The 57671-nt window shown below is 54.7% G+C and carries 49 protein-coding genes and 1 riboswitch (1 of these 50 running past the window's edge); of the genes, 26 read left to right on the plus strand and 23 right to left on the minus strand.

Annotated elements, in window-relative coordinates; all coding sequences use genetic code 11:
- Window positions 1-145: 145 nt before the first annotated feature.
- Window positions 146-331 carry a hypothetical protein gene (locus tag DB48_RS20020; protein WP_152619079.1) on the minus strand — a complete coding sequence of 62 codons (186 nt, stop codon included), beginning with the start codon at window positions 329-331 and terminating at the stop codon, window positions 146-148.
- Between the two features lie 170 nt (window positions 332-501).
- On the opposite strand from DB48_RS20020, the gene DB48_RS02040 reads away from it, so the two are divergent.
- The gene (locus DB48_RS02040) at window positions 502-1284 is read left to right on the plus strand and encodes a CLCA_X family protein (RefSeq protein WP_041508727.1); all 783 of its coding nucleotides are present in this window, start codon (window positions 502-504) and stop codon (window positions 1282-1284) included.
- A 2-nt stretch (window positions 1285-1286) separates the two neighbouring features.
- On the opposite strand, the gene DB48_RS02045 is transcribed toward DB48_RS02040, so the two are convergent.
- The 8 genes from DB48_RS02045 to DB48_RS02080 form a co-directional block, all read right to left on the minus strand.
- Window positions 1287-3464, minus strand: coding sequence for a cation:dicarboxylate symporter family transporter (locus DB48_RS02045; protein WP_041508682.1), 2178 nt, complete (start codon window positions 3462-3464; stop codon window positions 1287-1289).
- Window positions 3465-3679: 215 nt separating this feature from the next.
- Window positions 3680-5386 (minus strand): GGDEF domain-containing protein, encoded by a 1707-nt coding sequence (locus tag DB48_RS02050; protein WP_235375321.1) that lies wholly within the window; start codon window positions 5384-5386, stop codon window positions 3680-3682.
- A gap of 71 nt (window positions 5387-5457) precedes the next feature.
- Window positions 5458-5724 (minus strand): hypothetical protein, encoded by a 267-nt coding sequence (locus DB48_RS02055; protein WP_041508684.1) that lies wholly within the window; start codon window positions 5722-5724, stop codon window positions 5458-5460.
- 9 nt (window positions 5725-5733) lie between these two features.
- Window positions 5734-6579 (minus strand): SAM-dependent methyltransferase, encoded by an 846-nt coding sequence (locus DB48_RS02060; RefSeq protein ID WP_041508685.1) that lies wholly within the window; start codon window positions 6577-6579, stop codon window positions 5734-5736.
- A 94-nt stretch (window positions 6580-6673) separates the two neighbouring features.
- On the minus strand, window positions 6674-7207 hold the full coding sequence (locus DB48_RS19600; RefSeq protein WP_082035566.1) for a GNAT family N-acetyltransferase: 534 nt from the start codon (window positions 7205-7207) through the stop codon (window positions 6674-6676).
- A 67-nt stretch (window positions 7208-7274) separates the two neighbouring features.
- The gene (locus DB48_RS02070) at window positions 7275-8915 is read right to left on the minus strand and encodes a pepsin-like aspartyl protease (RefSeq protein WP_041508686.1); all 1641 of its coding nucleotides are present in this window, start codon (window positions 8913-8915) and stop codon (window positions 7275-7277) included.
- Between the two features lie 330 nt (window positions 8916-9245).
- Window positions 9246-10502: a M56 family metallopeptidase gene (locus DB48_RS02075; protein ID WP_041508687.1), complete on the minus strand. Its 1257-nt coding sequence runs from the start codon at window positions 10500-10502 to the stop codon at window positions 9246-9248.
- Window positions 10499-10876 carry a BlaI/MecI/CopY family transcriptional regulator gene (locus DB48_RS02080; RefSeq protein ID WP_041508688.1) on the minus strand — a complete coding sequence of 126 codons (378 nt, stop codon included), beginning with the start codon at window positions 10874-10876 and terminating at the stop codon, window positions 10499-10501. Before DB48_RS02080 ends, DB48_RS02075 begins: the two co-directional genes overlap by 4 nt.
- Before the next feature lie 268 nt (window positions 10877-11144).
- Here DB48_RS02080 and DB48_RS02085 point away from each other — a divergent pair, with 268 nt between their 5' ends.
- The 5 genes from DB48_RS02085 to DB48_RS02105 all read left to right on the plus strand — a co-directional run bounded on the left by DB48_RS02085 (window position 11145) and on the right by DB48_RS02105 (window position 16575).
- A complete protein-coding gene (locus DB48_RS02085; RefSeq protein WP_052813620.1) occupies window positions 11145-11783 on the plus strand; it encodes a hypothetical protein in 639 nt (212 codons plus the stop codon).
- A gap of 224 nt (window positions 11784-12007) precedes the next feature.
- Window positions 12008-12358, plus strand: a complete 351-nt coding sequence (locus DB48_RS02090) for a DUF805 domain-containing protein (protein WP_041508689.1) — start codon at window positions 12008-12010, stop codon at window positions 12356-12358.
- A gap of 253 nt (window positions 12359-12611) precedes the next feature.
- Window positions 12612-12828: riboswitch (cobalamin riboswitch) on the plus strand.
- A gap of 99 nt (window positions 12829-12927) precedes the next feature.
- Window positions 12928-14886, plus strand: a complete 1959-nt coding sequence (locus DB48_RS02095) for a TonB-dependent receptor (protein WP_041508690.1) — start codon at window positions 12928-12930, stop codon at window positions 14884-14886.
- Window positions 14887-14979: 93 nt separating this feature from the next.
- Window positions 14980-15591, plus strand: coding sequence for an arylesterase (locus DB48_RS02100; RefSeq protein ID WP_041508691.1), 612 nt, complete (start codon window positions 14980-14982; stop codon window positions 15589-15591).
- Window positions 15592-15843: 252 nt separating this feature from the next.
- Window positions 15844-16575, plus strand: a complete 732-nt coding sequence (locus tag DB48_RS02105) for an HDOD domain-containing protein (RefSeq protein ID WP_041508692.1) — start codon at window positions 15844-15846, stop codon at window positions 16573-16575.
- 99 nt (window positions 16576-16674) lie between these two features.
- Here DB48_RS02105 and DB48_RS02110 read toward each other — a convergent pair whose 3' ends face one another.
- On the minus strand, window positions 16675-16941 hold the full coding sequence (locus tag DB48_RS02110; RefSeq protein ID WP_041508693.1) for a hypothetical protein: 267 nt from the start codon (window positions 16939-16941) through the stop codon (window positions 16675-16677).
- A gap of 80 nt (window positions 16942-17021) precedes the next feature.
- Window positions 17022-17921: a LysR family transcriptional regulator gene (locus tag DB48_RS02115; protein WP_041508694.1), complete on the minus strand. Its 900-nt coding sequence runs from the start codon at window positions 17919-17921 to the stop codon at window positions 17022-17024.
- Window positions 17922-18121: 200 nt separating this feature from the next.
- Here DB48_RS02115 and metE point away from each other — a divergent pair, with 200 nt between their 5' ends.
- A complete protein-coding gene (metE, locus tag DB48_RS02120; RefSeq protein ID WP_041508730.1) occupies window positions 18122-20401 on the plus strand; it encodes a 5-methyltetrahydropteroyltriglutamate--homocysteine S-methyltransferase in 2280 nt (759 codons plus the stop codon).
- 99 nt (window positions 20402-20500) lie between these two features.
- On the opposite strand, the gene DB48_RS02125 is transcribed toward metE, so the two are convergent.
- Complete coding sequence (locus tag DB48_RS02125; RefSeq protein WP_041508695.1) at window positions 20501-22015, minus strand: tetratricopeptide repeat protein; 1515 nt, start codon at window positions 22013-22015, stop codon at window positions 20501-20503.
- A 1-nt stretch (window position 22016) separates the two neighbouring features.
- Here DB48_RS02125 and DB48_RS20180 point away from each other — a divergent pair, with 1 nt between their 5' ends.
- On the plus strand, window positions 22017-22157 hold the full coding sequence (locus DB48_RS20180) for a hypothetical protein (RefSeq protein ID WP_160290135.1): 141 nt from the start codon (window positions 22017-22019) through the stop codon (window positions 22155-22157).
- Window positions 22158-22218: 61 nt separating this feature from the next.
- Here the strand turns inward: DB48_RS20180 and DB48_RS02130 are convergent, their stop codons facing one another.
- Window positions 22219-23769, minus strand: a complete 1551-nt coding sequence (locus DB48_RS02130; protein WP_041508696.1) for a glutamate synthase-related protein — start codon at window positions 23767-23769, stop codon at window positions 22219-22221.
- Window positions 23770-23996: 227 nt separating this feature from the next.
- On the opposite strand from DB48_RS02130, the gene DB48_RS02135 reads away from it, so the two are divergent.
- The 3 genes from DB48_RS02135 to DB48_RS02145 all read left to right on the plus strand — a co-directional run bounded on the left by DB48_RS02135 (window position 23997) and on the right by DB48_RS02145 (window position 26641).
- Complete coding sequence (locus DB48_RS02135; protein ID WP_052813621.1) at window positions 23997-24575, plus strand: gluconate 2-dehydrogenase subunit 3 family protein; 579 nt, start codon at window positions 23997-23999, stop codon at window positions 24573-24575.
- A gap of 51 nt (window positions 24576-24626) precedes the next feature.
- Entirely contained in the window at window positions 24627-26333 is a 1707-nt protein-coding gene (locus DB48_RS02140; RefSeq protein ID WP_052813622.1) for a GMC family oxidoreductase, read from the plus strand.
- 98 nt (window positions 26334-26431) lie between these two features.
- On the plus strand, window positions 26432-26641 hold the full coding sequence (locus DB48_RS02145) for a dodecin (protein WP_041508698.1): 210 nt from the start codon (window positions 26432-26434) through the stop codon (window positions 26639-26641).
- A 12-nt stretch (window positions 26642-26653) separates the two neighbouring features.
- On the opposite strand, the gene queG is transcribed toward DB48_RS02145, so the two are convergent.
- On the minus strand, window positions 26654-27817 hold the full coding sequence (gene queG / locus DB48_RS02150) for a tRNA epoxyqueuosine(34) reductase QueG (protein WP_041508732.1): 1164 nt from the start codon (window positions 27815-27817) through the stop codon (window positions 26654-26656).
- 442 nt (window positions 27818-28259) lie between these two features.
- On the opposite strand from queG, the gene DB48_RS02155 reads away from it, so the two are divergent.
- Entirely contained in the window at window positions 28260-29069 is an 810-nt protein-coding gene (locus tag DB48_RS02155; RefSeq protein WP_327270040.1) for a substrate-binding periplasmic protein, read from the plus strand.
- Window positions 29070-29169: 100 nt separating this feature from the next.
- Here the strand turns inward: DB48_RS02155 and DB48_RS02160 are convergent, their stop codons facing one another.
- Entirely contained in the window at window positions 29170-31077 is a 1908-nt protein-coding gene (locus tag DB48_RS02160; protein ID WP_041508699.1) for a tetratricopeptide repeat-containing diguanylate cyclase, read from the minus strand.
- A gap of 278 nt (window positions 31078-31355) precedes the next feature.
- On the opposite strand from DB48_RS02160, the gene DB48_RS02165 reads away from it, so the two are divergent.
- The gene (locus tag DB48_RS02165) at window positions 31356-31793 is read left to right on the plus strand and encodes a DUF3069 domain-containing protein (protein ID WP_041508700.1); all 438 of its coding nucleotides are present in this window, start codon (window positions 31356-31358) and stop codon (window positions 31791-31793) included.
- A 54-nt stretch (window positions 31794-31847) separates the two neighbouring features.
- Here the strand turns inward: DB48_RS02165 and rsuA are convergent, their stop codons facing one another.
- On the minus strand, window positions 31848-32540 hold the full coding sequence (gene rsuA / locus DB48_RS02170; RefSeq protein WP_041508701.1) for a 16S rRNA pseudouridine(516) synthase RsuA: 693 nt from the start codon (window positions 32538-32540) through the stop codon (window positions 31848-31850).
- A gap of 223 nt (window positions 32541-32763) precedes the next feature.
- On the opposite strand from rsuA, the gene DB48_RS02175 reads away from it, so the two are divergent.
- From DB48_RS02175 to DB48_RS19605, 6 genes are all read left to right on the plus strand, one after another.
- Window positions 32764-33273 carry a sugar O-acetyltransferase gene (locus DB48_RS02175; protein ID WP_041508702.1) on the plus strand — a complete coding sequence of 170 codons (510 nt, stop codon included), beginning with the start codon at window positions 32764-32766 and terminating at the stop codon, window positions 33271-33273.
- A gap of 472 nt (window positions 33274-33745) precedes the next feature.
- Window positions 33746-35830, plus strand: coding sequence for a M13 family metallopeptidase (locus tag DB48_RS02180; protein WP_041508703.1), 2085 nt, complete (start codon window positions 33746-33748; stop codon window positions 35828-35830).
- Between the two features lie 150 nt (window positions 35831-35980).
- On the plus strand, window positions 35981-36763 hold the full coding sequence (locus DB48_RS02185; protein ID WP_041508704.1) for a RelA/SpoT domain-containing protein: 783 nt from the start codon (window positions 35981-35983) through the stop codon (window positions 36761-36763).
- Between the two features lie 96 nt (window positions 36764-36859).
- The gene (locus DB48_RS02190; protein ID WP_041508705.1) at window positions 36860-37261 is read left to right on the plus strand and encodes an SMI1/KNR4 family protein; all 402 of its coding nucleotides are present in this window, start codon (window positions 36860-36862) and stop codon (window positions 37259-37261) included.
- Between the two features lie 36 nt (window positions 37262-37297).
- A complete protein-coding gene (locus DB48_RS02195) occupies window positions 37298-37798 on the plus strand; it encodes a DUF4447 family protein (RefSeq protein ID WP_041508734.1) in 501 nt (166 codons plus the stop codon).
- Between the two features lie 145 nt (window positions 37799-37943).
- Window positions 37944-38552 (plus strand): hypothetical protein, encoded by a 609-nt coding sequence (locus DB48_RS19605; protein WP_052813624.1) that lies wholly within the window; start codon window positions 37944-37946, stop codon window positions 38550-38552.
- Between the two features lie 106 nt (window positions 38553-38658).
- Here the strand turns inward: DB48_RS19605 and DB48_RS02205 are convergent, their stop codons facing one another.
- On the minus strand, window positions 38659-39294 hold the full coding sequence (locus tag DB48_RS02205) for a glutathione S-transferase family protein (protein WP_041508706.1): 636 nt from the start codon (window positions 39292-39294) through the stop codon (window positions 38659-38661).
- Between the two features lie 78 nt (window positions 39295-39372).
- A complete protein-coding gene (locus DB48_RS02210) occupies window positions 39373-41946 on the minus strand; it encodes a TonB-dependent receptor (RefSeq protein WP_041508707.1) in 2574 nt (857 codons plus the stop codon).
- 230 nt (window positions 41947-42176) lie between these two features.
- Here DB48_RS02210 and DB48_RS02215 point away from each other — a divergent pair, with 230 nt between their 5' ends.
- The 6 genes from DB48_RS02215 to DB48_RS02240 all read left to right on the plus strand — a co-directional run bounded on the left by DB48_RS02215 (window position 42177) and on the right by DB48_RS02240 (window position 48441).
- Window positions 42177-42707, plus strand: coding sequence for a PH domain-containing protein (locus DB48_RS02215; protein ID WP_041508708.1), 531 nt, complete (start codon window positions 42177-42179; stop codon window positions 42705-42707).
- Window positions 42708-42879: 172 nt separating this feature from the next.
- Window positions 42880-44061, plus strand: coding sequence for an Nramp family divalent metal transporter (locus tag DB48_RS02220; RefSeq protein WP_235375323.1), 1182 nt, complete (start codon window positions 42880-42882; stop codon window positions 44059-44061).
- A 19-nt stretch (window positions 44062-44080) separates the two neighbouring features.
- A complete protein-coding gene (locus DB48_RS02225; RefSeq protein WP_041508709.1) occupies window positions 44081-45193 on the plus strand; it encodes a serine hydrolase domain-containing protein in 1113 nt (370 codons plus the stop codon).
- A gap of 55 nt (window positions 45194-45248) precedes the next feature.
- Window positions 45249-45713, plus strand: coding sequence for a DUF1456 family protein (locus DB48_RS02230; RefSeq protein ID WP_041508710.1), 465 nt, complete (start codon window positions 45249-45251; stop codon window positions 45711-45713).
- Window positions 45714-45909: 196 nt separating this feature from the next.
- The gene (locus tag DB48_RS02235; RefSeq protein WP_041508711.1) at window positions 45910-47598 is read left to right on the plus strand and encodes an NAD-dependent malic enzyme; all 1689 of its coding nucleotides are present in this window, start codon (window positions 45910-45912) and stop codon (window positions 47596-47598) included.
- 609 nt (window positions 47599-48207) lie between these two features.
- Window positions 48208-48441 (plus strand): hypothetical protein, encoded by a 234-nt coding sequence (locus tag DB48_RS02240; protein ID WP_041508712.1) that lies wholly within the window; start codon window positions 48208-48210, stop codon window positions 48439-48441.
- A gap of 70 nt (window positions 48442-48511) precedes the next feature.
- Here the strand turns inward: DB48_RS02240 and DB48_RS02245 are convergent, their stop codons facing one another.
- Entirely contained in the window at window positions 48512-53491 is a 4980-nt protein-coding gene (locus DB48_RS02245) for a S8 family peptidase (RefSeq protein ID WP_041508713.1), read from the minus strand.
- 717 nt (window positions 53492-54208) lie between these two features.
- Here DB48_RS02245 and DB48_RS02250 point away from each other — a divergent pair.
- Entirely contained in the window at window positions 54209-55129 is a 921-nt protein-coding gene (locus DB48_RS02250; RefSeq protein WP_041508714.1) for a LysR family transcriptional regulator, read from the plus strand.
- A gap of 86 nt (window positions 55130-55215) precedes the next feature.
- On the opposite strand, the gene DB48_RS02255 is transcribed toward DB48_RS02250, so the two are convergent.
- The 4 genes from DB48_RS02255 to DB48_RS02270 form a co-directional block, all read right to left on the minus strand.
- The gene (locus tag DB48_RS02255; protein ID WP_041508715.1) at window positions 55216-56157 is read right to left on the minus strand and encodes a DUF4097 family beta strand repeat-containing protein; all 942 of its coding nucleotides are present in this window, start codon (window positions 56155-56157) and stop codon (window positions 55216-55218) included.
- Entirely contained in the window at window positions 56154-56666 is a 513-nt protein-coding gene (locus DB48_RS02260) for a hypothetical protein (RefSeq protein ID WP_041508716.1), read from the minus strand. The genes DB48_RS02255 and DB48_RS02260 overlap by 4 nt, the downstream gene beginning before the upstream one ends.
- A complete protein-coding gene (locus DB48_RS02265) occupies window positions 56663-57241 on the minus strand; it encodes an RNA polymerase sigma factor (protein ID WP_152619080.1) in 579 nt (192 codons plus the stop codon). The genes DB48_RS02260 and DB48_RS02265 overlap by 4 nt, the downstream gene beginning before the upstream one ends.
- Before the next feature lie 157 nt (window positions 57242-57398).
- Window positions 57399-57671 carry the final stretch of an ornithine cyclodeaminase family protein gene (locus DB48_RS02270; RefSeq protein WP_041508718.1) on the minus strand. It continues 735 nt past the right edge of the window, so the window shows 273 of its 1008 coding nt (coding positions 736-1008); the start codon falls outside the window, past its right edge; the stop codon is at window positions 57399-57401.

Genomic DNA, 57671 nt, shown 5'->3' on the forward strand with positions numbered 1-57671 from the left:
TATGTTTACTGTGATTGGTATTAAAACGTCCGATAACGGTGTTATCATTTTTGATTGTAGAATAACGACTTATCAAAAAATTCTGCCTTGTTCTCGAACGTTTTTCCCGTGCTATTTCTGATCACTTACTTACCGTGATTGGTAATTAATGGGGGGAGCAGAAGTTCACAAAGTGTTTATCGGCCACCTTGCCAATCTTTACCATGACCAGCAGGGCGATACTCATGGCAGTAAAAATGGTGGCTAACGTAGGCCAATGAATAGTGCCTGACAGTGCCACGACCACAGTGCTCATCATGATAATGACGCTCCATAGGATCAATAGTCTCATCGTTTCCCCTTTCGTGTGCTGGTAAATTGATTTAGCGACACTATACCTGTGGCTAGCTGAATCAAGATTGAACGTGGGGGCTGGTGGTGATAAGCCATGAGATGATGGGCAATATTGGGTATCATAGTGAGGTCAACAAATCGGCGCATCAGCAAATCGGCGGGCAGTCTGTGCTAAAACGAAATCAGTATCGACGTGAGGGACCGGACTATCGCTGCGGCGAGCAGGTGAGCTTTCATGACATCAAGGAGGTATTTGGCCTCAACCATATTCGCCTGGGCAGCTGGGTGGAGGAGGAAGAGAAGCATAAGGCGGCTAACCTTATCTTCGACGCCTTTGCCGATCTCGCCTTCATGTTGCAGTTACCGCCCAAGGCCATGGGGCTGAGACAGACGCTGAACCTGGCCTTTGGTACAGGCGGACAGATGGGCGTGCAGGCCCACTATATGCCTGCCCAGCGGGAATTAGCCCTGGCAAAAAATGCCGGTGCGGGCGCCCTGGCACACGAGTTCTGGCACGCCTTCGACCACTATATCGCCACCAAGGCCTTCGACATCCCAAAGACGGGCATCGCCTTCGCCAGTCACTGCTGGCTGGCCGACCACACGCCCATAGTCCATCCCCTGAATGATCGCCTGATGCAGCTGTTTGCCTGCGTCTTATTAACTGATGATGGCCAGGACAGTCACGAGTATGTGCGCCGCGCCGTGGCGCTGGATAGGCAGCAGGGGCGTCAGTATTTCTCCAAGCCCACCGAGATGATGGCCAGGGCGTTCGAGGCCTGTATCGAGGTGCATCCCGAGATCCAAAATCCTTACCTGGTCAACGAGACCCTGGATTCGTCGCTGGCGAAGGCAGGCGGCTATCCGACTCATGAACACCGCCAGGCGATCTATCGACAGTTACTGGCCTATTTCGGCCCCTTGGGTGATGCCTTGGGGCGCGAGGGATAGCCTTAATCTACCCAGTGCAGTACGTCGCGTATGATGGACCATCTGGGCTGAGTTTCGCTGGCGCCTTGGCCCAACATCCAGTAGTTGTACAGCCGCTGCTGGTGACCATCTACCTTGCGTAGCTTCTGCCAGTTGTTGACATAGTTGAGCAGGGACTGGTTGTCCTGGGCGACGGCGTAGGCGATGGGGTATTTGGCCTTATATTCCAGTGGTGCAATGCCGTAGCCGGGGAAGAAGAGGGTCCAGGCGGAGCCCGCCTCGGCGCTGATGACCACGGCATCGTACTTATCACCCTTCTGGCGAAAGAAGTCTTTATAGCCCTCTATCTTGACAAACTCGAGGTTGGGGTAAAATGCCTTGGCATCTGCGATGATGTCGCTATGTTCCACATAGGCGATAGTCACATTCTCCATCGCCTTGATCGATTCATTGCGCTTGAAGCCGCTGACCTTATGGTCTTTGGTGGCGATGGCCAGGTTTAGCAGCAGTACCGGCTCCACATAGCTGAGCTTGTCCATCTGCTCGATATCCATGGCCAGGCCAGACATGGCGATATCGAAGAAACCGGCATCGAGGGAGGCCGCCAGCTTGTCTTTCTCGAAGGGGATAAACTCAACCTTCACACCGAGATCGTCCGCCAGGCGGTTAGCCATGGCGCTGTCGAAGCCCACCAATTGGCCGGCGTTGTTGTAGTAGCTAAAAGGCACGTTGCTGGGAATATAGCCGACCCTGAGCAGGCCTCGAGCGCGGATGGCGTTGACGTCGGCGATAGGTTGCTTGGCTGTCTGGCCTAATACAGGGTATTGCTTGTTGACCTTAGTCGGCACCTTGTCGGCCACCTGCATGTTGGCGATCACCCCGCTGGTGATCTCTGGGCTGTGAATAAAGAGTCCCATGCCGACGCGGCAGACGATGAGGGTTAGCACCACGCTGGTGCCTACGCCTATGGCCATCTTTAACAGCTGCGGTGGCCTGAGTCTCAGGCGTTTCTCAAACAGCGCCACCGTCAGCAGCGTCAGGGCAAATAGGTTCATCACCGCCGTGATGGAGTTAAACTTGCCCGTGATAAAGCCCGACATTACAAATAGCTGGAACAGATCCTGTGGCAGATGCACCAGATCCAGCATGAAGGGGATAGCGACATAGACGCTGCCAAACAGCGATAAAACGCCGCTGATGGAGAGCGAAGGCAGGTCGCTGAGCTCTATCGGCGTGCCGTTAAACCAGCCGGCAAAGAGCACGAAGAGGATCACAGTCAACTTGCCTATGTTGGGGAAGGTGAAGGCGATGGGCACTAAGATCTCGACCAGGGTCTCGGCATCGTCGCTCAGGCTCTGATGCTCGCGCATGATCTGCTTACACTCCTCGACGATCACAGGAATGACGATGAAGATGTTGCCGGTGGCGAAGGCGGTGACCAGGCTTGCCTTACTTATCCTCAGCGCCTGGGCGAAGGTGACCGGGGTCAGCGAGGCCACAATCCAGGGCAGTACCCAGAAGGTCAGCAGCAGGCAGAGCACGAAATAGCTAATGAGATAAACCTGCATGCTGGCAAACTCATCTACCCCCATGGTACCCGCCGCCGAGGCAGACATGGCGAAGATCCCTATGGGCAGCACTTTGACCAGTGCCTGGGTGATCTTGGAGAAGATCTCGCCGCAGGTATGCATAAAGTTGATGATCAGCTGTTTGTTATCGCCCTCCATGCCGATCAGTGCCAGCCCCATGGCGATGGCAAAGATCACCATGGCGGGTACATAACCTTCGGCCATCGACTGGAACGGATTAGAGGGAATATAGAGCTTGAAATAGTCTATGGCCGCGGCCGGTTCTATGGAGCTGGTGCTGAAGAAGGAGGCCGTCTCGACGAAGGGAAAGGAGAGCGGCATCAGGGCGATCAGCAAGAGGCCTATCCCCCAGAGTAGTAGCATGATAGCGCCGGCACGACTGAAGATCAGGCTGGCGGTGGCGCGTTTTAGCTTGCCTATGCCCCCCACTAATGACACCAGAATGTAGGGCAATACCGTCATCTGCATCAAGAGGATCACACTGGTGCCTACGCTGCTCATCCAGCCGACGGATTCCCCAAAGAAGAGGCCCACCGCAAAACCCACAAACATGGCGACGAGCATTTGAGTCGAGCTGGTCATAGCGAGCAGTTTCTTTAGCACGAGAGTCATTCCCTTTGTTGTCGATGCTCGAGTTTCCGTGGGCTTTCGGTGACAGGCATCTTACAGTCTATACCTGATTATAAGAGCGGGTAGCTTTAGGCAAAAGGCTTTCATCTCAATCTGTTGCGTAGCAGCACAATTTATTTCAGCACAGTTTTACAGTGCAGGTTCTAGCGGTCAGATTCAGGCTAAGGCTCGTATTGCTTCATCATTGCTCTCCCTCGTTAGAGGGAGAGCAGAGAGTGGGAAGCCTGAGGAATAGTACGCTTGGCCTCTGGGTCGAAGATACAGATGCGATCCCGCCCGGTTTCCTTCGACTGATACATGGCGCTGTCGGCATCGTTGATCAACCGCTCTAGCTTATAGCCCGACATATTAGTGTCTGTTATCCCAAAGCTGGCCGTGACCTCAAACTCATGACCCGTCTCTGTGCAATCTATGGCGGCAATCGCCGTGCGGCAGGCCTCGGCCAGTTTAATTGCCGTCTGCAGCGTGCAGCCCGGCAGGGCGATACAGAACTCCTCGCCGCCTATGCGGGCGAAGATATCGTTCTTACGCCCCTGGGCCTGACAGGCCTTGGCGACTCGCTTAAGTACCCAGTCACCCACGGCATGACCAAACTTATCGTTGATCTGTTTGAAGTTATCTAGGTCGAACAGTATGTAGCTTAAATCGGAGGCATTGCTCTCGCAGTAGGTCAGTGCGCTCTGGGCGACCTGGGTAAAGTGACCGCGATTAAACACATGGGTCAGGGCATCGTATTCGGCCAGCTGCTTGAGTCGTTTCTGAATCGTCCACGACTTGTAGGCCCAGAAGCCCAGCAAGGTGATGATGGCGATAAGTAGCGAGATAAATAGCCGGTTGTTTTCCGCCTGGGTCTTGGCCAGCTGCTGCTCGGTGAGTAGCAGGTTGTTCTGTCTGTCCAGCAATGCGATACGGCTCTTCTGTTCCGCCGCCTGATGCTCGGCGAGCTGAAAGGCCAGATGTTTGGTCTTGATATCGTCGAGATAAGCCTTGTCGGCCTGGGCGTATTTGACGTGATAATCCAGTGCCGACTCGTAATTTCCGCTGAGCTCGGCGATTTCAAAGAGTATCTTGTAGGCGGTAACTACCGCCTGAGTATTGCCTAGGCCTTTTGCCAAATTGACAGTTTTTTCCGCCAGTAACCGCGCTTCCCCTATCTTGTTATCCATTAGGTAGGCACTGGCCAGGGTGGCGTAGACCTCGGCGATCAGCCTTGGGTAACGGGTCTTCTCTATGGCTTCCAGCGATGGAGTGAGTTGCTCATAGACCTCATTTGTGTCGCCGTCTCGCAGGTGTTTTTTGGCAATAAAGGAGTGGATGAAACTCGCCATAATCACCTCTTCATCACAGCTGGCGAGTGCGGCCTGCAGGCCGGGTGAGTCGACCTCTAGTTGATTGAGGCCCAGTTGTGCCTCAATGGCTAACCCATTGGCTAGGCAAGTATTTCTTTTAGAAGGTTTGCTGTTCTTTACTTTTTCGGCGTAGCTTAGCCCTAATTCATATTGCTCTATCTGATTGTAAAAAATGGCCGCAATAGCTAGCCCATTTTGTGTTGTCTCAGGATCTTGAATTTGTTTAATTAATTGAAAGTTTTTAGAGAGATGAGTGAGGCCTTTGGTCCACTCTTGAGAGATCGCATAGATGTTAATTAAGGTTTGATTAGCTCGAAATTTTAGTTTTTCATTGGCGCTGGAATTAAGGATCTCGTTGAAAACTGCGATACTTTCTACTTGTTTACCCTGGTAGGTGAGTTCATATCCTCGAAGATAGTTCAAAAAATATTGCTGTTGTGTATCGAGGGATTCTCTTTCTATGGTGTTGAGCAGCTCAGAAAATGCCTTTGGATTGCTGCTCTTAAGCTGATCTGCCTGCGCGAGTGTTGCGTCAATATCTACTTCTTCAGCCATAGACTGGCTGAAGAAGAATATTAACAGCAATAGTAAATAGCTAACTTTCATCTAAAATAGTCTGAACTAGATTATTGATTGACTGCGTTGGCCTGTTCCTGTTCTTCGTTTTCATTATTTTCATCTTCTTTCTGCTCATCTTCTGCTGGCAACAAAAATGCGACAACGTCAGGGCAGATATCCAGCTGCTCGTGCAATGCTTCTGCGTCGTTTACGAGTAGTGAGCTTTTAAGTTCTGCCGCGACATCCGATGCTAAAATTTCTCGTGCTTTAGCGTCTTGGTTCTGTAGCGCTGCATCCTGACCCATGCGTTCCAGTAGTTGAATAATGTTCGACATTGCTCTTCCTTAATTGTTGTTGGTAGTTAGTTTGTTATTGATTAGTTTTCGGGTAGTTAGGGTTTCATCGACCTGGTGAGCCGTTTCAAGTTTAGCGAGTTTATCCAGGATTGTTGGGTTTGGTCGCATCTTTTCGCTCGGCGGGATCACTAAGGTGGTGTGCATAAAAATTTCGGCATCGGCTAAATCACGCAGCGGCAGCGTTTGTTTGCGTACTTTATCTATGGGCAGTACGGCCGCCTCGTAGAGGATCACCTGATGATCTAAGGGGTAAGTCTCTGCCAGTAGCTCTATCAGCACCTGACGATGGGCCTTGCCCGTCGCGAATCTGGCCATGCTCTTGTCGCCGGCCAGGCCTATTTGCCAGAGGATCAGGTAACAGGAGGGGTCGAAGCGGCGCTGATAAAACATAAACTGGCTGGCCTCAAACTGCTGACAGCCAAATTGGCCTGGATCTATGCCAAGGTCGGCGATAAGACAATCCTCGGCAGAGATGCCGGGTACCATGACCGCCTCGAAGCCTTCTGCGCGCGCCAGCTCCACGGACCTATGGGGCGCTTGGGCGAATACGCCGGGGTGGCCATAGAAGGCGCCGACGACTTTATTGCCCTGTCTGACCTCAGTTAACATGGCGTCGACCATCTCACGATAGGTGATATGGCGTGACTTGCCCTCGCCATAGTAGACCTGTAGCGAGCGGACATCGCCGTGCATCTCTTTTAGCCAGAGTTCTACTATGCCGTTGGAGACACCCGAGAAAACGACATCGGCTTGTTCAATATAGCTGCGTGCCAGCGGGCAGATATGGGCGCCTAAGGTCATCCCTATGCCGACACAAGCCAGGCTTCCCGCCATGAATTTGGGTCCTGATTTCATGTATGTTAATTAAGGGTTAAAGCTAACAGTAATCGCCGAGTTTTAAAACCGCTAATTGCCTTGAATTGATGACTTATTTTTGACTTTTATAGTGCAGAGGATCGGCGAAGCAGGATTTCATCTGGCGAGTGTCATCTACTACCGAATCCATTGCTGAAAATCCTTCCGTTTCGAATATAAATCCCAGCTTTTTGACGAAGCGTTCGGTGGCGAGGTTTCTGGCGGCAAAGTGAGCCTGGATGCGCTTAACCTCTAACCTGAGGTAGGCGTATTCCATTAGGGCGCCCATGGCTTCCTCTGGATAGAGTTTGCCGTTGGCCTCGGGTGTCAGCATTATGCCTATCTCCGCCTGGTGACGATTATCGCCTTGCCAGGTGAGCCCCTGTATGCCAATGGCGCGCTGACTCTGCTGCTCCACTATGGTCCAGTTCATATACTGGCTATCAGGCTGAGTGCTACCAAGAGCCTGCTTCATCTGGGTTAACGCCGTTTGAAACGCCCTGTCGGCCTGGGCCTGTGTGAGCGGCGTGCCTATGTGGCGCATCACCCGCTCATTACAATAGAGGTGGCGGTACAACTCTCTGTCCGTCTCTGCGATAGGCCTCATAGTCAGGCGCTCGCTGCAAAAAACATGATTTGGCAAGTCTTGGGTGAGTCTCGAAGGGAGCTGAGGGTTATTTGGCAAGCTGAGCCTCCGACATCACTAGCGGTTTCTGCTCGGCGAAGCGAATGACGCCCTTGTCATCGACCGAGCGATCAAATATCACATAGTAGCCGCTCATCAGCGGCAGGCCGAGGATAGATTGATCCGGCCAGTTAGGCAGCTGTGACAGCAGTTTGAAGCAGGCCTTACCCTTGGTCGGCGTATTAACCTGCCAGTAGTGCTGGGGAGTGACAGTGATGGCGATGGGCTCGCAACCGGGCGGACAGTCTGGGTCATCACAACTTGGCGTTGCCTCATGCTCGTTTCTCGGACCGACGAAATAGAAGGTGAGATCCGGCCAGCTATCCAGTTGCAGCTCGTCCATGGGGATGCCTGTCTGCTGATAGGCGATATCGCTAAAGGGGGTTATCTGCTGGATGAAGCTGGGATTGATGGCTTCAAGCGCCTGGGTGAGCGCGCCAAACAGGTGGCGGGTGAGCACTATGGCCGAGGCGCCAGTGTCGATAATGGCGTTGCTCTGTCCCCTTAGGGTGTCACAGATATGTACCCCATGGGTGTGCAGGTGCTGGCCGTCGGGGCAGAGTTCGCTATGGTCAGGCTGAGCGTCGTCAGAAGTGGGCGCTTGCTCCGCCAGCGACTGCGTCAGCAGGCTGGGGACCATCTCATTGTCGCCGATACTCATCCCCACCAGATTGACGTTGTAATACTTGTTCTCGATCACCGCTATGGTCTTAAACTCGCCCCGATAGAGTTCGGTATGCTCCTCTCCGCCGCCTAAGATTAACCAGCCTTGGTTGAGGGGATCCTGGCCGAGGAAGGCAAAGTCGTTGGCGCTATTGGGGACGAGTACCTCCTGGCTCGCCACATGTATGCTGGAGCGGCGGGCGAAGAAGGCAAATTTATTTGGCGTCAGGCCATGACTGGTCAAGTTGCTAAAGTAGGGTGGTAGATCATTGGTGGGTTGGGTACGCAAGAAGCGCTTAAACTGACGTAGGTCTTCGCTGTTGAAGCTCTGCTCGGTCGCCTGATGCCATTGGGTGTCAGATGTCGCTGAGTTGCTGCCTGTCTGCACCATAGAAAAGTCCCGGTTGGCCTCGGTGAGTATGGGACGATAGTGCTGGGTGCACAGGTGGATCTCCTCGTCGAACGGCCAGGGATGGGTGAGCGCCGGGGCTATGCCATAGTGATGAAAATAGTCTTTGAGATCATAGACCTTGTTGAGGCCATCATAGGCAAGCCCGAGTATACCGTCGGCATCGGCAAAGCTGGTCTCCTGGGTCAGGGATGACACTACGGCCACCGGGCATTGGTCCAGCACTATGGGGTGATGGGCGTGAGGGACGTGATCGTCATGAAGGTCGAAGTCAATCGCGTCTTCGCGAATGCCCACCCGGGTGTAGACTACCGGGCCGTCCCAGCCGCCTATGCCGTAGAGCACCTCCTGGGCGAAACTGGTGGGGGTGAGGGCGCTGTCGCGCTCTTCCACATAGTCGCTGCCAGACACCACCAGGGTGCTGCTACCCGTATCTAAGATAAGGTTTAGCGGGTGTTTCTCGGCGCCAATGCGCAACTGGGCGCTGTAGCCACCTTTGGCATAGACATTCACTAGCGGGACTTTGAGGGTGCGGGGCGTGGTTGTCGTTGAACTCATCGATGACCTTTGGGGTTAAGGGAATTCATATTCTTATTATGTAAGCCATTGTTTTACCCCATCTATCTATAGGGGTCAATCTGCTGCGCATCGAGGAGAGTTGCAGGCGTTTGCTCTGGTGTTGCTTAGGGGCAGTGTAAGCTATGAGGCTTGAGTCTATGATGGCTAAGGAGTAAGTGCAGCTCGGAAGGGGAAGCAATTCGGGGGGGAGAGCTGCTAGAAATAAGTGCAGGTCGGGTGCAAATGCCCAGTAACAGAATCAGTAACAGAAGTCAGTAACAGAAAAAGAGCGACGCGGCCCCTTTTCACTTTCGCATTGTCCAGCAGGCGTTAGCCAGCGGTCACCCGCACTCTTTCGATCTCCGCCTTAGGGGCTGACATCATGAAGTCCAGCTGTACCTTGGCATTGGTGACACCTGTTTTTGATGATTCATATCGCCATTGGGACAGGGCCTTCATCGCCTCGTCATCAAACATGTTTCCCGGGTAAGACTTGATGATGGTGACGTTGCTGACTTTGCCTTGCTTGTCGATATCAAATTGCAGCTGGACATAGCCCTCGATGCGTTTCTCGGCGGCCTCGGCGGGATATGCTGGCTCGACGCGCATGATAGGGCTTGGCGCCTTGGCTTCGTCGTGGTGCTTGTCCTGGTGCTTGTCGCCTGCAACCGCACTTTGGTTAATTAAGGCACCTGACAAGCCCAATATGAGTGCCAGGCCTAAAATGGCCAGAGGGCGCTTAGTGTGTGTTTTCTTCAATTGCATGATCCGCTCCTTGAGGATGGTCTTGTTTCCATAGTGAGTGTGTAGCATGCCCAGGTGGGCCTGCTGGGAGTAAGCCAATAGCGTTTGGCTATAGGCAATTCTTTGTTGTTTATCCATATGCCTGGTGACCTCGGCATCGCAGGCGATCTCCTGATCGTCACGAAAACGACGATAGGCCAGCCAGCAGACAGGGTTAAACCAGAACAGGGAGACTAGTAGATAGCCCAGCAGGTTGGCTGCAATGTCGTGACGTGCCAGATGCTTAAGCTCATGGTCGAGTACCGATGCCTGCTGAGATTGAGTGAGTTGTTTAAAATCCATAGGAACCAAGATCACTGGCTTGAGTAGACCGGCCAGCATAGGTGAGTCTATCTGTGGGTGACACTTGATGCCTACAGAGGCTTTAGGCGTCGACTCTGCTAGCTGCATGAAGGAGAGCAGGGCCTTGGGCAGGTCTAGCCCTTGGGCTTGCGCGACAACTTGCTTGAGCCGAATGGCCTGATAGAGGAGTATGCCCAAAAGTGTCAGGCTGCCCAGCAGCCAGATGCAGCCTAGGGTCATATTCAGCGTGGCGTAATGGCTCTGGGATAGGAACTCGCTGGCCTGCACCCGGAAGTGCTGCAACTGGTACAGCGACTGATTGGTTTGTCTTGCTGGGATGAACTGACCTATTACAGTGCCCGCCAGTAGTAAGGGCACGGCAACCCAGAGGGTGTAGGTGTTGTGGGCGCCTAACCTGGCAAGCAGCGGTTTGTGTAGCAGCAAGATGGCGGCGCACAACAGGGTCAGTGGCAGCATCACACTGATGATTAGGCTCATCATGAGGATTGCTCCTCTTCCCAGTCATCGATTAAGGCCTTAAGTTCGGCGATATCTTCGGGGCTCAGCTGTTTCTGCTTGGCGAAACCCGCCACCAGGGGGGCGACCTTACCGGCGAATACCCGCTCGACGAAAGATTGGCTCTCCTTGAGTTGATACTCGCTCTGATCGATCAAGGGATAGTAAAGATAGGCCCGGCCCTCCTTCTCATAACCCAGGGCCTGCTTCTTCACCAGACGGTTGAGCAGGGTCTTTACGGTTTTTTCGTGCATCCCCTGGCTACTGGCCAGAGCCTCCACCACGTCGCTGGCGCCTAAGGGGGCGCTTTGCCAGAGTATGTTGAGTACCGACAGCTCGGCGTTGCTGATCTCTTTCATGATTCAACCGTCTTCAATTGATTACAAGTGTAATTTTTAAATTAAGATTACATTTGTAATCAAAAGCGTCAAGCATTATTTCAGTCTTAAATTTCGTAAATCAACCCATAGACTGGCGCGACTTTGTAGTAACATCTGCTGGATATCACTCCCGTTAAGTGATTTACACTGGGATTAGCCGCCGCTTGCGACAGGTTTGTTGGCTATCTTTGTTGGCTATCTTTGTCGGCTATCTAAGTGTCGCAGCATTGAGGATGAGGTAGATAAAATGGATTTTTCACCACAGGTATTAGCACAGGCTTTGGCGAGAGGGCTGGCGCTGGCCTTGCTCCTCCAACCCCTTAGCGTGAGCGCCACCCAGGTGGCACAGATGTCGTCACAGGTTCAGGTACAAGCCAGCCAGCTGACCATTTTCAAGCAAAATCTTGGACTGTATTTCCCCGCTAACTGGCGGCTAGCCTATAGCGAGCAGCACGGCGATATGTTTTCGGCCGAGTTTGTCCCCGCCAAGGAGATGCTGGCCCACTGGTCGTCGCTCTATTGTGTGCAGGGATTTAAAGGCATGGCTGCCAGTATCGACCCAGAGGCCTTTCTCGACGGTTTCGCCGAGCAGTACCGTAATACCTGCGAAGGGGAGATGCATTATCAGAAACTGGGCGCCAGCGAGCTAGGTGGCAAGGCAAGCTATAGCGCCATGCTAACCTGCGACAAGATGCCCCATACTCATAGGGGTGAGCGGGGCATAGATAAGCCGGTAGGCGAGATAGGCCACTACACGGTTATCGCCGGTGAGGAAGATCTGTTTCTGCTGCATCAATCGGCGCGGGGAGAGGCCTTGCTATCAACCTCTTCGCTCAAGATAGCACCGCCCATCGAGCGCATCGCCGACATGGCGAGCCTGCGTTAGTCTCGCTCGTTAGATGCAGGTTGATCTACTTGCCTCACGGCACAAGGGGGCGATTTTTTTAGATGCAAGTGGATGGTCTGTGAGCGAAGCGAGATTGTCATTAAATTTCAATTATATTTTTGAAACTATTGATATATTATGAAGCCTATCCAATAGGGGGCTCAGGAATGGCCCCCTCTTTATTGGAGTTTTTCGGTTAATTTACGTAAACAAAGGGAACTATAATGGAATATTTTATTGGTGCGTTGAAGAAGTTTGCTGATTTCACCGGCCGTGCGCGTCGCAAAGAATTTTGGATGTATACCCTGTTCTACATCATCTTCTACGCCGTCACGGCCGCTATCGATGTCGCAACCGGTCTGTATATGTTGAGCACCATCTTTGCGCTGGTGATGTTTATCCCAACTATCTCCATGTCAGCCAGACGCCTGCATGACACTGGCCGTTCGGGCTGGTGGCAGTTGATCGGCCTGATCCCGCTGATCGGCGCCATCGTGTTGCTTATCTTCTATGTGCAGGACAGTGTAGAAGGCAACGAATATGGCGACAACCCTAAGGCATTAGCCGAGGCCTGATATCGTTAGTGATATGATGACGCAATAATGTGATGAAGGAGGCTTAGGCCTCCTTCATTGTTTTTAGGGCGTGAAGCTGTCTTTAGTGCGTGAACCTGCTCCCTTGGCGAAGATTCTGATGAGGCCGAGCCTGGGAGTATTAGACATTTATACGTGTAGACGTCTATAATGCCCGCGTTCTGTCACCGGGCCTGGAGAGTCGTCTCCTCAACGCCGCACAATAAGCCGCGGGGCCGAAGGCAGAGCATAACCAAATTTAGTCAACCTTATGTGGTGCCTGTGGCGCGAGACGACACGGGATAATCGGGAAGCCAGTGAGAGTCTGGCACTGCCCCCGCAACGGTGATAGGTGAGAGCTGGGTGCGCCATGCCTTTAACATCATGGCGTTAAAAAAATCTATGCTCGTCGTTTAAACGCATCGTTTGAACTTAGCCTCAGTCCGGAGACCGGCCCTTAAGGTGATTTTGAGATTTCGGCGGGCAGATCTCAAAATGCGACCCAGGCGGTTTGATGGACTGCGCCCAGTCGTGACGACTTGCCCTGTTTCCCTTTTAGGAGTTAAAGGAAAATGGGTACACAACCTAGTAAAATCGCGCTACTGCTTGGCGCCTGTCTGGCCGGGAGCTTCCCAGCCTTAGCGACGACTTCGGGCACCCCAGGGCCTGTGGATGAGACCATCACGGTTATCGGTCGCAGCGAAAACACCCCTATCAACATCGCGGCCAACGTCAATGTGATCGACGCTGCCGCCATCGAGCTTAGTGGCGCCACCAACCTCACCGAGTTGCTGCGGGGACAGAGCGGTATTCAGGTCTCTGACTCTAACTCGGGCGCTGTGTTTGCCATGCGCGGTTTCGGCGCAGGTCAGGCCGCCAACAACACCTTGATCCTTGTCGACGGTCGCCGTCTTAACAATATCGATATTGCCGCGCCGAGCATCAGCGCCATCGGACTCAATCAGGTGGAGCGAGTCGAGATATTGTCTGGCAGCGCCGGTGTGCTCTATGGCGATCAGGCGGTCGGCGGGGTGATCAACATCATCACTAAGGCGCCTAAAGATAACGGCGGCAGCCTGCAGCTTTCAGGCGGTAGCTTCGACACCTTCGAAGCCAAGGCCGACGGTTCGGTAGCGATCAACGACAACTGGCGTCTCTATGGTGCGGCCAATCATCTCAAGAGCGATAACTATCGCGAGCACAACGCCAGCGAGACCAGCTCAGTGCTGGGACGCCTGCAGTATGACGACGTGCAGCAGCAGTTCTTTGCTGAGGTGAGTCATTATGATAACCATCGCGAACTCGCTGCCGCACTCAATGAGGAGCAGATCGAGGAGGATCCGACACAAGCGGGTGATCTCTTTAATGACGCCTACCTGCATGAGATGACTACCGCGGCCCGCACCGGCTATCAGCGTCAGCTGAATGAGGCCTGGTCGCTGGGCGCCGATCTTAACTACAGCGATAGCTTGATCACAGGCCTGAGTACCTGGAATACGACCCGCCGCGATACCCGCTCACTGCTGGAGTTTAAACCTAAGGCAGTTGCCAACATCAAGACGGATAATGGCCCGCTTAAGCTGGTGACCGGCCTGGATTTGAGCCACGGTGAGTCGGTATTTAGCAACGGTCGCAGCAATGTGCAGAAGCTGGCCAGCGCCTATCTGCAGGCAACCGTGCCCCTCACCGAGAGCTTCAGCTATGTGGTGGGTGGTCGTTATGCTGAGGTGACCGATGAGCTGGTGGACGCCAGTGCCTATCCAAATGGGATCGATCTGGATCAGGATGCCCATGCCTTCGAGCTCGGCCTCAACTATCGCCCTAACCAGCATCATCGCTTCTATCTGCGCGCCGACGACAACTTCCGCTTCGCCAAGGTGGATGAGCAGGCCTACACCCCGGCAAGTATTCAGGGGCTCAAGCCGCAGACCGGCCGCAGCTACGAGGCGGGCTGGGATCTGTTGCTCGAGCAAAACACCCTGCGCGTGAGCGCCTATCGTCTGGATCTCGAAGATGAGATCGTCTTCGACCCGAGCGCCGAGACCCCCGTTGGTGGTAGTTTCCCCGGCGCCAACGTGAACGCCGATGCTTCGCGTCGCTATGGTGTGAGCGCCGATTGGGATTGGCAGGTGAGTCAGGATGTTCAGCTCGGCCTCGAGTACAACTATATCGATGCCGAGTTCACCGAAGGGGTTAACGAGGGCAAGGCGCTCTCCTGGGTAGCCAAGAACAGTGGCCGTGGTTATGTCAGCTATGATGTGTACCAGCACCTGCAGCTCTTCGTCGAGGGGGTCTACACGGGCGAGCGCTACATGGAGGGCGATAATGCCAACCAGGGAGACAAGCTCGATGCCTATACCCTGGCAAACATCGCCATCAACTATAGCCGCGATGCCTGGCTGGCCAGCCTGCGAGTCGACAACCTGCTGGACAAGGAATATGTCAGCTCAGGTTACTTCAGCACCTGGGGTAGCGGTTATTACCCTGGCACGGGGCGCGCGCTGCGCCTGACCGCCAGCTACCGCTTCTAGAGCTGTTAAAGTCCTAAGAGCCAGTCATACTTGACTGGCTTTTTTATTGCCCGCTGTTCATCATAGGGCATAGATCATTTAGGAGTCTGTGGGATGAAATTTAAGTGGCTGCTCTTGCCCGTTATATTACTAGCGATCATCACCTTCTGGCCTGCCAGTGGCCCCTCGTTTGCTCCGCTGGCCAGCGATGCCAGGATCCTCGCCTTCGGCGATAGCCTGACCCAAGGCGTGGGGGCCAGCACCGGCATGGATTATCCCAGCCAATTGCAGAGGATGAGCGGGCGAGCGGTGATTAACGCTGGTATCTCGGGGGAGACAAGCTCCCAGGGGCTAACGCGTTTTTCCCGGGTGCTTGATGAGACGGCGCCGGACCTTATCATCTTGCTCGAGGGCGGCAATGATTTTTTGCGCAATAGCAGCGCGGCGCAGGTGAAGGCCAATTTGGCCGCCATGCTCGCTGAGGCGCAGCGGCGAGATATTCCTGTCGTGCTGATCGGCGTTCCCCAGAAGAGCATCTGGCTGGAAACCGCGCCCCTGTACGAGCAGTTGGCTGCGCAATATCAACCGCTATTTATTGAGGATTTTCTGACAGAGCTGCTAAAATTATCAGAGGTAAAATCTGATGCGATTCACCTCAATGATGATGGCTATCGCCGCCTCGCCGAGCACCTTTACCAGCGTCTGCAACAGGCTGGTGCCTTATAGTTTCGATGATGCTGGCAGCGAGTAAATATGCCCCCGGCTTTAGGCCAATCTATGGATGCCACCGCTTGGTTAACTGACGGAATTTTGTCGTTTAATCAGGCCGAAAGGGTTAGCGTGAGTGGCAAGATGAATTTATTTAGGTTAATGTCCGTTTTTACCCCAAATCGACTTGACCCAGACAGTCGTTTTATGGGTAAATTCTCGGATAACAAACGGCGCCGTGCCAATAATAAATCAGGTTAATGACTTCTCATGACAGATCTTGAGCATCAGGTATTCACTCAAGTACGTGCAATTATTGCCAATGAAGAACAGGTTATCGGGCGACGGGGTATTCTGATCCCGTTGAAGAAAGCCATTATTGCCGATGGCGATATTCGCAATGTGATCGACATCGTCTCTTCCGATCCCGCCCTGGCGGCGCACCTGCTATGGCGCAGTAATTCGGCGGCCAATGCCGGTGGCATAGTCTCCTCGAAGAACCGTTCATTGAAAGATGCCCTTGTGCGCCTGGGGCAGGTCAATATCTACCGTTATGCCTTCACCTTCTATCTCAAGGAGCGCCTCGATGAGCTGCCTCAGCCTTATAAGAAGCTGGTGTATGGCTACTGGGCACTTACCGAGAGCATAGCTACAGACGCCGTCGATAGCCTGCATCATATGGAAGGGGTAAACATCAATCCCGATGAGGTACAGACCCTGGCGCTGTTTAGTGTGTTTGGCGAGATCATCGCCCTGACCGCCTTCGCCTATCTGAATGCCGAGTCGGAGCAGTCGTTCCCGCTCTCCATCATCAAGTCATTGATCGATAACCAGAAGCAGACCCTGACGCTGGAAGCCTTCGACTCCTTAGGCCTGGACGAAGAGCTTAGAGAAGAGTTTATGATCGCCCACAACCTGCGTCAGACCCGTAACCCAGACTCTCCGGGCTTAGTGCTGCGCCGGGTGCTTTCCATGCGCAATCAACTGCTCAACCCGCTCTAGGGCCTTCGACCAGATAAAAGAAAACCTGCCAAGTGCAGGTTTTTTTGTGTCTTATTTCTTATGAACTGGGGGTGAGAGAAGAGGCTAGGGTGCAGTGGCTCAAGGCTTGTGAGCAGAGCGGCCGTCAATGTCGGGAGTCGCTACCAGGCGACCTAAGAATTGACTGAGGCCGTGGGTTCGACGGATATATTCGGCCCAGATGGCTCCGAAAAGTGCACCAAGCATGAGGCCTATTAATGGAACGTTTAGGCTGGTCTGGCTTTGTTGCGAGGCTAACAGGCCACCCATAAGCAGACCCAACAAGGCGGGGGATAAGACGATACTAAACCACAGACAGATCTGAACAAAAAGTGCCACAATTTTCATACTAATCCTTTAGCGTTTCTCCAGTTTTATCCCAGTCTATCTCTATGCCATCATCTTGTATACTCGGCTTGCTGTTTGGCCTAATGCCCCTGGCGTTCCAGTCCCTCTGAGGTCACCAGATTGAGCCATTGCTGGGCGAGGCGAGCACTGCTGCCATTGCTGCGATAGGCGCCAAACAGGGGGCGCTTGAGTCCTTCTGGCCCAAGTTTTACCGCCTTAAGCGACAGGCCGTGTGCCTCGTTGATCGACCAGTTAGGCAGGGCGGCAACCCCATCCTTACAGGCGATGCGTTGCAGCAACATGGCGGTGAGATCGCAGCGGATCTGCTTGGCTACAGGCACCCCGGCAGGCTCCAAGAAGTGGCGGTAGATATCCAGTCTGTCCAGCGGCACAGGGTAGGTGAGCAGTGTCTGTTCGCTTAGCTGCGCGGCCGTGACATAGGGGAGTTCGGCCAGCGGATGGTCTGCCGCGACCAATAGCTTGACCTCGAAATCGAATAGATGCTGATAAGCGATATCATGATCCGGAATAGGGTCTGAGGTGAGCACCACGTCCAGCTGTCCCTGCTTGAGTGCGGTCAGCGAATCGAACAGATGACGGCTCGACAGCTCCAGATTGGTGTGGGGAAAGCTGGCATTAAACTGCTCGATCACCGGCATCAGCCAGCGAAAGCAGCTGTGACACTCTATGCCGACAAAGAGATCTTTCACCTCGCCGCTCAGGCCATTCTTGAGATCGATTTCCGTCTCTATCACCTTAGGCAAGATCTCTTCGGCGAGATTGAGCAGACGGGCGCCCTCCAGGGTAAAGGAGAGGGGTTTACTCTTACGCACGAAAATCGCCGAGTTGATGCGGGTCTCCAGTTCCTTGATTTGGTGGGATAAGGCCGACTGGGTGACAAAGCGCTTCTTGGCTGCGCCCGCGAGACTGCCGCTCTCTTTCAGGGCGACCAATGTACGTAAATGCCTAAGCTCTATCATTTTTACCTCACATGAATTTGGCTCATGTTGCTCGTGAAATCAATTCGATTGCGAGACAACAGATTAGCACAATAAACTTCTAGACGTCCAGACGCCTATTTTGGTTTGTTGTGCAATTTCAGTTCTCAAACCTGGATTGCGATGACAGCGAAGGGCGCTAACCATGAATTTCGCTCATATTAATGCAAAAGGTATACAATATGCAAACTCTAGATATTGCTTCATTAGGCTTTCCACGAATCGGTCGCCAACGGGAACTCAAATTTGCCCTGGAAAAGTATTGGCGCGGCGAGATTGACCAGGCTCAGCTACAATCGGTTGCCAGCGAGCTGCGTCAAACCCACTGGCAGTGGCAGCAGGCGGCGGGCGTGAAGCAACTGCCGGTGGGGGACTTTGCCTTCTACGATCAGGTGCTCACCCTTAGCGCCACCATAGACGCCATCCCCGAGCGTCATCGCAGCGGCGAGCAGGTGGACCTAGATACCCTGTTTCGTGTGGCTCGCGGTCGAGCGCCCACTGGAGAGGCCTGCCGCGCCGCTCAGATGAAGAAATACTTCAATACCAACTACCACTACATAGTGCCGGAGCTCAGGGCAGGGCAACGCTTCGTTATCGCCTACGAGCAGCTGTTCGACGAGGTGGAACAGGCCAAATCCCTGGGTCATCAGCCTAAGCCTATCCTGCTGGGCCCGCTTAGCTACCTTTATCTGGCCAAATGTGAGGGCGAATCTTTCGATAAGTTGAGCCTGCTTCCCCAGCTGCTCGAGGCGTACCGGACGATACTCGCGCGCTTTGCCAGCCAGGGCGTGACCTGGGTACAGCTCGATGAGCCGATACTGGCGCTGGAGCTTGCAAAGGAGTGGCAGGCGGCCTTCGCCCCAGCCTACGCAGAACTCAGTGGTCAGGGGCTTAAATTGCTGCTGGCCAGCTACTATGGCTCTGTGGCCCATCATCATGGTGTGATCAGCGATCTTGAGGTTGACGGTTTGCACCTGGATCTGGTGAGCGATGCCCAGCAGCTTAAGCAGTTTGCCGCCAGCCTAAAGCCTGCCCAGGTGCTTAGCCTGGGGGTGATCAATGGCCGCAACGTATGGGCGGCGGATCTGGATCTGCTGGCTGAGCGGCTGCGTGGCGTCGTGGCGGATCTTGGCGAACGTGTCTGGCTGGCACCCTCTTGTTCGCTCTTGCATGTGCCCGTGGATCTGGCGAGCGAGACAGAGCTGGCAGCGGATCTGGTCAATCAACTGAGTTTTGCCAGGCAGAAGCTCGATGAGTTAGCGCAGCTGCGTATATTGCTGCTTACTCCACAGAGCGATGAGGCGCAAAGCATTGTGGCGCGTTGTGAGGCCAGGCGCGAGGCTCGTGAGCGTGCGGCGAATCCTGAGGTGCAGGCGAGGCTCAAGGGGTTAACGCCTGCCGATTTCACCCGTGGTAGCGGCTTTGGTGAGCGCCGCCTCAAGCAGCAGGCTCGTTTTCGTTTGCCGCTGCTGCCTACCACCACCATTGGATCCTTCCCCCAGACACCGGCCATTCGCGGTCTGCGTAGTCGCTGGCGTAAGGGGGATCTGACCGAGCAGGCCTATGTGGCCCAGCTCGAGGCGGTGACCCGCGACAGCATCAGCCGTCAGCTCAAGCTGGGCATAGATGTTCTGGTCCACGGTGAGGCCGAGCGCAACGACATGGTGGAATACTTCGGCGAGCAGCTCGATGGCGTGGGCTTTACCCAGTTTGCCTGGGTGCAGAGCTATGGTTCGCGCTGCGTCAAGCCGCCGCTCATCTATGGTGATGTGTCGCGCCGTCAGCCGATGACACTCTCCTGGGCCAGCTTCGCCCAGAGCCTGACCGACAGGCCGGTGAAGGGCATGCTGACCGGCCCTGTGACCATCTTGCATTGGTCTTTCGCTCGGGAAGATATCGGCCGTGAACAGATAGCCAATCAGCTAGCCTTAGCTATTCGCGACGAAGTGGCCGACTTGCAGGCGGCGGGGATAGGGATCATTCAGATAGATGAGCCGGCGTTTCGAGAGGGGCTGCCGCTCAAGGCCAGCGAGTGGCAGCACTATCTCGACTGGGCGGTGGCCGCCTTTAAGCTCAGCGCCGCGGGCGCAGAGGATGAGACCCAGATCCATACCCACATGTGTTACAGCGAGTTCAATGCCACCATAGACGCCATCGCCGCCATGGACGCGGATGTGATCACCATAGAGACCTCGCGCTCGCATATGGAGCTGCTCAATGCCTTCGAGGACTTCGAGTATCCCAACGAGATAGGCCCAGGAGTATATGACATCCATAGTCCTAATCTTCCAACGGTTGAGGAGATGGTGACGCTTATCGAGAAGGCGGCGACTAAGATCCCCGTGGGCCAGCTCTGGGTAAATCCCGACTGTGGTCTCAAGACCCGTACCTGGGATGAGGTGGAGCCGGCGCTGGCTAACATGGTGAAGGCGACCAAGGAGCTGAGGCGACGCCTGGGCTAGGCCGAGTCTCTAACACGCAGCGGGCGAGCCCAAGACGGATCGCCCGTTACGCTTTTTATTTACGCTTTTATGACCTGGCTCATCTGCACCGTTAGCTAATCAGTTGGCGGCGAGTGTCGCTTGTCTCTCGGCGAAGCGCTGTGCAAACAGCGCCTCTTCAGCCTCGCTAAAGCCTTGTTTGAGCCTGGTTAAACTGACCTCCAGCTCGCCAGTGGGGAGATAGTAAAACTGATCCGTTAGGGCCAGCTGGGCCCAGATGGCGGCGTCTACCTTCTGCCCCGTCTCTACACAGGCCTGATGCAGGGGCTCTAGTGCCAGGTTCTCGCCGGCGAGCGCGGCGCGCTCAAGGTAAGCGATGGCCTCTCTGGGATGGCGTCGTCCCCTGTCATCTTCATGGAACAGTCGCAGCCCATGGGTAAGATCTATGCTGGCCAGTTGTTCCTGGCTCAGCGGATGCTCGGTCAAAAACTGCCGATACAGGCTCTCGGCCTGCTCCAGCTCATAGCTTCCCATCTTGGCACTTAATTCGTCGACCCGCGTCAGGTGATAGGGGGCGGGATCTGTGGCGGCCAAGCGGTAGTAGCTCAGCGCCGTGGGCAGATGACGGCGGGTGCCTAATCCATCTTCATGGGCCTTGCCCAGGAGGAAGAGGGCATCTGTCCACCACTGCTCGGCCAGCGGCGTGAGCAGGGCGATCGCCTCGCGGTGGCTGTCGCTATCGCGTTTATGTTTGAGCAGTAACTCGCCCAGGCGATAGGCGGCGCTGTGATTCTCCATGGCGAGGGCTTGTCTTAGGCACTCCTCTGCCTTGGGGATATCCTGAGGCAGGGCCGTGCCTTCCTGATAGAGGTGTGCCAGCTCGATGAGGGCAAAGTCGTTTTCCTCGGCCACCTCGCGCATCAGGCGCTCTGCCTCGCGGGGCTCGGCCGGGCCGCCTTCTCCCGCTAGCAGCATCTGCGCCAGCTGGCTCTTGGCTAAGGGGTCGCTTTCGGTAATGGCCTCCAGCAGGGCTCTTGCCCTGATGGGATCGGGCTCGCCGTGGTGAGGGGCCAGTAGCAGGTTGGCCAGATGGTACTGCGCCTGCGTGTCGCCCGCCTCGGCGGCGAGGCCGAGATAGTGCAGCGCCTTGGTGCCGTCGGGGTCCAGCAGCGGGCTTTCCTGATAGAGCCTGCCGAGCTCGGCCTGCTGCTTGCTATTGCCCTGATCGGCACCTGGCTTCAACATCTCTTCGAGCTGCCGCTTGCCAGCTTCCTGGGTGGGATGGACCTTAAATTTGAGCATCTGGCGTTGAAGCTCGGCAATCTGCTCATCAAGCCTGGCTGCCTGTTGAAACCAGTGATCGGCCTTAGCCAGATCAAACAGATGGGTGCCTTCCAGGCTGTAGAGTTCACCGAGAAACTGCGCCGCATGGGCCATGCCCATGTCGGCCGCTCGCTCAAGATAGTCGATGGCCTGGGCATCTTTGCCTCGGTTCAAGAGTTGGCTGGCCTGAGACAACACCTCGTCAGGGCCGCCGCTAATCGCTAGAGGTTGTTTATTGCGCCAGTTAAGGTAGACCAGCAGCAGGGTGATGAAGAGTAGGGCTAAGATTACCGATAAAATAACGACTTGCATTGTGGTCCTTCACATTGTCTATGGCAGCAATGAGGCGAGTGCTGATGTTGGGCGATGGATTCGTCCCGAGATCCTCGGCGGCAAGTTTGCACCGGTTTATCTTATTAAACAAGCCATTAGCCTGTTTATTTTTATCGCCTAACCTAAGGCTTCCCCCTTAAGCCTACGTGCCTTAGATTAGGCTAGATGATGCTCGCTAACGCCTAGATAGGCGTCACCCCGGCGTAGGGGATGCCCGACAGCCTGGCCATCTCGCTGTGCCAGGTGGCGAGATCGTCCAGGTTGAAATCTTGCAGGCTGTGATGGCCGCAGGCCCTGGCCATCACCTGCATCAGTTCGGTGGAGGCCTGAAGAAAGTTGGCCAGCTGCTGCGCCGATTTATCTATGTTTAGGCGCTGACGCAGGTCGGCATTTTGGGTGGCAATGCCGGCGGGGCAGTTGTTGGTGTTACAGATGCGGGCGGCCACGCAGCCGATCGCCTGCATGGCGCTGTTGGCCAGGGCCACGCCGTCGGCGCCAAGGGCCATCGCCTTGACAAAGTCCATGGGCAGCCTGAGACCGCCAGTGATGATCAGGGTAACCCTGCCGCTGGCGCCCTGCTGGTCGAGGTAGCGCCGGGCGCGGGCCAGGGCTGGAATGGTGGGCACGCTGATGTGATCGCGAAAGATCTGCGGCGCCGCGCCCGTGCCGCCACCTCGGCCGTCGAGTATGATGTAGTCCGCGCTGGCATCCAGTGCAAACTGGATCTCCCGTTCGATATGGTTAGCACTGAGCTTAAAGCCGATAGGCACGCCGCCGCTGAGTTCTCGCACCCTGTCGGCGAAGCGTTTGAAGTCGGCCACCGAGTTGAGGTCCCTGAAACGCGGTGGTGAGATGGCATCTTGCCCTGCAGGAATGCCTCTTATCTGGGCGATCTTGCCCTGGTTCTTGCTACCGGGCAGATGACCGCCTGTGCCTGTCTTGGCGCCCTGGCCCCCCTTGAAATGGAACGCCTGTATCTTGGCCATCAAGGCCTCCTGGTAGCCAAACTGGGCGCTGGCCAGTTCGTAGAAGTAGCGGGAGTTGGCCGCTTGCTCCTCGGGCAACATGCCGCCCTCACCCGAGCAGATCCCTGTGCCCGCCAGCTCGGCCCCCTTGGCCAGGGCGGTCTTGGCCTCTTCCGATAGCGCGCCGAAGCTCATGTCCGACACCAGCAGGGGGATCTTGAGCCTCAGCGGCTTGCGCGCCTCTGGGCCTATGATCAGCTCTGTGTCGACGGCCTCCTCTTCAAACAGAGGCTTGCTGGCTATCTGGGCCGTCATGATCTGAATCTCGTCCCAGCTGGGCAGCTGATACCTGGGGACACCCATGGCGACCATGGGGCCGTGATGGCCGAGAGTCTTCAGGCCTTCCCTGGCCAGCTGATGGATCAGTTCGACGCCGGGCTCCTCCTGAGTGGCGACCGCCTTGGGCGGCTTGCCGACATCGATGCCTAAGGCCTCGCGTCCAGGCCCCTCCTGGCCCACCTGCTCGGCGGTGAAGTTTTTATGGGTGCCGTCGCAGTAGGGGGCGTTGCCCGTGTGTTTGCAGGCGCACAGGTAGGCCTCGCCATCTTTCTCGGCGGTGAAGGCCTTGGGGCTAAACCCTGTTCCCTTATGGGAACCATCGCAGAAGGGCTGGTTATTGGAGCGGCCGCAGACACAGAAATAGTATTCCTTGCCTTTGGTGAGCTCGACTTTCTTGGGCTTGTTATCGGCGATGATAGGGTTAACCATGGAATCTCCTTAGGGGTTGCGCATTGGCCGTTGCCTTTAGTCTAGGCGCATTTTCGCCGGGTCGCCGCCTGGTGATTCAATGGCTTTGTGCGCTGGGTGTTGACCCGGGGCGGTGAAAAATTCACACTCAGTTGAATCGATTTAGCGATATTTTCGGTCTGTGTACCGACTGAGGCGAGATCAGCTCGCAGGCTTTGGGAGGTAAGGTGACAAGGCGAGGGAATAAGATGGCTACAGAGTATGCCTTTGAAAGCGGCTTGACCCGGCGGGCGTTTCTGGCTGCAAGCGGCGCCGCGGCGATGCTGTTGGCGGCTAAACCCCAGTTGAGCTGGGCCGAAAACGAATTTTCCATCACGACAAGGCCGCAAGGTTTTGATGTGATCAACCGCGCCATCATTGAGGCGGTGCAGCTACATTTGTTTCCCGATGATGGCGATGGCCCCTCGGCCAAGGATCTCAATGCCTATCGCTATCTCTTGTGGGCCATTGAAGATCCTGATAATCGCATCGATGAGGACAGGCAGTTTATCTTGCAGGGGGCGGCCTGGTTGGAGGATTGGGCCGATACCCAAAGGGGACGTAGTTTTCTGGTGTTGAGCTGGGATGAGCAAGACGCGCTGCTAAAAGAGATCGCTAAGAGCCGCGCCGGTGAGAACTGGCTCTCCCTGCTGCTCTATTACCTGATTGAGGCGCTGACGCTGGATCCCCTCTATGGCGGCAATCCAGACGAGATAGGTTGGCGCTGGCTCGAGCACCAGCCGGGATTTCCTCGGCCTATAGCGGGTAAGAGTTACCTCGATTTTTAATCTGGGATGACAGGCCACTTTTTAGCAGATTTTTATTAGGACACTTTGCAGATGACAGCTGCTGGATTAGCACCCAAGGGGGAGACGCCCCATCAATTCGAGGTTTGTATCGTGGGCAGCGGCGCGGGCGCCGGCCCCATCGCCTATGAGTTGGCCAGAGCCGGGATCGACGTGGTCGTGCTGGAAAAGGGCGATTGGTATACCGAGCAGGATTTCGTGAAAGATGAGGAATTGCCCCGCCACAGGGTGTTTCGCTCTCAGTTTGACGAGGAGCGTCACGTGCTCGAGCTACCCGATGGCGAGGGGGGCTGGCGCCGGGAGACCACGGCGCAGTTTTGGGGCGGCAATGTCGTCGGCGGCGCCTCTAACTTTATGAGCGGCTATTTCCATCGTCTCAAGCCAACGGATTTTCGTCTCGCCTCAACCTATGGGGTGATCCCCGGCAGCAACACGGTCGACTGGCCCATCAGCTATGAGGAGCTGGAGCCGTATTACACTAAGGTGGAGCAGCTTGTCGGCGTCAGCGGCCGGGTGGTGCAACATCCCAACTTAGAACCTAGGTCGACCCCGGACTTCCCCTTTGCGCCTACCGTCGAGCACCCTATCGCGGCGCGTTTCGATAATGCCTGCGAGGCGCTTAAGCTTAATCCGCTGCCGATGGCGCGGGCCATATTGTCTCGCCCCTTCAACGGGCGGATGAGCTGCGAGTATTCCGGCTATTGCGGCAGCTATGGCTGCCATTCAGGTGCCAAGGGCAGCTCCCGGGCGGCGCTGCTGAATCATGCGGTGGCCAGCGGCCATTGCCGCATCATCCCACGAGCCAAGGTGTATCGACTCAATACCGATAGCAAGGGACGGGTGAGTTCTGCCGACTATTTCGATGCCAAGGGCGACAGTCGGCGGATCCAGGCCAAGGTTTTCGTGGTTGCCTGCTACGCCATCGAGAGTGCGCGCCTGCTGCTGGCGAGCACTGGTGAGAAACACCCTAAGGGGATAGGCAACCGCCATGGCCAGGTTGGCAAGAACCTGCACTGCTGCGCCGGCGGGACCGGCCATGGGGTGTTTAAGCTGGATAAACTATCAGCCGAGACCGCCAGAGGCCTCAAGCTGCGCGGCCCCTTCTTTAATCGCGCCCTGCAAGACTGGTATGTGATTGATGATAAGGCCGCGTTCGATAAGCCCGTAAAGGGCGGCACCTTAGACTTCGTGTTCGACCCGCCATCGCCCACCAGTGAGGCGAATGCGCTCAAGTGGCAGGAGGGCAATCTGCTCTGGGGCACGCCGCTCAAGCAGAAGCTTAAGGCGCACTTTACCCAGTCGCGGGACTTTAAGTTTGAGGTCTTCTGCGACTGGCTCACCCATGATGAGTGTTTTGTCAGCCTGGATGATGAGGATAAGGATAAATGGGGCCAGCCAGTGGCCAAGGTGCGCGCCGGTTTTCATCCCCACGATCTTAAGGTCGCCCAGTATCTGGTCGATCGCGGCGTGGAGGTGATGCAGGCCATGGGCGCCGACGAGGTCTGGGGCAATGTGTTTAGCGACCCCACGGCCAACCTAGTGGCGGGGGGATGCCGCTTCGGTGTCGATCCGCGCACATCTGTGCTTGATCCCGATTGCCGGGTACACGATTGCGATAATCTGTATGTGACCGACGGCGCCTTCATGCCAAATGGCGGGAGCGTTACCCCGACCTTTACCATTTATGCCAACGCCTTTCGGGTGGCCGACAAGCTGCTAGGGCGCTTAAAGCAGGCTTAGCTGTGGCGATTCAGTAAGGATTTTGCGCCTGGGTACACAGGGGGCGCAAAGCTTTTCTATACTCAAGGGGATAGCCAGTTTGCAACAGGAGATCCACTATGAGTCATACCTACAAGATCATCGAACTCGTTGGTTCCTCACCCATAAGTTCGGACGAGGCGATTAAGAATGCCATCGAATCGGCCAGTCAGTCGCTGCATCATCTCAGGTGGTTTCAGGTGGTCGAGACCCGGGGGCACTTAGAGGCCGGCTTGATTGCCCACTGGCAGGTGACGATTAAGGTGGGCTTCACCTTAGACTCTGATTGATGATGCAAGGGGTCAGGCGTCCCGGGGCAGCCCCTTTTCGACGGTGCGGATCACCCTCTGGGTCTTACGATTGATTTGAACTTCACCAGACTGCTGGCGCGCCAGCGCCCAGTCGATATGCTCGCGTACCATGTCGTCGACCTCTTCGCTGTCCCGGCGAGCCTCGAGGGCGGCGATTATCTCCTCTGATGCCGGGGCATTACCCAGGGCAATCGCTATGTTGCGCAGCCAACGCTTATGGCCGATACGGCGAATGGCGCTGCCTTCGGTAAACTTGAGAAACTCCGCCTCGCTCCAGGCAAAGAGGGTCAATAGAGCTGGGCGTTTGAGTGGATCCCGGGTATGAAAATCGCTTTCCTGGGTCAAGGGCGCCTCACCATTGACCGGACACACCAGCTGACAGTCGTCACAGCCATAGATGCGGTTGCCTATCAAGGGCCTGAATTCCTCGGGAATTGCCCCCTGCAGTTCTATGGTGAGATAGGAGATGCAGCGCCTGCCATCCACCACATAGGGCTCGACGATGGCGTTGGTGGGGCAAGACTTGATGCAGGCCACACAGGTGTTGCAATCGGCTTTGACCGGAATATCCACAGGTAGCGGGAGATCGATAAGCAGCTCCCCCAGGAAGAACCAGCTCCCCGCCTCATGATTGAGTAGCAGGCTGTGTTTGCCCGTCCAGCCGAGCCCAGCCTTGTCGGCCAGCGGGCGCTCTAAGATTGGCGCTGAATCCACGAAGGGGCGGTAATTGGGGCGCGCTAACCCTAAGTCATCCAGCTCGGCCTCAATCTGCTGCCCCAGCTTCTTTAGCCGGTTGCGGATCATCTTGTGGTAGTCACGGCCCCCCGCGTAGCGCGAGATATAAGCCAGATTGGGGTCTTTAAGGTGGGTGGCAAAGCCGGCCTCTGGCGGCAGGTAGTCCATGCGCGCACTGATGACCCGCACCGTGCCCGGATGCAGCTCATGAGGGCGGGCGCGCATCATGCCATGACTCTCCATATAACCCATCTCGCCGTGGTAGCCCTTATCGAGCCAGGCCTGTAGCTTGGGCTCTTCGGCGCTGAGATCGGTATCGCAGATGCCGATTTGCGCAAAGCCTAATGCCTTACCCCAGGTTTTGATCTTAAGGGCGAGCTGCTGTAATGCTTGGGGCGTCAGGGGGCTGTGGTGAGACATACTTTGGACCAAGAGTGGTGAGGTCAGGATAACTGTGGCGCCATGATAACAGTTTTGCTTTGCGTGAGAAAATTTAACACGGCTGCTTAAGGCGATGACTAATGCCAGTGGTTAAGGCCATGACTAATACCAGTGATTAATCTAGTGGTTAGGGTTTTGCTTAAAAGAATAGCGAGGGCCTGGTCTTGCCTCTAATGGCGCCTATTGCAATTTGGCTGGGCGCTATTTAAGTTGGGAAGAAGAGTCGAGAAAAGGGCTCGGCAGCATAGGCACAAATTTAGGCGCTAAATATAGTTGCTAAATTTAGGCACCAACTATAGGCACCAACTATAGGCGCTGAATATGGGGGCTAAATATAGGCATTAGTATAGGCATAGGGAAAGCCTGCTCATCTTAGACGATAATCAATAACAGGTGTTGGCCTAACTTGCGGGAGAGCAATTTGATCTGGTGTAGCGCGTGGCGCATCTTGCTGATTGGTTTATCGCTGATCTATTTATCACTGCTTGGTCTATCCCGTCCGGTTGGGGCGGCGCCCCTGCGTATGTTGACCGAAGAGTGGGCGCCCATGAGCTATCAGGAACAGGGGCTTCCCATGGGCTATGGTGTCAGCCTGGTGCGGCGCCTCGCCAGTGAACTGGGCGAGGAGGCCAATATCGAGGTATTGCCCTGGGCGAGGGCTTTTGCCATTGCAGAGGGGCAGGCCAATGTGCTCTTGTTTGCCACCTCTCGCAACGAGCAGCGCAGCAGGAATTTCGATTTCGTCGGTCCAATTGCTACCACCAGTATCTCTATCTATGCCAAGGCCGATGACAGGGTCACGCCCACATCGGTAGCCGAGCTGGATGCCCTGGGTAGCGTCGGCGTCTATCGTGGCTCTCTGGGGGAGTCTATCCTGATGCGTCAAGGGGTAGAGCACCTGACGGTGGCCAGCTTTCCCCAGCAGTCGGCGCGTCAGCTACAGCACGACAGGATCCGTTTCTGGTGTCAGGCCGATCTGGCGGTGGCGCGGCTGCTGGCCGAGGTGAATATGGGGCTGGATGAGGTGCATCCCGTGTTGGAGCTGGCGCAGATAGATCTCTATCTGGCTTTCTCTAAGGGAACTGACCCAGAGCGGGTGCTTCGCTGGCATGATGCGCTGGCTAAGCTGCAGGCCTCAGGCGAGATGGCGCGCCTCTATCACGAATGGTTTCCCAAACTCACTCCACCCCATCGTATCGAGCTGCTTAAACACGGTGACCTAAGTTTGTAGGTCGCTGGTTTGTCGCGGTTAGCTAACCGCGACTATGGGTTGACTGCTGCGTCTTATCTTTGGCTTCTGGTTAATTGCAGCTGTCGGTTAATTGCAATCATTAGGTATCTAAGATGGCGCAGTTACGACCCGATGACTTGGCGCGGTAGAGGGCATCGTCGGCCCGTTTCAACAGCTGCTCGAAGCTCTTGTCGCCATCGCTGCAGGCGATACCTGCGCTGATGGTGAGCTTGAAATTCATGTAGACGTCATCGAAGTTGCTGCTCTCTACCGTGGTGACCAGACGCTGGGCGACATTGAGTGCCTGCTCGGCCGTGGTGCCGGGTAGGATAACCAGAAACTCTTCTCCGCCGACACGCCCCACCAGATCTTGTTTACGCATCAGTCCGTTGCTGATGTTGGCGAGGGCGATGAGCACCTTATCACCTATATCATGGCCATACTTATCGTTCACCTTCTTAAAGTGGTCGGCATCGAACAGTATGATCGACAGCGGGTGGTGCTCCTCATTCTTGGACTTGAAGTATCCCTCACCCTTGGAATAGGTGTAGCGCCGGTTAGGCAACTGGGTCAGGTGGTCCGTCAGTGCCAGGATAGAGAGCAGTTTGGATTTTTGTGACTGCTTGTAGGCGACGATCGAGAGAATGATCATGATGATGCAGCCCAGCACGATCACCGCCAGTTGCAGATACTTGTTCTGCTTGAGGATCACCAGTTCGTTTTCCTTGATCTTCTGCAGTTCGATCAGCTGCTGATTCTCGCGCTCTATCTGCTCGGTATTGAAGCGGGTTCGCATCTCGGTGGTGCGGTTGGTCTGCTGGGTGGCATCGAGTGCCTTATGGGTCTGGATATAGCTCAGCAGCGCCTCGTAGGCCTGTTGCCAGTCTTTTTCGGCGACGAAGATCTGGCTGTGCACCATATGTAGCATCTCCAGGCCGCGGGTGTTTTTGATCTGATTAAAGGCCTTCTCGGCCATGTCGATATAGTCGAGTGCCTGTTGATACTGACCATCCTTCAGCGCCGATTGCGCCTGATAGAGGCGCATGAAACTATAGCTGGCGCCTTGTTCCGGCTGCACGTACTTTTCTGCGAGCGCTAGGTATGGCTTGGCCTCCCCTTGGCGATGTAGCTCAATCAGTACGCCGGCAACATTCACCGCGGTGTAGGCACTGGCTTCCTCACCCAGGGTGTCGCGCCAGTATTGATAGGCCTCCTTGTGCTTCTTTAGTGCCGCCTCATACTCGCCAAGTTCCTGAAGGGCGAAGCCTATCTCTGTCTTGATGGCGTTGGCGCCATTCTTGTCGCCGGTATCTTCGAAGCCCTTCTCCAGCTTGTGATAATATTTGATGGCCGTCTGGGGATCGCCGAAGCGGCGATAGCTGGTGGCCAGTTCGGTGAGGTTGTAGATGGCCCAATATTGCAGGTTAAGGGATTCATACAGGTGCTGGGCTGTGATCAGATCTTCCAGTGCCTGGGCAAAGTTACCTTGAAAAGAGTAGATGGCGCCGCGCAGTGAGCGCGAGTCGGCGATCAGCCTTGGGGATTCGATGAGATAGGCTTCGGCGACAACCTTATTGTATTCCTCTAGTGCCACATCTACCTTACCAAGCAACTGATGCATGAAGGCGCGGCACAGCTTGAGATCTGTGGTTATCTCTGGCGAGGCGGCGACCCCTTCGGTTAGGAGTTTCATGTCGGCAAAGGCGATGGCATCTTTGAGTGCTTGCTGCTTGGTGATGTCATAGTTGTTCCAGCAAAGCACAGTCTGCAGCTTGAGGTAACGCTCCATGTCATCGGGCGAGACATTGGTCGTCAGGAAGCCAAGCGCCTCTTTGATCGCTTCTTGGTCACCATATTCGCCGTGATCGAATTTCTTGAAAATAGCATCTATCTCTTCGGCGGTATTTTCTTGCGCCAGGCTCGATGGGCTGAGCCCTAAGAGTGAGAGGCTAAGACTGATCAGCAGCAGAGACGTTATCCAGGATTTTGCTTTTATTTTTCTTGTCATTTTTAGCTTTGCCAACCTTGCTATGTGACCATTTAACCATAGCATAAACACTTTTTTTGTAACTATATTATACGGATGACAGTTTATTGACAGTAAAAAGTATATTTTTTATGCGTTATTTTTAACTTTCATATAACAAAAGTGGCAATTTTCCTTTTCAGTCAGACTAGGGTATAACGTCAGCCTTTATTCTGCGCCTGCTTGGCGGCCCAATCCGGCGAGTGTCTTTAGGCGAACTTGGCCGCGCTATTAGCGGCGTGTTGTGTTGAGAGTGTCTTATGAGTAAACCCAGTAAAGAATATCAGGCGATCGCAGAACAGGTGGCGCTGAACGTATGTAATACCGTGATCCCTATGGATAAGGTGCCGGCAAATCTGCTGGAGGCCTATGCCAATCTGTTTAACGAGCTGCTAAGCGATGAAGAGGGTAAGTTTAGCGCCGCCTGGGAGGCCCTGCCTACCAGCGCCAAGGGGCTAGTGGCTCAGGCCGAATTTCACGGCTTCTATATCGCGAATGCCTGGCTTCAGCTTAGCCGCGTCGCTCAGGATATTGCCGAGCTGGCCGATAGCGACGAGGCGATTGAGGAGAAGGAGTACAATAACATCTTTACCCGTCTTTCAGACGCCTCGCTCAAGGAGAGTGTGAAGAAGTTGAAGAAGGCCCGCACCGACCGCGCGCTACTCAATAGCATCAAGGCGGTCATCGCGGGTAAGTAATTGGGCCGATAATAGACTGGTCGCTAGCTTGCGCAATTGGCTACCGGCGGCGCGCTATTTTACCGAGGCTATTTCATCCTCTGTCAGGTAGCGCCATTCCCCCTCTGCCAGGCCGTCATCCAGCACTATCTCGCCGATAGACTCCCTGTGCAGTCCCACCACCTTGTTGCCGACGGCGGCAAACATTCGTTTTACCTGATGATATTTGCCTTCGGTGATGGTGAGTCTCGCCTCATGGCTGCCAAGCAACTCAAGCTTAGCGGGTTTGGTGAGTCCATCTTCGTTGCGCAGTGCCAGCCCCGTGGCAAATTGCTCGACCCACTCCTCTTTGAGGGGAGCGGCCAGCTGCACTAGATAGGTCTTACCGCATTCGCGTTTCGGAGAGGTGACCCTGTGGGACCACTGACCGTCGCTGGTGATCAGCACCAGCCCAGTGGTATCGGCGTCCAGTCGTCCGGCGATGTGTAGATCTTCTTTATGGGGCAGTTCGAGCAGATTGAGCACAGAAGGGTAGACCTCATCGACGGTCGAGCAGAGGGTATCCACCGGCTTGTGCAGCATGATAAAACGTGGCCCAATCAGCGAGATGGGCTCGCCGTCCAGACAGACTTTCTGGCTATCATTCAACTTAAAGCTGCCATCTTTGATCACCTGGCCATCGACGGTCACTTCGCCTCTGTGAAGGGCCTTCTTGGCCAAGGAGCGGGTGAGATGGGTGGATTCGCTGATAAATTTGTCTAAACGCACTGGGTTAACCTAAGGATGTTACTGTGGGGCGCTATTATGAGGCCCCTGAGAAGAAAGGAAAAGTGCTAGAAAGGAAAAGTGCTAGTCGTGTGAGATGCCAGTAAGGAAAAGTGGCAGTAGGGATAAATGCCGCTAAGGAAAAATGTTAGCATGAGCAATCTTATATTGCGTATGCATCCCTAAGGAGTCGGCAGGCGATGGAAGCTCTTAGTGAATTTGCAAGATGATCGGTGGTCAGGAGTACAACTGCCTCGACAGCGAGTTACAAAAGCGCTGGCAGTTGTGCCAGCAAGCTAACGCACAGATGAATCAGTGTGGACACTGGAACAAGGATTTATTGCCAAATGTCGATTCTCAGGCGGTGATTAAGCTGCCGCTCTATATCAGCTATGGTCAGAATCTGCATGTGGCGCCTCAGGTATTTATCAACGTCAATGTCACCCTGCAGGACAACGCCCCCATCACCATAGGCCGCCAGACCATGATAGGGCCAAACGTGCAGTGCTACACCGCCAATCATCCACTGGATGCGGAGCGTCGCTGTCAGGGCTGGGAACAGGCCGAGGCGATTCAGATCGGCGAGCGGGTATGGATCGGTGGCGGGGCGATCATTCTGCCGGGTGTGACCATAGGCGATGAGGCGGTTATCGCCGCCGGCGCCGTGGTGACCAAGGACGTGGCGCCAAGGACGCTGGTGGGCGGTAATCCGGCGCGGGTGATGCGGTATATCTAGGGCCTGTTGACCTTTTGAGAACAATTTTTGTTCTAATTGAGCACGTTCAAATCGCGGCAGGAGGCTTGAAGTATAGTTATTTTATATAAAAGCCGAGTAACAAAGCGTTGAACGTGCTCAAGACGAACCCTGCGGGCAGCGTCTGTATCATTTTTCTACTGCGTTATCGCTCATTGATGTAGTGCACTACATTACAATCGCTCTGCCTTGTATAAAAGCGATACAGAATGCTGCAAAAATGAACGCGAAAGATAAACAGGCCCTAGGCGCTACTGGGCTGCTGGCCTGTGGAGAGGAAATCTTTACTTACATATGAGTGGCCATAATTTCACCCACGGACCGCAGATAAACTTGTTTACATTGGCCTAATCCCTTTAACATAGGTATCTTGAAGCAGTTTTTGCACCATTTTGGCTTCGCCATGACAGTCGCATTGCTAACAAAAAAACAAATAAGCATAAAAGGAATTCACATGAAAAAAGTGTTCGTTGGAGGGGTGTGCGCCTCTTTGATTCTTGGTCTTAGCGCTTGCAACAGCGACCAGGCAGAAGTTAAGGCCCCTGAAACCACCAAGACAGAAACCGCAGTCGCGGTAGAGCAGGCCCTGGCCTCGGGTATCGATTTCGCTAACTTCGACAAGTCGGTACGTCCTCAAGATGATTTCTATGCCTATGTAAACGGCACCTGGATCAAGAACACTGAGATCCCAGGCGATCGCACCAGCACGGGTGCCTTCTATGACCTGCGTGAGAAGTCGCGTGACGATGTTAAGGCGATCATCGAAGAGGTGGCGGCTACGCCTAACCTGAAGGCGGGCAGCGATGAGCAGAAGGTTGCCGACCTGTATCGCTCTTTCATGGACACAGATCAGCTAGACAAGCTGGGTATCAAGCCGATTCAAGGCGAGCTGGACAAGATCGCCGCCCTCGAGAACAAAGATCAGCTGGTGGAATACTTTGCCCACAGCCAGATCATAGGCGGCGGCACGCCGCTGGCTTTCTACATCGACATCGACTCGAAAAACTCTAGCCGCTATGCAACCCATATCTGGCAATATGGTTTGAGCCTGCCGGAGAAAGACTACTACTTCAACGAAGCCGAGCGTTTCGTCAACATTCGTAAGGCGTTTGTGGCCCACATCGAGAAGATGTTCACCCTGGCTGGTCTGCCAAACGCCAAAGAGAGCGCCGAGCAGATCCTGGCGCTGGAAACCGCTATCGCCAGTCGTCATTGGGACGTGGTCGAGACGCGTGACAGCACTAAGACCTATAACCTGTATCAGGTAGCGGACTTGCCTAAGCTGGCACCGGATATCAACTGGAACGGTTACCTCAAGACTCTGGGCGCAGACAAGCAGGCCGACATCATCATCAATCAGCCTAGCTTCATCGAAGGTTTCAACGAGGTGCTAAAGGCTAACGATCTGTCTGTATGGAAGACCTACATGAGCTGGCAGATGCTGACGCACTTCGCCGGCGATCTGAGCACAGAGCTTGACCGTGAAAACTTCGAGTTCTTCTCTAAGACGCTCAACGGTCAGGCCGAGCAGCAGCCACGTTGGAAGCGCGGCGTGAGCACGGTAAACAACCTGCTGGGCGAGGTTGTGGGTAAGGTTTATGTGAAGCGTCACTTCAAGCCTGAAGCTAAGCAGCGTATGCAGGAACTGGTTGAGAACCTACGCCGCGCCTATGGTGAGAGCATCGACGGCCTGGATTGGATGAGCCCAGACACTAAGGTGGCGGCCAAAGACAAGCTGGCTAAGTTCGATCCTAAGATCGGTTACCCAGATCGCTGGGAAAACTACGACAAGCTGACCATCAAGGCTGATGACCTGGTGGGCAACAGCATGCGCGCCAGCGAACTGAGCCACGAGAAGGAGCTTGAGAAGCTAGGTTCGCCAATCCGCAAGTGGGAGTGGCACATGACACCACAGACGGTGAACGCCTACTACAACCCAACCATGAACGAGATCGTGTTCCCGGCAGCGATTCTGCAACCGCCTTTCTTCAACATGGCGGCAGACGATGCGGTTAACTATGGCGGCATCGGCGCGGTGATCGGTCACGAGATGGGTCATGGCTTCGACGACCAGGGCGCTAAGTTCGACGGCGAAGGTAACATGCGCGACTGGTGGACCGAGCAGGATCTGAAAGAGTTTGCCGCTCGTGGTAAGGCGCTTGTGGCTCAGTACAACGGTTACGCGGTGTTTGACGACTTGAATGTTAACGGTGAGCTGACCCTGGGTGAGAACATCGGCGACCTGTCTGGCGTGACCATCGCCTACAAGGCCTACAAGATGTCACTCAATGGTAAAAAAGCCCCTGTTATCGACGGTCTGACCGGCGACGAGCGTTTCTTCATCGGCTTCAGCCAGATCTGGCGCGCCAAGATCAAGGAAGAAGCGATGCGTAACCGCGTGGCGACCGATCCGCACTCACCGGCTAAGTTCCGTGCCCTGGGCGCGCTATCTAACATGCCTGAGTTCTACACCACCTTCGACGTTAAGCAGGGCGATGCCATGTACATCGAACCCGCTCAGCGTGTGAAGATCTGGTAATTCGAGTTTTCTCGATGAAAAAGAGCGCCTTGGCGCTCTTTTTTTATGGCCGTTTCATGATAAACAATTGTTCATGATCCATTCAGCCAAGGTTAAGTGATCTCTGGCTAGATTAAGGGTTCAAGGTTTGCGCTTTTACCGAGGACGGTTATGAATAAGTTGTTTAGACCCTTTTTTATCTTCCTGTTACTTGTCTCTACCCGCAGCGCCCTGGCGACCAACTACGACGCCTTAATCGATACCAAGGAGGAGTCTGGTTGTTACGCCCAGAAACAGTCCTTTAGTAAGGACCAGCATGGTCTGCACGCCATCGCCAGTAGCTCGGCGGCCCTGATACGTCAGAGCAGCGATGATCTCGATACCCTCTATGCTCAGGCCCAGAACGCCCAGCAGGAGCTGACCAGCCTGCTAGAGGGGCTAAACGCCCAAGACAGTTATCAACTGCTGATCCCCGAAGTGAAAAGCTATGGACGTGCCAAGGCCAAGATTGACAACAAGTTTGACGGCGACGCCAGCCGCATCACGGATCTGGCCAGGGCCAGCCTGGTGGCCGAAGATATTCAGGGGCTGATGACGGCGTTTGAGGATTTACAGCAGAAGGTCAAGGTGCTGCAGGTGAAAAACCGTTTCGCCGAGCCCAAAGCCTCTGGCTACCGTGACCTTAATTTGCTGGTGCAACTGCCACAAACCGGCATGATCGCCGAGGTGCAGCTGCATCTCAAGGCCATTGCCGAGATCAAGAGCGGCGAAGAGCATAAGGCCTACGAACAGATCCAGGCCATTGAGGCCCGCGCCATGGCCCAGTCTCGCGAGCTGAGCGAGCTGGAGCTGGCGCAGATAACCCATCTGCGCCAGGCCTCTCACAAGCAATATCACAAGGCTTGGCTCTACTATAAGCGGCTGGACAGCGCCGAGCTGCTAGCCGCGGCCTAATCTCAGTGTGGCGCTACGTCTGCGATAAATTGGAATAACAATCTGGGCTTAAAGCGATTATACTTGCCGCCATTAGCCCATTAACAGCAGACGATAATGCACGATCTTATCGAGCAACTCAGGGAACTGAGCGAGACAGTTCCCGTTCCCCTGGAGCTGCCAAGCTTCGATCAACTGGTCGAAGTGGAAGAGCAGATCCTGATCCCCTTACCCGCTGAGCTTAAAGAGTATCTGCTCTTTGCCAGCGACGTGATTCACGGCACCCTGGAGCCTGTGACCGCAGCCGATCCTTATGCCCATACCTATCTGCCAGAGGTGACCTCCTATGCCTGGTCTATCGGTATGCCGAGGGAATATATCGCCATCTGCCAGCAGGGGGATGATTTTTACTGTATCGATCAGGAAGGTCAGGTGATGCTGTGGCAAGACGGCGAGGTGGCCGAGGAGAGCTGGGAGTCGTTCTGGCAATGGGTCGAAGAGGTTTGGATCCCCGCCTAGGCGCGTGACAAGATTAACTCAAATTTGGATATCAAGATGGCAAAGACAGCTGAATTAAATGCGATAGAAATTAAATACCTGCGTCACTCACTCGGCCTAACTGCCGCCCAGGTGGGCGAGCTGAGCAAGTGCAGCGAGGCCGACGTATTGGCCTGGGAAGCGGGTGAAGCCGAGGTGTCGGGTCTGGCAGCCAAGAAGCTACTGGAGCTGGATGAGACCATAGAGATGCAGGTGCTTAATACCTGTGATGGTATCGAGGAGCTGTTTAAGAAGGAGCCTAAGCGTCGCCTGAGTTTCGTGGTCTATCCGACACAGGCCATCTACACCCAATACAATCCCGAGTTCTTAAGCTCGCTGCCGCTGACTGAGCTATACAACACGGCGGCCTGGCGCATCAAGAAAGAGTGCAAGTTGGTGCTCGAAGTCGAGGTGACTCTGGTGGCGCTGGATGTCGAGGCTTATAAGGCCTATCGCGAGAAGGAAGGTCTGAAAGAGAGCCGCGAGAGCCGCGCCAAGTGGGCGGCCACTCAGCTGTAACTTTATGCCTGAGCTGATAAAAAGCCCCCATCTTGTGATGGGGGCTTTTTTAATTATCTTTAATTTTCTGGCAGTATTGCCTCAGCAGGTTCAATGCTATCTTGTGCAGATGTTACTTAAAGGTTAACGCCATTTGGACAAGGATATGTACCAAGTCACCAGCCCTCGCCAGGCCATCTTGCTTTTAATCGCTATCGCCGCGCTTATCTATCTGCCACTTATCGAGAGTCTGTTACCCGGCTTGTTTGGCGCCTATTGGCTCAACCCGCCTTTTATGGCCAAGGTGAAACCCATGGCCCTGCTGCTAAAACTCATCGTGGTGTTTTTGGGCTTTTGGAAGTTGGAGCAATATCGCCGCCAATTTAGCGAGTTTATTCACCTTCATTGCCCGGTGTCTTTCTTCATTCAGCTCAGTTTCTTGGTTGGAATAGTTCAGCTTATTTTATTGAGTCTAGGTATGTTGATGAGCCTGGTATTGAGTCCAGATACTGATGAGCAGAGTCAGTTTAAGCGCGATCGAGATTACGCCATCTGGGTGCAGACCATAGATCCTGGTGCCATGGGAAAGGCCTATCACAAGGTGTGGCGTCAGTGTGATTTACCGCTGTGGCGCTATCAGCTAAAACCGATTAAAACCTTGGACTGGCTGGGCGACATAGAGGTGAGTCTGGATGAGGAGCTCTTGAGGATCCGTTCTCGCAAGGATGAGATTAAGCTGGATCTCGCCAAGGCACCGGATTGCGTGGCGACTTAAGGGCTGTTAGCCGTAAACAAGGAAAATATGCGGATTGCTTTTAGGCATTAGGGCTAAGAAGGGCAGCATAATGCCTGAGAGACATTATGCTGTTAAACCGTTACTGCTAATCAGCGGCCTTAGCGGCAACGGCCTCGGTTTTTTCAAGCGCGCTGGCCAAGGCCGGGCGGCGCTGCATCCTGTCTCTGAATGCCGCCAACTTGGGGGGAATACTTTGCTCGAACACTGTCGCCCACATCAGGGTATGCGCCAGCATGATATCGGCAACGCTTACCTCATCACCCAGTAGGTAAGGGGTGTCAGGTAGCATGTTCTCGGCTAAGGCGGCTGCCTTGTCGAACTCCCAAACCGCTATGGGTAAGATGCTGGGGTGACGCTGCGCCTCGGGCAGGGCGAACTTGTGCTTACCCATGGTCCATAGGGGCTGCTCCAGTTCGCAGATGATAAAGCTCATCCATTGATGATAGTGACCGGCCTCGGGCGTGCCCGGCGTTGGCAGCAACTGGCCCTTACCGTATTTTTCGGCCAGGTATTGGCAGATGCCTGCCGATTCTGTCAGCACCAGCTCGTCATCTTGGATCACAGGCACCTTGCCACTGGGATTCATGGCCAGGAAGGCCTCGCTGCGGTTATCGCCCTTAGCAAAATTGATGAAGTGAAATTGCCAATCGATACCGAGTTCTTCAAGCAGCCAAGAGACGCGCAGCGCGCGGCTTCTTGGGGTTCCATATAGCGTAATCATCCTTTTCCTCACTTATTGTTGGTAGAGCCGTTAGTCTAAATAAAAATGGCATCCAAATGGATGCCATTTTTGTGACAGTTAGAACCTCATGCTCAACTTGGTATAGAAGTAGCGCCCCATAGGATTATGGGTGGCGATCACATAGCCGTAGAGGTCGGTGTCACCGTCGCCGATGGCAAATGGCGGCTCTTCATCCAATACGTTGTTGATGCCCACGGTCCACTTGAAGGTGTCGTTGAAGCGATAAGAGCCCGACATATCGACCAGCAGCTGGGAGTCGACCATGCGTGACTTGTTGTCTTCGAAATCGAGTACGCCGTCGAAGTCAATGTCTGGCGTATCTTCAAACTCGCCGATGTAGCTGAAGTTGATGTTGGCGGCGAAGTCATCCATGGTCCAGTTGGTGGTGAGTAACCAGCGGTGTTGTGGATAGCGGTATTCACCCGTGTAATCCAGGTCGTCCTTCTCAAACTTATGCAGGTAGCTGTACTCCAAACCAAACTTGAGGTCACCGAAGCGATCAAACTCTAAGCCGTAGTGGGTGGAGACGTCGACCCCTTGTACCTCTTGTGAGCTTAGGTTGATAAAGCTCGAGTGGATCAGGCTGATTGGGCCCAGTGTTTGTCCTGGCTGAGGCGCCAGACGCTCACAGACAGTGCTGTTTTGATCGTTACAGTTGGCCAGGTAGATCTCGCCCAGCGGCTGCTTGTCGATCTTGTTGTCCTGGGTGATGCTAAACACGTCGAAGCCGATGTCGAACTTCTGGCTCGGTGCCCAGATAAGGCCAGCGTTCCAGGTTTCTGACTCTTCGGCGTCCAGGTCTGAATTACCGGCGAATTCTGTGTTGTAGTCCAGTGCGGTACAGTCGACGTTGTCGGCGGCGCAGCGGTAGGTATCGATGAAGAAGCTACTCTCTCTCGATGGACCAAGACCGATTTGTGCCAGAGACGGTGCGCGGAAACCGGTTGCCCAAGAGGCGCGAGCCGTCAGTGCGTCAGTGATCCCCCACTGGAAGGCGACCTTAGGGTTAGTGGTCGAACCGAAGTCGCTGTAGTGGTCATAGCGGCCAGCCAGCTGCAACTCGAAGTTGTCGGTGACAGGAATAGAGAATTCCACATAGGCGGCGTACTGGTCGCGATCGGCCTGTGCCGATACGGCTTCGGTACCGAAGATGAGGCCGCGCTGGAATTGATCATCCGGGATATCGCTCACGTCCTCTTCGCGGTACTCGACACCAGCGGCCATCATGACTTCACGATCGGCCAGGGTAAATGCAGGGCCCGTGATGCTGGCATCGTATGCGGTGAGGTGTGATACACCCTGGCGAACCAGGCTGGTGGTGATGCGATCGATCACATCCTGTGAGTTCATGGTGCCGCCAAAGGGGTTGTAGTTGCCGGCGTCGATCTCCGCTTGCAGGAAGTCGGTGCGTACCCAGCCCTGGGTTCTGTCGCCTTTCTGAGTCGACTCGCTGCGGCCTTTCTGGGCCGAGACTTCCCAGTCCCACTCATCTATGTTGCCACGCAGGCCGGCAACCATGCGTAGGGTGTCAGATTCGATGTCCCAACGACGTGGTCCGGCATCGACGGTGCGGTAACGACCGATCTCGATATCCTTGCCCCAAGGGTTGTTGGGATGAGTGCCCGGTACCGTTAGCATGGCATCTTCATCCAGCGGTGTCGGCGCGCCGCCCGCTTCTGAGGTGTTATGTTGGGCGGCGACCTCTAGGAAGGCGGTCATCTCATCGCTCAGATGGTAGTCGAACTGGGCGATAGCCCCCACACGCTCGGCGGCGGGAATGGTAAGGTTGTATGGGCCGTAATCAAACAGACAGCTGCCGCTGGCAGTCGCCGAATCGGCTGGACAATCTGGGTCTATGGTCTTGACGCCATCGACATAGAAGTAGCCAGGGAAGCCACGTGAAGAGCGGAAGTCTTCACCGCCGTATGGGCTCTGGTTAGCGGTGCCGAAACGGCCCATCTCGCTGGCGGCCAGGGTGTTGTTCTTGAAGTAGTCGAGAATGATAGAGGCGCTGCCCTTATCTGACTGCATGCCCCAAAGCATAGAGCCGCTCTGCTCATCATAGCCCGAGCCCGAGGCGTCGCCATAGCCCAGGTTAATTTCGAGTCCTTCGAAGTTTTTACGCAGTATGATGTTGACCACACCGGCGATGGCGTCTGAGCCGTAGATGGCCGAGGCGCCATCTTTGAGGATATCGATACGCTCGATGGCGGAAACCGGAATATTGTTGATGTCGACGAAGGAGTTAGTGATCCCCTCGGCGAAGGAGCTGATAGCCACACGGCGACCATTGATCAACACCAGGGTGGCGTCCGGGCCCATGCCACGCAGACTGATTGAGGCCGCGCCGTTAGCGGTTGAGTCTTGGCTATTACCTCGGGTAGAGAAGGCGCCCGCGCCGTTAGCTGGCATGCGTTCCAGCAGCTGTTGCAGGTTGTCGAAGCCCATGTTGGCAATATCGTCTTTATTGATCGATTGGATCGGCGATGGGCCTTCGATGTCGGTACGTTTAATACGAGAGCCGGTGACTTCGATGCGTTCGACGCTCTCGTCGGCAGCATAAACATGTGGGGTTAGCGCAATGGTAATGGCGATAGCGCAGGCGCTGGGCCAGTATTGAGGTCTTTTCATGATTATCCCTAATTACTCGTTATATTTTTAAATCAGTGACTACCACTCAACTACCGCCACCATTTTGTTACAGTAACGTTACTAAACTAATTGCTAATGTAACAAAGTCAATAGTGCGAATTGCTAACAAATGTAAATAAATAAACGCATGATTTTGATTGATTAAAGCGAGTAGGCTTGGCATTGTCATAGCTTGGTTCCCGCCCTGTGTATTTGGAGATGTAAATAAAATGGAAGAAAAAACACTGCTCGAAGCGCGTTTTCACGGCAAGCTTGGACTCTATTGGCTGACCACTGGCGCGGCGGTGTTGGGCATCTCCCTGGTCGGTATTCCGCTCCTGCTGCTCTGGTACCCCATAGGCTTATGGGCGACCAGTCGTTATATCGCCAACATGAGCGCCGAGCTGACCACCAAGAAGCTTATCGTGCGTAAGGGAATACTCACCCGCACCGAAAATACCGTGCCGCTGGATAAGATCACCGACATGGCGATGATCCAGGGCCCCCTGATGCGGCTGTTCGGTATTCATAAGTTAACGATTGAGACGGCGGGGCAGTCGGGTACTGGTGCGCTGATCAGCCTGACAGGCATAGAGGAGGCCGCCGAGTTTCGCGCCGCCGTGATGGCACAAAAGAGTGCGTTGGCCGAGCAGAGTCAGCCGGTTGAGGCGAAGGTGGATGTGGCCGCCCAGACCCTGAACTGCCTGCAAAACATCGAAGAGACGCTCAGGCGTATCGAGGCCAGGTTACCTCAATCATAGCGACTCTTGTCTTTGCTGCTGCGCGAGAGTTGCTGCTGCGTGAGTTTATCAATTTTTAACTTTGTCTGAAGGAAGAATAGTGACCGTGGAAGATCTCACTGTAAATACGAGTCAAGCGGGTTATTGGCTTGTGTGTCGGCGACTGCTGCGAGCCACAGGCCCAGGTCTGTTGATGGCGGCCGCGGCGATTGGTGCCTCCCATCTGGTGGCCTCGACCCGCGCCGGCGCCGAATTTGGTTGGCAGCTGGCCTGGGTGATACTGCTGGTGAATCTGCTCAAGTATCCCTTCTTCGCCGCCGGAGCACGCTATACCGCGGCGACGGGGGAGAGTCTGCTTCATGGCTATCAACGTCAGGGGCGGGGCTATTTACTGCTGTTTTCCCTGCTGAATTCGATTGCGGCGGTGGCCAGTACCGCAGGTGTTGCCATGTTAACTGCGGCGCTGCTCACCCAATTTGTGCCATTGTCGATCGACCTGCTGGCGCTGATCGTATTGCTGGCCAGCCAGCTTCTGCTGGTGCTGGGACACTACCGGGTGCTGGATAGGGTCACTAAGGTGATCATGCTCTGCCTGACGGTGACTACCCTGAGCGCCGCCGCGCTGGCCTTTAATGCCGAGCCTATCTTAGCGCCGGACTTTGTCTCGCCCTCGCCCTGGCAATGGGCCCATGTTGGCTTTCTGGTGGCCATGATGGGGTGGATGCCGGCGCCTATCGAGGTGAGTTGCTGGAACTCCCTCTGGCTGATCGAAAAGCAGAAACAGCAGAAGGTAACGCCCAAGCAGGCATTGTTCGATTTTAATCTAGGCTTTATCACTACGGCGATTTTGGCCGTGGTATTTCTCTCTCTGGGCGCCATGGTGATGCATGGCTCTGGCGTGCATTTCTCGCCATCCGGGGCCAAGTTTGCCGAGCAGTTGATTCAGCTCTATAGCCTGGTGCTGGGTGAGGGCAGTCGTTACCTCATCGCCCTGGTGGCCTTGCTGTGTATCTTCAGCACTACGGTGACAGTGGTCGATGGCTATAGCCGTACGCTTATCTTGAGCCTGCAGCTGTTGCGGCAGGATGAGGTCAGCGAGCGCGGGCTGAATCTCACCATGTTAATCGTCAGCCTATTGGGGCTAGGGATCATCTTGTTCTTCAAGGGGGCGCTGCTGCCGCTGCTGCAGTTTGTGATGACCCTGGCCTTCATGACCACCATCATCTTCGCCTGGCTCAACTATCGCCTGATGACCAGTGACAACCTGGCAGCCGCTGATCGCTACGGCGTGGCCATGCGGCTACTCTCTTGGTTAGGCATGACGTATCTGTTAGGGTTTGCCGCTTTATTTGTTTACTGGAAGTTTATCGGTTAAGCCGGTTAGGAGAACAAGGATGAAGATCAATGTCTTGGCGACCAGCCTCTGTCTGCTGGGGGCCATGGCGGGCAGTGCCGTGGCCAGCAATATAGTGACTGACCAGCAGCCGGCGACTAACGAGCAGGCAAAACGAACACCGGGCCAAGAGGTGGCGCTGGGTGATGCTTTCGATGCCATTATCGCCGCCAACGAACGTCCCTTTTATGGCATTGTTGCCCTGATGCAGCATGGTGAGATCCGCTATGTGAAGTCAAGCGGCTATGGTCAGCAGCTCGCCCCGACGCTGGATAGCCGGGTCATGTTGGCCTCCCAGAGCAAGATGGTTACCGCGGCGCTGGTGATGCGGGGTGTCAGCCAGGATAAGTTTGCCCTGGAGGATAAGGTGAATCCTTATCTGGCATCGGCCAATCTGCCTACCTATGATGAGCGCATCACCATAGCTCAGCTACTTAGTCACAGCTCAGGGATCGCGCCCCAGGGCAAGGCGAATCGATTCACCCCTGGCAGCGATTTTCAATATTCTAACCTGGGCTATCAGGTGCTGGGACAGCTGCTGGAGAGCCAGTATCAAGCCGACTTTTCGACCCTGGTTAACGGCTTTCTTAAGGAGCACGGCGTAAGCGGCGTCAAGGCGCAACTCGGTGCGCAGCAGGGGCTGATTGCCGGCATCGAGGCGAGTAGCAATGAGCCGATGGAATATGAGGTGCAGATGAACCTCTTACCCGGCGGCGGCATGACGGGCTCGGCCAAGGGGCTGCTTAATTATCTTAGTGCCTTGCATGGCGGTAAACTGTTGAGTAAGGAGGCCTATCAGGCGATGGTGACGCCCAGGATGCAGCGCCCTCACCGCTGGCAGCAGCTTTATTACGGCTTCGGGGTACAGGTGAATCAGCAGGGAATCGAGGAGTATAGCCACTCAGGTTATCTGCCTGGCTATCAATCGCTGAGCCTGAGTTATCCGGCGTTCGATACATATCTTGTGGTGCTGGAAAACGCCTCCTGGCCCATTGATGAGCGCAATCAAGCCTTTGGCCTGCATGATAAGCTGCGTCAGGCGCTTAGAGACGCCTTGATGGACGAGGCCAAGGCTGAAAATAATGCCTCGGCGTCGACGCAAAGTCGGTTATAATATCGACTCAGTGGCAGGCGCACCCGCGCGAGCCAGTAATCTAAGAAGTTAAACAATGATTAATAACGATATTTTACGCCGTCTACGATTCGTATTCGATTACAAGAACGCTAAGATGATCAAGATCTTCGCCAAGGTCAAACACGAGATGACCCAGGAAGTCTTGCTCAACATGCTTAAGAAAGAGTCCGAAGAGGGCTACAAGCCCTGTAACGACAAGACGCTGTGCCTGTTTCTTGATGGTTTGATCATCGAAAAGCGCGGCCTGCGTGAAGGCGCCGAGATCCCATCTCCCGTGTCTCAGTTAAACAACAACCTGATCTTCAAGAAGCTGAGGATCGCGTTGGAGATGCGTGAAGAAGATATTATCGAGACCTTAGCCCTGGCGGACTTCAGAATGAGCAGTTCTGAACTGGGAGCCCTGTTTAGAAAACCCGGCCATAAGCACTTTAAGGAGTGCGGCGATCAGGTGCTGCGCAACTTCTTGACTGGCCTGTCGATCAAGTATCGCGGAAAGTAAGAGATATCGTCATCTAAAGACGCGGCTTAGGCCGCGTTTTTTGTGTCTGGCCGTTAGTGTTTAAAACAGCCAGGGTGTGAAAATAATCAAAAAAATGATCGCGCCAAAGGCAACAAAGATCACACTTTGTGGTAATCTTGCCAAAATTGATAGCACAGCCATTCCAACATACCCACAGATAGAGAAAAGGTTACCAATGGACGATAATAAACGCCCGCTATATCTTCCTTTTGCCGGCCCAGCCATTCTTGAAGCCCCCTTGATCAACAAGGGCAGTGCCTTTACCGAAGAGGAGCGCATCTTCTTCAACCTCGAGGGGCTGCTGCCCCACGTCATCGAGACCATCGAGGAGCAGGCTTCGCGTGCCTACGATCAGTACAAGAACTTCAGTAACGATCTCGACCGCCATATCTATCTGCGCAACATTCAAGACACCAACGAGACCCTCTATTACCGTCTGTTGCAGAACCATATTACCGAGATGATGCCGATCATCTATACCCCTACGGTTGGCCTGGCCTGTGAGCGTTTTTCGAAGAACTATCGTCGTAACCGCGGCCTGTTTATCTCCTATCCCAACAAGGATCGCATCGATGACATCCTGAATAACTCGACGCGCCAGAAGGTGAAGATCATCGTCGTCACCGATGGCGAGCGCATCTTGGGTCTGGGCGACCAGGGGATCGGCGGCATGGGTATTCCGATTGGTAAGCTGTCACTCTACACCAGCTGTGGCGGTATCAGCCCGGCTTACACCCTGCCTATTACGCTGGACGTGGGCACAGACAACCCGCATCTATTGGAAGATCCTATGTATATGGGCTGGCGTAATCAGCGTATCGGCGGCGAAGAGTATGCCGAGTTTGTCGAGGCCTTCATGCAGGCGGTTCACAGACGCTGGCCAGATGCCTTGATCCAGTTTGAAGATTTTGCCCAGAAGAACGCCATGCCACTGCTCGAGCGTTACAAAGACAAGTATTGCTGCTTCAACGACGACATTCAGGGCACGGCGGCGGTGACCGTTGGTTCTCTGCTGGCAGCCTGTCAGGCGGCGGATACTCAACTCAGTCAGCAGCGTGTGGCCTTCCTTGGCGCCGGTAGTGCAGGTTGTGGTATTGCCGAGGCGATCATCGCCCAGATGGTGTCAGAAGGGATAAGCGACGAGCAGGCACGTCAGCAGGTCTTCATGGTAGACCGCTGGGGGCTGCTGCAAGATAACATGCCTAATCTGCTGCCGTTCCAGCAGAACCTGGCGCAGCAGGCGACCAGGGTTGAGGGCTGGAACACAGAGAGCGAGAACATCTCGCTGCTGGATGTGATGAATAATGGTAAGCCGACCGTGCTCATCGGCGTATCTGGCGCTCCGGGTCTGTTTAGCGAAGAGATCATCAAGGCGATGCACAGCCACTGTGAGCGTCCTATCATCTTCCCGCTGTCTAACCCGACCAGCCGTGTCGAGGCGACACCGAAAGATATTCTGCACTGGACCAAGGGCCAGGCGCTGGTGGCAACCGGCAGCCCGTTTGAGCCCGTGGTGATCGACGAGCAGACCTATGAGATCGCCCAGTGCAACAACAGCTATATCTTCCCTGGGATAGGCCTGGGCGTGTTGGCCTCGGGTGCCAAGCGCGTCAGTAACGAGATGCTGATGGCCTCGAGCCGCGCCCTGGCAGAGTGCTCTCCTTTGGCTAAAGATGGCGAAGGTTCGCTATTGCCAGCGCTGGAAGATATCCATGCGGTGAGTAAGCATATCGCCTTCGCGGTGGGCAAGGTGGCCATTGAGCAGGGCCATGCGCTGCCGGCCAGCGACGAGCTGCTGATGCAGTCCATTGAAGATAACTTCTGGACCGCGGAATATCGCCGTTACAAGCGCACCTCTTTCTAATCTTTTAGGTTAGTTAGTAACGCATTTAAGAAGCCGCCTCTTGGGCGGCTTCTTTGTGTTTGTGGCAAGGTGAAATTTTGCTTTCGATCACAAAGTGTTAGTGGGGCGTATGATCTTGCCAGCACTTCTGCTACCTGGATGACATTTTTAAGTTTGGCTTAATCTTGGCTGGTAATGCTCGCCAGACAGCTTGCTGCGCCCAGCGCTTCTTGAGTATGCCTGTTGTGAGTATGTCTATCTTGTATAAACGAGTGACAGGCAAGAGGCGGGCCGGCAAGCCTAGGGTTTGTTGACCTTTCCTGTTTGTTTCTGCAGCATTTTGTAGGTTATTTAAACAAGGTAGAGTCCGTGTAGTGTAGTTATTCTACATGAGCGGGCGATAACGCCGTAGAAATGGCCTACAAAAGCTGCCTGAAGGGTTCATCTAAACGCGCCTTGCCCTTTGTTGCCTGCTATTTACATAGAATAACTATGCCGCACAGCATGCGCCTTGAGCAAAACGCGTTTAGATCGAACAAAAATTAAACCTGAAAGATAAACAGACCCTAGAGTGTTCGCCTACTATTGTGAGCTTTTTAGCTGTTTGAATTGCCAAAACTGGAGCCTGAAATGAAAAAATTAATCACCCTAGCCGCCGGCCTGTTATTTGCTGGCGCGGCCGTTGCCATGGATTGTAAAGATTGCCATGAGCCTATCGACCTGACCATGCACACAGAGTCAGAGGCTACCCTGGCAACCTGTAACGATTGTCATGGCATGGAAGATGCCCACGCCCCCGACATGGAGATGCATACGCCTGAGCTGACCATCAAAGAGTGCGCCGATTGCCACGGTATGAACTAGCTTTAAGCTGGCATAAAAAAGGGCCCTCAGAGAGGGCCCAAAGACAAGGTCGAACTAAATCGTTGGACGCTTAGTGCAGCTTACGACGTCCGGCCAGCAGACCCAGTAGGCCCAGTGCCAGGAAGCCGAGGCTACCGCCAGAGTCATTGTCTGTTGGCTCATCTGGCGTTTCCGGCGCCGGCGGCGTTGGCTCAACACCGTCTGAGTTGACCGTCAGCATGAAGCTGGTGGAGGCGGCGTCAGATGGGTAGGCCATGTCGTGTACCGTGACCGTTACTAGGGTCTCACCATACCAGTCTTTCTCTGGCGTGATGCTGAAGCTATCACCATCGACCTCTGCCGTGATGTGCTCACCCGAGACCATGATGCCATTGGCCGTGCCTTTGACATCGTTGTAGATCACTGTGATGCCTTCTAGCGTGGCATTTTCTTCCATGCTCATATCGGTAATGGCCGCAACGCTGATATTCGATGGGCTAGAGACTTCATGGGTCACTGTGACCAACTCAGAATCTGCATATTGAGTGTCGACCTTCACAAAGTTGTCGGTGCCAACCGCATTGGCCGAAACCCGCGCCGAGAACTTGAGTGATACCGCTGATTGCTCAGGGCCACGATAGTCGGCACAGATGACAGTGCCAGAGCTGATCTTCTCATCGACATCCTTATAGGCGAAGCCATCGTTCAGCCAGCCACCGGCAGGACCGAAGGTGGCACGCTCACCCCAGTAACCATGTAGACCGACAGAACCGAACTGATCGTTTTCCGTGTCTAAGGTTTCATAGGCGAAGATGATCTCCGGGCTTGCCTCATCGAAGCTGAGGTCAGTTGCGACGATAGTTTGGATGTTAAACTTGGCTTCGGGATCCGGTGTGTCGTTGCCGCTGAGGAAGGAGTTCCACTCCTCACCGCCATCCCACTGGAAGATGTAGTGCTTGTTGGTGATCACCGCATACACTGCATTTTCGACACGGCCGGTATTCCAGTTAAACCTCGCCTGCGGCATTCTCACATCGCCACGCCATAATGGCGCCACCATAGTATCGGGGAAGCCCTGGAAGTTGTCATCGAATGGCAGATTGAAGTTCCAGAAGTCAGGCATAGGGTCAAACTGTACATAGCCAAAGGGAGAGATGGCTAATATGTCTTGACCAAAGACCTCTGGGTTACCGTACAGAGGCACATGGGGTAAGCCATTGGCACTGAGCGGGATCTGTAAGGTTTGATTCGATAAGCCAGACAGGCCGATATGGTTGAAACCTTGCATAGGTAAATCATAGAAGCTGCCATCTTCCCCATAAGGAACCTTACAAGTGTTATCGCTGAGATTGGTAGTAAAGACATAGTGGCGTTTCATCTCGCTCGACGAAGGCTGCGTGGCCGCGATAGCGATTGTGTTGCCTTCAACCGTCATGCCCTCACCATAGTTGCCGATACCACCTACCGAAACTGTGTCTGGCATGAGAACCAGGCCGTCGCTTAGCTCGGTATTAAAGGTGAACTCCCGCTCGCCCCCTAACAGGTTAGGCGCGAGTTCCACGACGAAATCCAGAATGTCGCCCTCTTTCGCCGCAGTTTGCGAGGCCGTGACTGTGGTGTCGCTGCCCATGTGCATGAGTTTCACCGCGAAGTCACCCAGGTTAGAGTCGTTATATTCGTCACTTCCCAGGCCGACCATGCCGTAGTAGACATCACCTTCCTCGGCACCGGGCAGATCGTAGTTGAGTTTTAGCTGATAGGGGGTCATGCCGTCGTTGGTCGCCGGACCTTCGATGGACAGGTTGCCGCTATCGCTTTCGCCTACTATCGCCAGGCTAAGCTCGAATGGATCGGCGAGGTTCTTCTGATCCTCATACTCCCACTTCCAGTTGGCAGCGATGGCCCAGTAACGACCCGGCATAGGGTTATTGATGGCACAGAAGTCGCCATTGTCTGTCTGTGAGAAACAGATGGCTTCATCTAACCACTGAATATCCTCATCACCGTTGACGTCCATACCTAGGTCGATTGAGGTATAGGCGTGTCTCGGTGCCGACAGAACCTCCCAGACGACACGCTTAGTGCCTTCGGGTACATCGAAGAAGATCACCTTGGCGCCACCATCCTCTATCTCCTGACGCGTATAGCCGTCTGAGTATTTTCTGACTTCGGCACGTTTAAGCTCGGTGTCGTGACGCTCACCCTTGGTGAGGCCATATATCCGCGAGTTGAGCGATTGTATTTCTTTGGTGTGTAGTTCTGGCGTCAGGTTGTGACCCTGCTGGCGATGTATGATGCCAGAGACCTCGTTAGGCAGGCTGTCACCCTTATAGCGAACCCCAACAGGCAGGTGCTGCATCGGCTTGCTGCTGTCGCTTGGTGTCAGCTTGACGCTACCCGTCAGCTGGATTTGCGATGAGTCGGCGCCGATGGCCTCTACCTCGAGAATCTTAGCCTTGAGGCTGATGCTCTGGGATTCGCCGGCCTTGAGGGTAAAGGTCTTAGGCGATACCTCAAGCTCTAGCATCTGGGCACCTTCCATGTCATTTGGCGTGGCCTCAACTGTCCAGGTGCCGTCCTGAGTGGCGGTAACTGTGCGCATCCAGGTACAGGTGCCGGCGCAGCTGTCATGATAGAAGTAAGGCAGGTTCAAGGTGTGAATATTGCCTCCATTCTTGGGGTTGGCGGCGCGGTAGTTTTCGACGCTCTCATCAAGCAGCAGCATGGCATTGTTGGCGCGTGACACATTGATCACCCCGCTACCCGCGTCGCTATAGCCAGCCGCAACCGGATCGTATGGATGGCCGTCTCGTGCACGGGTCACCCCATCGAGCGATGCCGTGGTCATCAGCGCCGATTGGATCTGTGCCGGAGTCCAGTCTGGGTGCGCCTGAGTCAGCAGTGCCATGGCGCCTGCCACGTGCGGTGCCGCCATAGAGGTGCCGCTGATGGCGGCATAGTCGGCTGGCATGCCTTGGGTGGTGAATGGCATCTCATCGGCCCAGGCGGCGTATACGTTAACGCCTGGCGCCGCCAGGTTAGGCGACATCACATCTGGTGCCTCCAGGTTGGGGCCGCGAGATGAGAAGTCGGCGACATAGTCGGCGGTGCCTTCTCTGGTGGTGACCTCAGAGGCCGTGATGGTTAGGGCATGGTCGCTGCCTGCCGCGAGCCAATCTTGCAGGCCATAGTTGCCGTTGCCACTGTTGCCATAGTAACTGCCGTAGTTGATGTTGATGCCTGGGATAACATAGGGATCGTTATGAGTCGGGTCTGAGTATCCTGGGTTCCACAGGATGAAGCCGCCGGCACCACCGGCCTGGACATTCACCGCCTTGGTTACACGGGCGATTTCGCCGCGCTTACAGACGACGATCGGCGCAGTAGCATAAGGATTGCCCGCCGGATCGACATCGAAGAAGCCCGCCGGGAAGGGCTCGTTACACATCTCATATTCACTGCCGTAGGCTTTGGCCTCGACCACTGGGCCTGTATAGGCATCGGTGATCCCCGAGCCCTGCAGATCGCTAAGCGGCTGCTCGCCCCCCGTTGCATTGGTCAGCATCTTGCCTTCTACGGCAATCTCACGGCCGTGTGTGGTAGCGGCTACCGAGGTGAGCCAGGGAGAGAAGTGATCGATTGCTCCGCGAGCCTGAGAGGCGTATTGCGGCATGTAGGAGTTACCCGCAGATGCCGAGACGGAGATGCCCGCTTCGCGCGCGGCGAGGAAGCCTAGCTCCATAGGGTCGTCCCAGGGGAAGGTACCAAAGGTGGTGCCTATCGAGTAGTTGATCACATCGACACCATCGGCGATGGCATCGTCGATAGCGGCGAGCAGCGCCGAGCCTTTACAGCCGGCATAGCTGTCGCCATAGCTAGTATCACCTGGGTAACACACCTGATACATGATGACGTTGGCGCGCGGTGCCACACCCGAGATGCGAGGAAACTTGAGGCCGGTGGGGATACCGTCGCCGGTCTCACCCAGTGCAGGCACGACATAGTCAACATCTGAGAGTTGGTTACCGGCAGCGGTAGACGAGGTGTGTGAGCCGTGGCCGTTATAGTCCTCACCGTTTTGGGGGCGTTTGGGGTCTTCTACTTCCCACCAGTTCTTATCGGGCTGGAAGATAGGATCCAGGTAGCTGTCGGTAATCGTCTCGTACGAGCGAACGCCAATCAGTTTGTCGTTACACATGCTGGCAAATTCTTCTTTCTCACAATCGCCGAGATAGTGGCTGTAGCGATCGGGCATCTGATGCACATAACCATCACCCGAGACGGCGGCGAATGAAGGATGATCTGTGTTGATCCCCGTATCCAGCACACCGACGACTATGCCTTCACCCTTGTACTTATCGTCGGCCGCTGTGCCCATCCACAGACCGTCGGCGCCAATGTGTTTTGGCCCAACGTCTGTGTGCAGTTCATACATCTTCTCCAGGCTGACATTGCGAATGCCGGGCAGGGCAGCCACGCGAGCGGCCTGATCTTGGGTCATGCGCATCGCCATGCCGTTAAAGGCCAGACGATAGTGTTGCTTAACTTCGACATTGCCGCCCACGGCAGCACCGATCTGTGACAGCACCTGAGCCTGCTTGTCGGCGAGGTAGTTGCTGTATTGCTTCACCGCACTGCTCTGCATATCGACCTTGTTGTGGCCTCTTGGATTGAGCATCACAGGCACTGTGCTCATGGCTGGGGAGGTCGCCGCCAGTTCGGGAAGGTCGCCACGGTAGAGTGAGACCGGCTTGTCGTTGAGTTCGACGATATAGGTCTGCTCGCCGGTTAGGCCTGCTTCAAACTTAAATGGCACCTTGCTGTTTTGCTGTGTGGCAATCGCACGGTGCACGTTCTTGCCATTGCTGCCGCGCTGTTGCAGTGACTCACTACTCTGGGTGCCATTGCGCACCTTACCGGCGCGTAGGTCCTCGTTGTATTTCAGGATGGCATCGGTGATCTCTATGCTGCGCATATTATGGGTATCGGCATTGCTGGACGCGGCGGCGCCGCCAACACCGGCGGCATAGATGGCCGCTATGGTCATGAGACTTATTTTCTTCAATTTCATTGGTTGTTCCCTTTTCTTTTTATTGTCAAAGCTTGGGCTTGGTTGCAAAAGTAAGGCACTCGTACAGCATTCGATTCTTATTGAGTTATGGATGTGCAGGCCAATGCGTAAAAGCTATAGGGGTATGCATAAAGGCTATGCGCCAATGAAGGTGAAGACTCTGTGCCGGAAGGATTAAGCGCCTTCTAGATAGTTCTTTAAACTTATTTTTGTTTCTATTTTGGTTTTTTATGTCGGCTTTTGGCGGTTGGGCTTTGTGATTGGTGTATTTCTGAAGCCTTATTTAGGGGCGGCAGACCAAACTGAGTTGGATGCCTCATGTATCATTTGGTAGCAATCTGATACAAATTGTTAAATTTATGTTATTAGGTCGGGGTTAGGCGCTTTATTTGCGACAGCTTAACTTTGGTGTTTATTAACGTGCTGTTTTAAAAGTCTTTATTTCGAATGGTTCAAGTTCTGCTTTTCTCATACGCGCCTGCTTAGGGGGAGTCTCATACCTTGCCCGTCCTGGGTCCCTATATCGCTTGCCTTTCTATAGTGATAGAAATGGTGCTTATGCAGCGACTAACTTATTAACTAGTTCAGCAACTAACTCAGTAACTAGCTCAGTAACTAGTTCAGCAACTGATGCAACCACTCATTCAGTAACTGGTGCTGCACTAAGCTATGACCCTAATGGTGGTAATCACAACAAGAACAATAAGAGTGAGATAGATGGAATTACGACACTTAAGGCACTTCATTGTACTGGCAAGGTTAAAGAGTTTTAGTAAGGCGGCTAACGAGTTACATCTGGCCCAGCCTTCATTGTCGCGCAGCATTCAGAAGATGGAGCAGCGCCTGGGAGCCAGCCTGTTGGCCCGTGACGAGAAACATTTTGCGCTGACGGAATATGGCCGCCTGGTGTTGGCCCAGGGGGAGTTGATCGTCAGTCAGCTGGAATATCTGGAGTCTGAGATCAAAACCAAACAGGGGCTGGAGCAGGCTAAGCTTGCCATTGGCGCCAGTCCCATTCCGTCCAACAGCATTATCGGGCCGGCGGTAGGCAGGTTTGTTCGCGATAACCCAGATATTTCTCTGGAGCTAAAGGTTGAGAGTTGGAGCCGGCTCTACAAGCTACTGCTCAAGGGAGAGCTGGACATGTTTGTCGCCGAGACCAATGTCACCTTGCTGGATCAGCGAGACAATGTGGTGACCCAATGCCTGCCTCAGTCAGAGGCGATCTTCTGCTGTCGTCCCAACCATCCCCTCACTTGCCTTAAAACGGTCTACTTGCCGAGTCTGCGCGATTATCCCCTCGGCATGCCCAGCGCCATGCCGCAGCCGCTGAGGCAAAAGTATGAGGATCTGTTCGATGAAGACAGGCATGATTTTGTTGGCCTGGTGAAATATGCCCAGTTTCAGCCCATCAAGTCGGCCATCAAAGAGTGTGACATGGTGGTGATCACCCCAGATATCTCGGTACGAGAGGAGCTGGCGTCCGGCGAGTTGGTGGCTTTGGACGTAGTGGGGGGGCCGAGCATCCAGGCGAGCTTTAGTGTGGTCTCGATGAAGAATCGTCGCTTGAGTCATAGTGCAGAGCGATTTATCGACTCCCTATTGCATCACTCGGCGGCCAGGGTGGTCGGCTTTTAACAGGTTTATGCCGCTCGTAATAAAACGGGCCCGACAGCGGGCCCTTTTTGATGCGAAGATTTAGCTCGTCGGACTCAGTCCTAGCGCTACTTGAGATTGATATCGCCGCTGATGGTGTTGATCTGGATATCGGCGCTGCCATTGCCCATCTGGAACTGTAGCGAGCTGCCCGGGCCATACTTAGGTCGCTTGGGCTTGTCCTGTGTCAGGCGATTGTCTATGTCGCCGCTGGGGCCGCCGTCGATGTTGAAGGTGGCATCGAGATTCGCCGGCAGGCTGAAGCTGATGTCACCACTGACGCTCTCCAGGCTGGCCTTGGTGGTTAGGCCGGAGACAGACAGGTTAAGATCGCCGCTGACGCTCTGGGCCTTGAGGCGCTCTACCTTATCCAGGCTGACCTTAGCATCTCCCGATACCAGCTCGATAGAGACTTGCTCGGCGCCGCTGTCTGCGTTGAGCTTGCCGCTTACCAGGGTGTAGCTGACCTTACCCAGGCTCTGCTTGTCTTCGATGTTACCCGACACGGTTTCCAGCTTGAGTTTGCCTTGCAGCGACTGGCTGACAATGTCGCCCGAGACGGTATTGATGCTGACCTGTTCGCTCAAGCCGTTGGCCTTGATGTTGCCACTGACGGTTTGCACATTGATGTCGCCCGAGAGCTTACTCACTTTATAGTTGGCCGAGACGCCTTCGCTGTAGAGCTTGAGCTGTTTAGGCACCTTGATGGTGAGGCGCGAGCCCTCCTTGTTACTGCCCGAGTAGTGACGGGGCAGCTTGTCTTCGATGGAGATAGTACCGGCGTTTTGCTCCACGGTTAGGCCTTCACTCAGCTCATCCAGGGTGCCGCTGACAGTGATGGCGGACTGATCCCAAGGCAAAATCTCGACCTCACCGCGCTGCACCTCGAGGTTCAGGCGTAGGTCTCCTTGAACCTCTATGCGTTTATCCACGCTCTGGGCCGCCAGTGCAGATTGGCTCAATAGTAGAAAGGGCAATGCCAATGCGGTGGTTTTTAGCTGTATTTTCATATCATCTCTCCTGTTGTATCACGATCGACAGGGAGTTTTTGCCCCTGCTTGATTAACTCTATTTCGCGTTGCTGCGTCCATAGCCAGAGCTGCCACAGCTGTTTGTCTGTCGGGTTGAGTTTTAGTGCCTCATAGATCTCCTTGGCGGCTGTCCTGAGCTGTTCTATGCCTTGCTCGACCGGTTGGCTGTATGGGCTAGTACGCCAGTCGACGTGTTTGGTTAGGCTCAGGGCATCGACGCTGGCCTGATGTTGGGCCTGAATTGTGGCCAGGGTCTGCAACAGGGCATCGCTCTCGGTATCGACGCTCGCAGGCCAGAGGCTCAATTTACCTACCAAGAGAGCCAACAGCAGGGTGGAGGCGATAGCCATGGGGCGCCAGTATTGATTTGTGGTGTTTACTGGGGCATCGAGGCGCTGGTCTATTTCCTGCCAGAGATCCCGCTCAGGGGTCATCTCTTTCGGCGTTTGTGCCAGCAGGCGTGCTAGTTTGTCTGCCTTATCTGTCATGAGATCATCTCCTGCAGTAATTTCTTGGCCCTGTGGTACTGCGCCTTGCTGGTGCCGGGGGCTATCTTGAGGCGTCTGGCGATCTCGTCGTGTTGATAGCCCTCCAGGGCATAGAGGACGAAGACGATACGAGCGCGCTCCGGCAGTTTCAGCAGTAACTTGTCCACTCCCTGATATTCGTCGAAGGCGACCGCGGCCGTTTGCGCCTCTTCGCCGGGCATGAATCGGGCCCAGAAGCTCTTATGTTTCTTAATGCAGCTCAGGGCCTGATTCACCGTCAGGCTGTGGAGCCAGGTCGTAAACTGGCTCTTGCCATCGAATAGAGGCAGCTTCTGCCACAGGCGGACAAAGGTTTCCTGGGTGGCCTCTTCCGCCAGCTCGGCCTGACCGGCCAGGCGAAAACAGAGGGCATATACGCGTCTGTGATGCTGATCAAAGAGTTGCCGAAATGCGGTCTTGTCGCCCTGCTTGGCGCGCTCGACCAATACGGCATCGAGGAGCTGGTGAGCATCATCTGGACTCGTGAGTGCGCTCAAATCTGTCTTCCCTGTGAGTGAACAATACCTATTAGACATAGGCAGAGTTTGAAAAGGTTTAATGCGATATGAAAAAAAGTTTGGCTTAAGGTAGCGCAGCGGGGATCGAATGCCAACTTGGGGGATGAAGCGCTAGCAGTAGAAATCGAGTGTGAAAGAGAAGTGGGGCGGCAGCGCCGCCCCACTTCTCATCTTATTAGCGTTGGGCTTGTTTTTCGTATACCAGTTGGGCACCCACCAGATCGGCCAGCGCCGTGCCAACCGACTTAAACAGAGTTATGGCGTGGTTGTCAGAGCGAGGAGCATCTGCCCGAGGAGCATCTTGGCTAGGAGATTCTTGGCAAGGAGAGTCCTGGCGTGGAGAGAGCTTGCCCCGGCACAGATCGGCTAGTTCGCCCCTAACCTGAGACAGCTCGAACACCCCTTCCGAGACAGGAATTAACAGCTCGCCCGCCTCGGCGAAGACGTT

The organism is Shewanella sp. cp20 (genome assembly GCF_000832025.1).
In the GTDB taxonomy this organism is placed as follows: Bacteria; Pseudomonadota; Gammaproteobacteria; order Enterobacterales; family Shewanellaceae; genus Shewanella.

Bases quoted from the DNA above. Each gene is read 5' to 3' on its own strand.
- DB48_RS20020 (WP_152619079.1), bottom strand. From the start codon at position 331: ATGAGACTATTGATCCTATGGAGCGTCATTATCATGATGAGCACTGTG.
- DB48_RS02045 (WP_041508682.1), bottom strand. From the start codon at position 3,464: ATGACTCTCGTGCTAAAGAAACTGCTCGCTATGACCAGCTCGACTCAA.
- DB48_RS02050 (WP_235375321.1), bottom strand. From the start codon at position 5,386: ATGGCTGAAGAAGTAGATATTGACGCAACACTCGCGCAGGCAGATCAG.
- DB48_RS02055 (WP_041508684.1), bottom strand. From the start codon at position 5,724: ATGTCGAACATTATTCAACTACTGGAACGCATGGGTCAGGATGCAGCG.
- DB48_RS02060 (WP_041508685.1), bottom strand. From the start codon at position 6,579: ATGGCGGGAAGCCTGGCTTGTGTCGGCATAGGGATGACCTTAGGCGCC.
- DB48_RS19600 (WP_082035566.1), bottom strand. From the start codon at position 7,207: ATGAGGCCTATCGCAGAGACGGACAGAGAGTTGTACCGCCACCTCTAT.
- DB48_RS02070 (WP_041508686.1), bottom strand. From the start codon at position 8,915: ATGAGTTCAACGACAACCACGCCCCGCACCCTCAAAGTCCCGCTAGTG.
- DB48_RS02075 (WP_041508687.1), bottom strand. From the start codon at position 10,502: ATGATGAGCCTAATCATCAGTGTGATGCTGCCACTGACCCTGTTGTGC.
- DB48_RS02080 (WP_041508688.1), bottom strand. From the start codon at position 10,876: ATGAAAGAGATCAGCAACGCCGAGCTGTCGGTACTCAACATACTCTGG.
- DB48_RS02085 (WP_052813620.1), top strand. From the start codon at position 11,145: ATGGATTTTTCACCACAGGTATTAGCACAGGCTTTGGCGAGAGGGCTG.
- DB48_RS02090 (WP_041508689.1), top strand. From the start codon at position 12,008: ATGGAATATTTTATTGGTGCGTTGAAGAAGTTTGCTGATTTCACCGGC.
- DB48_RS02095 (WP_041508690.1), top strand. From the start codon at position 12,928: ATGGGTACACAACCTAGTAAAATCGCGCTACTGCTTGGCGCCTGTCTG.
- DB48_RS02100 (WP_041508691.1), top strand. From the start codon at position 14,980: ATGAAATTTAAGTGGCTGCTCTTGCCCGTTATATTACTAGCGATCATC.
- DB48_RS02105 (WP_041508692.1), top strand. From the start codon at position 15,844: ATGACAGATCTTGAGCATCAGGTATTCACTCAAGTACGTGCAATTATT.
- DB48_RS02110 (WP_041508693.1), bottom strand. From the start codon at position 16,941: ATGAAAATTGTGGCACTTTTTGTTCAGATCTGTCTGTGGTTTAGTATC.
- DB48_RS02115 (WP_041508694.1), bottom strand. From the start codon at position 17,921: ATGATAGAGCTTAGGCATTTACGTACATTGGTCGCCCTGAAAGAGAGC.
- metE (WP_041508730.1), top strand. From the start codon at position 18,122: ATGCAAACTCTAGATATTGCTTCATTAGGCTTTCCACGAATCGGTCGC.
- DB48_RS02125 (WP_041508695.1), bottom strand. From the start codon at position 22,015: ATGCAAGTCGTTATTTTATCGGTAATCTTAGCCCTACTCTTCATCACC.
- DB48_RS02130 (WP_041508696.1), bottom strand. From the start codon at position 23,769: ATGGTTAACCCTATCATCGCCGATAACAAGCCCAAGAAAGTCGAGCTC.
- DB48_RS02135 (WP_052813621.1), top strand. From the start codon at position 23,997: ATGGCTACAGAGTATGCCTTTGAAAGCGGCTTGACCCGGCGGGCGTTT.
- DB48_RS02140 (WP_052813622.1), top strand. From the start codon at position 24,627: ATGACAGCTGCTGGATTAGCACCCAAGGGGGAGACGCCCCATCAATTC.
- DB48_RS02145 (WP_041508698.1), top strand. From the start codon at position 26,432: ATGAGTCATACCTACAAGATCATCGAACTCGTTGGTTCCTCACCCATA.
- queG (WP_041508732.1), bottom strand. From the start codon at position 27,817: ATGTCTCACCACAGCCCCCTGACGCCCCAAGCATTACAGCAGCTCGCC.
- DB48_RS02160 (WP_041508699.1), bottom strand. From the start codon at position 31,077: ATGACAAGAAAAATAAAAGCAAAATCCTGGATAACGTCTCTGCTGCTG.
- DB48_RS02165 (WP_041508700.1), top strand. From the start codon at position 31,356: ATGAGTAAACCCAGTAAAGAATATCAGGCGATCGCAGAACAGGTGGCG.
- DB48_RS02175 (WP_041508702.1), top strand. From the start codon at position 32,764: ATGATCGGTGGTCAGGAGTACAACTGCCTCGACAGCGAGTTACAAAAG.
- DB48_RS02180 (WP_041508703.1), top strand. From the start codon at position 33,746: ATGAAAAAAGTGTTCGTTGGAGGGGTGTGCGCCTCTTTGATTCTTGGT.
- DB48_RS02185 (WP_041508704.1), top strand. From the start codon at position 35,981: ATGAATAAGTTGTTTAGACCCTTTTTTATCTTCCTGTTACTTGTCTCT.
- DB48_RS02190 (WP_041508705.1), top strand. From the start codon at position 36,860: ATGCACGATCTTATCGAGCAACTCAGGGAACTGAGCGAGACAGTTCCC.
- DB48_RS02195 (WP_041508734.1), top strand. From the start codon at position 37,298: ATGGCAAAGACAGCTGAATTAAATGCGATAGAAATTAAATACCTGCGT.
- DB48_RS19605 (WP_052813624.1), top strand. From the start codon at position 37,944: ATGTACCAAGTCACCAGCCCTCGCCAGGCCATCTTGCTTTTAATCGCT.
- DB48_RS02205 (WP_041508706.1), bottom strand. From the start codon at position 39,294: ATGATTACGCTATATGGAACCCCAAGAAGCCGCGCGCTGCGCGTCTCT.
- DB48_RS02210 (WP_041508707.1), bottom strand. From the start codon at position 41,946: ATGAAAAGACCTCAATACTGGCCCAGCGCCTGCGCTATCGCCATTACC.
- DB48_RS02215 (WP_041508708.1), top strand. From the start codon at position 42,177: ATGGAAGAAAAAACACTGCTCGAAGCGCGTTTTCACGGCAAGCTTGGA.
- DB48_RS02220 (WP_235375323.1), top strand. From the start codon at position 42,880: ATGGCGGCCGCGGCGATTGGTGCCTCCCATCTGGTGGCCTCGACCCGC.
- DB48_RS02225 (WP_041508709.1), top strand. From the start codon at position 44,081: ATGAAGATCAATGTCTTGGCGACCAGCCTCTGTCTGCTGGGGGCCATG.
- DB48_RS02230 (WP_041508710.1), top strand. From the start codon at position 45,249: ATGATTAATAACGATATTTTACGCCGTCTACGATTCGTATTCGATTAC.
- DB48_RS02235 (WP_041508711.1), top strand. From the start codon at position 45,910: ATGGACGATAATAAACGCCCGCTATATCTTCCTTTTGCCGGCCCAGCC.
- DB48_RS02240 (WP_041508712.1), top strand. From the start codon at position 48,208: ATGAAAAAATTAATCACCCTAGCCGCCGGCCTGTTATTTGCTGGCGCG.
- DB48_RS02245 (WP_041508713.1), bottom strand. From the start codon at position 53,491: ATGAAATTGAAGAAAATAAGTCTCATGACCATAGCGGCCATCTATGCC.
- DB48_RS02250 (WP_041508714.1), top strand. From the start codon at position 54,209: ATGGAATTACGACACTTAAGGCACTTCATTGTACTGGCAAGGTTAAAG.
- DB48_RS02255 (WP_041508715.1), bottom strand. From the start codon at position 56,157: ATGAAAATACAGCTAAAAACCACCGCATTGGCATTGCCCTTTCTACTA.
- DB48_RS02260 (WP_041508716.1), bottom strand. From the start codon at position 56,666: ATGACAGATAAGGCAGACAAACTAGCACGCCTGCTGGCACAAACGCCG.
- DB48_RS02265 (WP_152619080.1), bottom strand. From the start codon at position 57,241: ATGTCTAATAGGTATTGTTCACTCACAGGGAAGACAGATTTGAGCGCA.